Source organism: Ureibacillus sp. MALMAid1270 (assembly GCF_049202975.1).
Classification (GTDB): Bacteria; Bacillota; Bacilli; order Bacillales_A; family Planococcaceae; genus Ureibacillus.
In genome coordinates, this window is the sequence record NZ_JBMIRP010000080.1 from 1 (window position 1) to 43,862 (window position 43,862).

General features: G+C 34.8%; 37 protein-coding genes, 1 tRNA gene and 1 riboswitch. Of the genes, 7 read left to right on the forward strand and 31 right to left on the reverse strand.

Annotated elements, in window-relative coordinates:
• Positions 1-187 precede the first annotated feature (187 nt).
• The 7 genes from ltrA to ACOQFO_RS10565 form a co-directional block, all read right to left on the reverse strand.
• Complete coding sequence (ltrA, locus tag ACOQFO_RS10535) at positions 188-1,507, reverse strand: group II intron reverse transcriptase/maturase (protein ID WP_421689627.1); 1,320 nt, start codon at positions 1,505-1,507, stop codon at positions 188-190.
• Positions 1,508-2,680: 1,173 nt separating this feature from the next.
• A complete protein-coding gene (locus tag ACOQFO_RS10540) occupies positions 2,681-3,193 on the reverse strand; it encodes a GNAT family N-acetyltransferase (RefSeq protein ID WP_421689628.1) in 513 nt (170 codons plus the stop codon).
• A 149-nt stretch (positions 3,194-3,342) separates the two neighbouring features.
• Complete coding sequence (gene metH / locus ACOQFO_RS10545; protein WP_421689629.1) at positions 3,343-6,774, reverse strand: methionine synthase; 3,432 nt, start codon at positions 6,772-6,774, stop codon at positions 3,343-3,345.
• Positions 6,767-8,611: a bifunctional homocysteine S-methyltransferase/methylenetetrahydrofolate reductase gene (locus tag ACOQFO_RS10550; RefSeq protein WP_421689630.1), complete on the reverse strand. Its 1,845-nt coding sequence runs from the start codon at positions 8,609-8,611 to the stop codon at positions 6,767-6,769. The genes metH and ACOQFO_RS10550 overlap by 8 nt, the downstream gene beginning before the upstream one ends.
• A gap of 174 nt (positions 8,612-8,785) precedes the next feature.
• Positions 8,786-8,887, reverse strand: a riboswitch (SAM riboswitch).
• An 80-nt stretch (positions 8,888-8,967) separates the two neighbouring features.
• Positions 8,968-10,362: a protoporphyrinogen oxidase gene (hemG, locus tag ACOQFO_RS10555; RefSeq protein WP_421689631.1), complete on the reverse strand. Its 1,395-nt coding sequence runs from the start codon at positions 10,360-10,362 to the stop codon at positions 8,968-8,970.
• A 163-nt stretch (positions 10,363-10,525) separates the two neighbouring features.
• Positions 10,526-11,401 (reverse strand): tetratricopeptide repeat protein, encoded by an 876-nt coding sequence (locus ACOQFO_RS10560; RefSeq protein ID WP_421689632.1) that lies wholly within the window; start codon positions 11,399-11,401, stop codon positions 10,526-10,528.
• Positions 11,402-11,452: 51 nt separating this feature from the next.
• Positions 11,453-12,358 carry a LysR family transcriptional regulator gene (locus ACOQFO_RS10565; RefSeq protein WP_421689633.1) on the reverse strand — a complete coding sequence of 302 codons (906 nt, stop codon included), beginning with the start codon at positions 12,356-12,358 and terminating at the stop codon, positions 11,453-11,455.
• A gap of 195 nt (positions 12,359-12,553) precedes the next feature.
• Between ACOQFO_RS10565 and ACOQFO_RS10570 the strand changes: the two genes are divergently transcribed.
• Positions 12,554-13,300, forward strand: coding sequence for an alpha/beta hydrolase (locus ACOQFO_RS10570; RefSeq protein WP_421689634.1), 747 nt, complete (start codon positions 12,554-12,556; stop codon positions 13,298-13,300).
• 195 nt (positions 13,301-13,495) lie between these two features.
• Here the strand turns inward: ACOQFO_RS10570 and ACOQFO_RS10575 are convergent, their stop codons facing one another.
• The 4 genes from ACOQFO_RS10575 to ACOQFO_RS10590 form a co-directional block, all read right to left on the reverse strand.
• Entirely contained in the window at positions 13,496-14,659 is a 1,164-nt protein-coding gene (locus ACOQFO_RS10575) for an endonuclease Q family protein (RefSeq protein ID WP_421689635.1), read from the reverse strand.
• Positions 14,660-14,822: 163 nt separating this feature from the next.
• Positions 14,823-15,212, reverse strand: coding sequence for a YusW family protein (locus ACOQFO_RS10580; RefSeq protein WP_421689636.1), 390 nt, complete (start codon positions 15,210-15,212; stop codon positions 14,823-14,825).
• Between the two features lie 244 nt (positions 15,213-15,456).
• The gene (locus ACOQFO_RS10585; protein WP_421689637.1) at positions 15,457-16,071 is read right to left on the reverse strand and encodes a pyroglutamyl-peptidase I; all 615 of its coding nucleotides are present in this window, start codon (positions 16,069-16,071) and stop codon (positions 15,457-15,459) included.
• A gap of 150 nt (positions 16,072-16,221) precedes the next feature.
• The gene (locus ACOQFO_RS10590; protein WP_421689638.1) at positions 16,222-17,055 is read right to left on the reverse strand and encodes a Ku protein; all 834 of its coding nucleotides are present in this window, start codon (positions 17,053-17,055) and stop codon (positions 16,222-16,224) included.
• A gap of 99 nt (positions 17,056-17,154) precedes the next feature.
• Between ACOQFO_RS10590 and ACOQFO_RS10595 the strand changes: the two genes are divergently transcribed.
• Positions 17,155-19,002, forward strand: coding sequence for a DNA ligase D (locus tag ACOQFO_RS10595; protein ID WP_421689639.1), 1,848 nt, complete (start codon positions 17,155-17,157; stop codon positions 19,000-19,002).
• A 265-nt stretch (positions 19,003-19,267) separates the two neighbouring features.
• Here ACOQFO_RS10595 and ACOQFO_RS10600 read toward each other — a convergent pair whose 3' ends face one another.
• From ACOQFO_RS10600 to ACOQFO_RS10610, 3 genes are all read right to left on the reverse strand, one after another.
• Positions 19,268-20,563 (reverse strand): LysM peptidoglycan-binding domain-containing protein, encoded by a 1,296-nt coding sequence (locus ACOQFO_RS10600; protein ID WP_421689662.1) that lies wholly within the window; start codon positions 20,561-20,563, stop codon positions 19,268-19,270.
• Positions 20,564-20,731: 168 nt separating this feature from the next.
• Complete coding sequence (locus ACOQFO_RS10605) at positions 20,732-21,934, reverse strand: EAL-associated domain-containing protein (RefSeq protein WP_421689640.1); 1,203 nt, start codon at positions 21,932-21,934, stop codon at positions 20,732-20,734.
• A 280-nt stretch (positions 21,935-22,214) separates the two neighbouring features.
• Positions 22,215-23,678, reverse strand: coding sequence for a DHA2 family efflux MFS transporter permease subunit (locus ACOQFO_RS10610; RefSeq protein ID WP_421689641.1), 1,464 nt, complete (start codon positions 23,676-23,678; stop codon positions 22,215-22,217).
• A gap of 173 nt (positions 23,679-23,851) precedes the next feature.
• Here ACOQFO_RS10610 and ACOQFO_RS10615 point away from each other — a divergent pair, with 173 nt between their 5' ends.
• Positions 23,852-24,730 carry a TetR/AcrR family transcriptional regulator gene (locus ACOQFO_RS10615; protein WP_421689642.1) on the forward strand — a complete coding sequence of 293 codons (879 nt, stop codon included), beginning with the start codon at positions 23,852-23,854 and terminating at the stop codon, positions 24,728-24,730.
• A gap of 65 nt (positions 24,731-24,795) precedes the next feature.
• On the opposite strand, the gene ACOQFO_RS10620 is transcribed toward ACOQFO_RS10615, so the two are convergent.
• Together ACOQFO_RS10620 and ACOQFO_RS10625 are read right to left on the reverse strand one after the other, a co-directional pair.
• Entirely contained in the window at positions 24,796-25,248 is a 453-nt protein-coding gene (locus ACOQFO_RS10620; RefSeq protein WP_421689643.1) for a YndM family protein, read from the reverse strand.
• Between the two features lie 247 nt (positions 25,249-25,495).
• Positions 25,496-26,374, reverse strand: coding sequence for a LysR family transcriptional regulator (locus tag ACOQFO_RS10625; RefSeq protein WP_421689644.1), 879 nt, complete (start codon positions 26,372-26,374; stop codon positions 25,496-25,498).
• Positions 26,375-26,517: 143 nt separating this feature from the next.
• Between ACOQFO_RS10625 and ACOQFO_RS10630 the strand changes: the two genes are divergently transcribed.
• Together ACOQFO_RS10630 and ACOQFO_RS10635 are read left to right on the forward strand one after the other, a co-directional pair.
• Positions 26,518-27,486, forward strand: coding sequence for a DMT family transporter (locus tag ACOQFO_RS10630; RefSeq protein WP_421689645.1), 969 nt, complete (start codon positions 26,518-26,520; stop codon positions 27,484-27,486).
• Between the two features lie 479 nt (positions 27,487-27,965).
• On the forward strand, positions 27,966-28,817 hold the full coding sequence (locus ACOQFO_RS10635) for a malate synthase (protein ID WP_421689646.1): 852 nt from the start codon (positions 27,966-27,968) through the stop codon (positions 28,815-28,817).
• Positions 28,818-28,980: 163 nt separating this feature from the next.
• Here ACOQFO_RS10635 and ACOQFO_RS10640 read toward each other — a convergent pair whose 3' ends face one another.
• The 3 genes from ACOQFO_RS10640 to groES all read right to left on the reverse strand — a co-directional run bounded on the left by ACOQFO_RS10640 (position 28,981) and on the right by groES (position 31,838).
• Positions 28,981-29,655 carry a metal-dependent hydrolase gene (locus tag ACOQFO_RS10640; protein ID WP_421689647.1) on the reverse strand — a complete coding sequence of 225 codons (675 nt, stop codon included), beginning with the start codon at positions 29,653-29,655 and terminating at the stop codon, positions 28,981-28,983.
• A 182-nt stretch (positions 29,656-29,837) separates the two neighbouring features.
• A complete protein-coding gene (gene groL / locus ACOQFO_RS10645) occupies positions 29,838-31,463 on the reverse strand; it encodes a chaperonin GroEL (protein WP_421689648.1) in 1,626 nt (541 codons plus the stop codon).
• A gap of 90 nt (positions 31,464-31,553) precedes the next feature.
• Positions 31,554-31,838 carry a co-chaperone GroES gene (gene groES, locus ACOQFO_RS10650; RefSeq protein WP_036188883.1) on the reverse strand — a complete coding sequence of 95 codons (285 nt, stop codon included), beginning with the start codon at positions 31,836-31,838 and terminating at the stop codon, positions 31,554-31,556.
• 263 nt (positions 31,839-32,101) lie between these two features.
• On the opposite strand from groES, the gene ACOQFO_RS10655 reads away from it, so the two are divergent.
• Positions 32,102-32,857, forward strand: coding sequence for a CPBP family intramembrane glutamic endopeptidase (locus ACOQFO_RS10655; protein ID WP_421689649.1), 756 nt, complete (start codon positions 32,102-32,104; stop codon positions 32,855-32,857).
• Positions 32,858-32,902: 45 nt separating this feature from the next.
• On the opposite strand, the gene tatC is transcribed toward ACOQFO_RS10655, so the two are convergent.
• The 3 genes from tatC to ACOQFO_RS10670 all read right to left on the reverse strand — a co-directional run bounded on the left by tatC (position 32,903) and on the right by ACOQFO_RS10670 (position 34,720).
• Complete coding sequence (gene tatC, locus ACOQFO_RS10660; RefSeq protein WP_421689650.1) at positions 32,903-33,736, reverse strand: twin-arginine translocase subunit TatC; 834 nt, start codon at positions 33,734-33,736, stop codon at positions 32,903-32,905.
• Between the two features lie 17 nt (positions 33,737-33,753).
• The gene (gene tatA, locus ACOQFO_RS10665) at positions 33,754-34,008 is read right to left on the reverse strand and encodes a twin-arginine translocase TatA/TatE family subunit (RefSeq protein WP_421689651.1); all 255 of its coding nucleotides are present in this window, start codon (positions 34,006-34,008) and stop codon (positions 33,754-33,756) included.
• Positions 34,009-34,090: 82 nt separating this feature from the next.
• Positions 34,091-34,720, reverse strand: a complete 630-nt coding sequence (locus ACOQFO_RS10670; RefSeq protein WP_421689652.1) for a redox-sensing transcriptional repressor Rex — start codon at positions 34,718-34,720, stop codon at positions 34,091-34,093.
• Positions 34,721-34,980: 260 nt separating this feature from the next.
• On the opposite strand from ACOQFO_RS10670, the gene ACOQFO_RS10675 reads away from it, so the two are divergent.
• Entirely contained in the window at positions 34,981-36,924 is a 1,944-nt protein-coding gene (locus ACOQFO_RS10675; RefSeq protein WP_421689653.1) for an ATP-binding cassette domain-containing protein, read from the forward strand.
• A gap of 574 nt (positions 36,925-37,498) precedes the next feature.
• On the opposite strand, the gene tsaD is transcribed toward ACOQFO_RS10675, so the two are convergent.
• The 9 genes from tsaD to ACOQFO_RS10720 form a co-directional block, all read right to left on the reverse strand.
• The gene (gene tsaD / locus ACOQFO_RS10680; protein WP_421689654.1) at positions 37,499-38,518 is read right to left on the reverse strand and encodes a tRNA (adenosine(37)-N6)-threonylcarbamoyltransferase complex transferase subunit TsaD; all 1,020 of its coding nucleotides are present in this window, start codon (positions 38,516-38,518) and stop codon (positions 37,499-37,501) included.
• Positions 38,518-38,961, reverse strand: coding sequence for a ribosomal protein S18-alanine N-acetyltransferase (gene rimI / locus ACOQFO_RS10685; protein ID WP_421689655.1), 444 nt, complete (start codon positions 38,959-38,961; stop codon positions 38,518-38,520). The genes tsaD and rimI overlap by 1 nt, the downstream gene beginning before the upstream one ends.
• Positions 38,962-38,966: 5 nt before the next feature.
• On the reverse strand, positions 38,967-39,665 hold the full coding sequence (gene tsaB / locus ACOQFO_RS10690) for a tRNA (adenosine(37)-N6)-threonylcarbamoyltransferase complex dimerization subunit type 1 TsaB (protein WP_421689656.1): 699 nt from the start codon (positions 39,663-39,665) through the stop codon (positions 38,967-38,969).
• Positions 39,662-40,114, reverse strand: a complete 453-nt coding sequence (gene tsaE, locus ACOQFO_RS10695) for a tRNA (adenosine(37)-N6)-threonylcarbamoyltransferase complex ATPase subunit type 1 TsaE (protein ID WP_421689657.1) — start codon at positions 40,112-40,114, stop codon at positions 39,662-39,664. Before tsaE ends, tsaB begins: the two co-directional genes overlap by 4 nt.
• A 136-nt stretch (positions 40,115-40,250) precedes the next feature.
• Positions 40,251-40,538 carry a hypothetical protein gene (locus ACOQFO_RS10700; protein WP_421689658.1) on the reverse strand — a complete coding sequence of 96 codons (288 nt, stop codon included), beginning with the start codon at positions 40,536-40,538 and terminating at the stop codon, positions 40,251-40,253.
• A gap of 239 nt (positions 40,539-40,777) precedes the next feature.
• Positions 40,778-40,853, reverse strand: a tRNA-Asp gene (locus tag ACOQFO_RS10705).
• Between the two features lie 196 nt (positions 40,854-41,049).
• Positions 41,050-41,790 carry an amino acid ABC transporter ATP-binding protein gene (locus ACOQFO_RS10710; RefSeq protein WP_421689659.1) on the reverse strand — a complete coding sequence of 247 codons (741 nt, stop codon included), beginning with the start codon at positions 41,788-41,790 and terminating at the stop codon, positions 41,050-41,052.
• Positions 41,787-42,431: an amino acid ABC transporter permease gene (locus ACOQFO_RS10715; RefSeq protein WP_421689660.1), complete on the reverse strand. Its 645-nt coding sequence runs from the start codon at positions 42,429-42,431 to the stop codon at positions 41,787-41,789. Before ACOQFO_RS10715 ends, ACOQFO_RS10710 begins: the two co-directional genes overlap by 4 nt.
• A gap of 50 nt (positions 42,432-42,481) precedes the next feature.
• The gene (locus ACOQFO_RS10720) at positions 42,482-43,255 is read right to left on the reverse strand and encodes a transporter substrate-binding domain-containing protein (RefSeq protein WP_421689661.1); all 774 of its coding nucleotides are present in this window, start codon (positions 43,253-43,255) and stop codon (positions 42,482-42,484) included.
• Between the last annotated feature and the right edge of the window lie 607 nt (positions 43,256-43,862).

Here is a 43,862-nt window from a genome sequence, read left to right on the forward strand (position 1 = left end):
TCGTCTCACCTTTCCAATTGTTTGTTTCGTCACTTACAATTATAGAAAAGGAGACGATTTTTTTCTTTAATAAATTTTTTTGATTTTTAAACAAAACGAGACTGCCCCTAGTGGAAAAATCTCCACTTATGGGACAGCCCCCTCACAGATCCGTACGTGCGGGTCATCGCATACGGCTCCTCCATGCTTATCCCCTTTGGGGATGTAGGTCGTTATAGATATCAACTAGAAAAACTAATCTTAGTTCCCGTAGTTTTTCATTAGGAATTGCGACACTTACTGGTTTACTTTTAGAACTTCTCCAACTCGTCATTCTTAGTCTAGGAAGTTCTCCTTTCCACTTTCGTCTCCTAAGCTCTTTATGTAGCTTCTTAATGTTGCGCCAACTTCTTAGCTGAATCATACGGACTCTTCGCCTAATCCAACTATCCAGTTTTGCAAACAAAGATTTACAATAACCAATCCCAAAGTATCTACCCCAACCTCTTATTACAGGATTTAACCTTTCCTTAATAAATTGCTCTAAGTTTATAGTTTGGTTTTTCTTTGTGATTTCTTTTACTTTATCTTTAAATTTCTTCACAGCTTTATCTGATGGTGTATGATAGAATCCATTCTTAAAAGTGTAACCAAGAAAAGTAAATGGTTCATTTAGGTTATCTACGATTTTAGTTTTCGTTGGGTGCACAACCAATTGAAGTTGACCTTCCAACAACTTTTTCACAGAATTCAAAACTCTTTCCGCACCTTTTCTAGTTCTACAACAGATGACAAAGTCATCCGCGTACCTAGTGATTCTATGCCCTCTAGCAGTCATTATTTCATCAAGAGGATGTAAGTAGATATTTGCCAACAATGGACTTATTACACCACCTTGCGGACTACCACTAGAACTCTCATAAAAAACTCCGTTTTCTAGAATACCTGATTTGAGAAATTGCGAAATTAATTCGAGTACACTACTATCAACTACTTCTTCTCTCATTAGGTCTAAGAGTTTTTCGTGCGGTATCGTATCAAAGTATGTTTTGATATCTGCATCGATTACATACGTATAACCGTCAAGTAAATCCTTACGGATTTTCTCAATTGCCATATGTGCACTGAGATTAGGTCTGAAGCCGAAGCTACATGGTAAAAACTTTTGTTCAAATATTGGTTCTAGTTTCCTTTTAACCGCAGCTTGTAAGACTCTATCGCCGACAGTTGGAATTCCCAAGGGGCGTTGTGTTCCATCCGCTTTTGGGATGTACACTCTTCTAACTGGTTTAGCACGATAGGATTTATCACGCAGTGATTGTTGGAGCACTCTTAAGTTGTGTTCCAATTCAAGCTCATAATCACTAATTGTGACATTATCTACACCATGTGAACCTTTGTTTCTTTTCACGTCATAGAAAGACTGTTCCAGATTTGAGTAGGACCATATTTTGTCTATTAAGCTATACCATTTGCGCTTTGATACATCACCTACACGTAAGCCCTGTTCTCTCGTTCGTTCCTTCATATTCTCCGTTACCTTCCTATACCTTAACTTTGATTGGATAGTAAAACACTAATCATTGTTTGGAATAGTACTCCGCCCCCAAAACAACCTACTTTCTGTTCGGTCTCGAATCTTTGGCCAACTTGCCTCTTCGACTTCTGTTTGGACATGAAGAACTTACCAGTACATTTTGCTTTTCTTACATGGACAGTCGGGCTTCGCATCAAGTCAATGCCTTTTGGGTCAATGCTTGCCTCCTCAATTTGATGAAGAGTCACTTATCTTTGTGGCTTTTCTGATAAGTTTATTCACTACTATCCCCTGCTCTGACTTCTTACCATTCGTAGGTGCATTCTCATCCTTTACGGCTTTGAACGTACTTTACCACCGAAGGTGGAAACGATAAGACCTCCTTGGGTCACGTCAATTCTCTTTCCCCCGAATCCAGTCCTCTTAACTAATAAGATATTGAGTGGGTTTGGACATCCCTTTCTTTTGCAAGGTTATCCCATCCTACCAGCCAACTTGGTTAATGCCACCTGTTCCGGGTTTTGCCTTCTGGTCCTCCGCACAGAACCTCACGATACCTGCACTACCAGTCAGCTATACATTTCTGCCACTACAGCATGTTAGGGACTTCCACCCGTTAGAGAAAAGCGCTGCCAAGCGCACAAAAGACCTTCATCAGGGGGGATGAAGGTCGCTTCGAACCGGATTTCCTGCTATTTCGGTCTTCATCACCTCGATGAAGACCATTTCGAACTGGATTTCCTGCTATTTCGGTCTTCATCAGCTCGATGAAGACCACTTCGAACCGGATTTCCTGCTATTTCGGTCTTCATCACCTCGATGAAGACCACTTTGAGCTGGATTTAATGCCTTTTCGGTCTTCATCACCTCGATGAAGACCACTTCGAACCGGATTTCCTGCTATTTCGGCCTTCATCACCTCGATGAAGACCATTTCGAACCGGATTTCCTGCTATTTCGGTCTTCATCACCTCGATGAAGACCATTTAGAGCCGGATTTCCTGCCTTTTCGGTCTTCATCACCTCGATGAAGACCACTTCGAACCGGATTTCCTGCCTTTTCGGTCTTCAACACCTTCGATGAAGGACACTCCGAAGCAAAACTTCACCTACTCTGTCCTTCATCACCCCGATGAACGCCACCTCGAATCAAAACCCACTCACTTACAACTCAAAAGGATTCTCAGGTCCTTTTAAATCCAGTTGGTAAAACACAATGTCTAACCAGCGTCCAAATTTGTAGCCTGCATTTTTAATATTCCCTGTATAGTAGAATCCTAATTTTTGATGGGATACGATACTTCCCTCATTACTTGCATCTATACAAGCAATCATAGTTTTCACTTCGCGACTCTCAGCTTCTGCGATCAGATACTTCATTAGCTTTGTGCCTATTCCCTTACGATAATGGTCTTTATGAACATACACTGAATGCTCCACTGTATATTTATAGGCTGGGTAAGGACGGAATTGCGAATAAGTAGCAAAACCAGCAACTTTTCCATCCTCAACATATACAAAGCTCGGATCGTTATTTCTCACTTTTGTATTAAACCATTCCACTCTCTGCTCCATTGTTTCCGGAGAATATTTATAAAGTGCCGTTGTATTTAATATGGCATCGTTATAAATTTCATTCACAACTTCTAAATCGTCTATTGTCATTGGTCGGATCATGCATTTCACTCCATTCGAAGGTTTTTAACCATAAATTGTTATCTCTAATTAATTGTTAATATTACATCTACTAAAAAAACTTGTGAAGGTGAATTGAAAAAATTCCTTTAAAAAAGCAGGGACCATAACGATCCCCACTTAAATACTAATTAAACGTTAAAATATCTTGCGTCAGGATGAGCAAAGACAATTGCTGAAACACTAGCCTCTGGTTCCATCATGAAGCCTTCTGTTAAATTAACACCAATTTGTTCTGGTTTTAATAGCTTAAATAATTTCTCTTGGTCTTCTAAATTTGGACAAGCTGGATAGCCAAATGAGAAGCGTTGACCTTGATATTTCGCTGCAAAACGTTCACGCATTGTAAAGTCTGTTGGATCAGGGAAGCCCCATGCATCACGGATTTCTTGGTGAATACGTTCTGCAAATCCTTCTGCAAGCTCCAGTGCAGTTGCATGTAATGCGTGACTTTCTAGGAACTTACCGTCAGCTTTTAATTGATCCGCTACATCACGCACACCATGACCTGCTGTAACAACCATTAATGCAATATAATCCATCTCTCCACTTTCAACTGGTTTTAAGAAGTCAGATAAACACATATATGGCTCAACTTTTTGACGTGGGAATTGGAAACGCTCAATTTCCTTCGTCGGATCTTCAGGACTATAAATGACAACATCATCCCCATCTGCTTGTGCAGGGAAGAATTGATACATTCCTGATGGTTTCAATAGACCAGATGTTAAATAGCCCGTTACTAATTCATGTAATTGAGTAGCGCGTTCTTCATTTTCCGCTAAAGCTTTTTCAACATTGCCTTTAAACCCTAAGTGATGGCCAATTAATGTACGCATATTCACATATGGTTGAAGATGTGCAACTGAGTAATTTCTTGTAATATGTTGCACTAAATCTTTTGGAATAAAGACTGGTGCATCCGCTACAGTTCTTGCTACCTTAACAGGTGCAACTTTCTCTGGACGTTCTGCACGCTTTGCATCAGCAAGCAGTCGCTTCTCTTTAGATTCTTCTAGTTCTTTAATTAGTAATTCACGTTCTTCTTCATTCATTAAACGATTCGCTTGTTCTAAACCTTGCATTGCGTCTTTTGAATAGATTACAGGCCCATCATACTCAGCTGAAATTTTTGTTTCAGTAAATCGTTTTGATAAAGCTGCACCACCAACAAGAATTGGAATTTCAATGCCGGCTTCTTTAAAATCTTGTGCTGTAATAACCATTTGCTGTGCAGATTTAACTAATAATCCAGATAAACCAACCATATCTGGTTTTTCTTTTCGAATCGCTTCGATTAATTCTGCGGGAGTTACTTTAATCCCTAAGTCGATCACCTTATATCCATTATTACTTAAAATAATATCTACCAGGTTTTTACCAATATCATGAACGTCGCCTTTAACTGTGGCAAGGACGATTTTTCCTTTTCCTGCACTTTCATCAGCCTTCTCCATGTATTGTTCAAGATGAGCTACTGCTGCCTTCATTACTCCAGCACTTTGAAGAACTTCCGCTACGATTAATTGATTATCGTTAAATAGACGACCAACTTCAGCCATACCGGTCATTAATGGTCCATTAATAATATCTAAAGGCGAATCAAAGATTTTTCGAGCTTCTTCTAAATCAGGAATTAACCCTTCCTTCGTACCTTCAACAATATAGTAAGCAAGACGTTCTTCTACTGTGTCTGGTAATTTCGCAACTGTTTTTTCTTTCTTTTTATCTCGATAAAAATCAGTAAACACTGCAAGAGTTTCATCGTTTGTATTGAAAATTAAATCATTTGCTAATTTAATTTCTTCTTCTGGAATGGAAGCATAACGCTCTAGTTTTTCTGTATTTACAATCGCATAATCTAAACCTGCTTGTGTACAGTGATATAGATAAACTGCATTTAAAATCTCACGCCCTACTGGAGGTAAACCGAATGATACGTTACTTACCCCAAGTACTGTTAGAGTTCTTGGGAATTTTTCTTTAATAAGACGAATTCCTTCAATAGTCTCTTCTGCTGCACCGATGTATTGCTCGTCCCCAGTACCTACAGGGAACACAAGTGGGTCAAAAATAATATCTTCTGGTGCTAGACCCCATTTTTCAGTTAACAACTGATAAGAGCGTTCCGCTACTTCTAATTTACGTTCTCTTGTAACAGCCATTCCTATTTCATCAATCGTACCAACAACGACTGAAGCACCGTATTTCTTAACAATCGGCATTACAGCATCAAATCGTTCTTCACCATCTTCTAAGTTGATCGAGTTAATAATTGCTTTCCCTTGGGAGTACTTTAATGCTTCCTCGATTACTTTGTCGTCTGTAGAATCGATTACTAATGGAACTTTTACTTTCTTTACAACTTCTTGCATGAAGTTTTTCATGTCTTCTAGCTCGTCACGGTCAGGATTTGCTAAACAAATATCGATTACGTGAGCACCATTTTTCACTTGGGCTCTAGCAATTTCTGCTGCTTCTTCAAATTTCCCATCAATGATTAATTGCTTAAACTTACGAGAACCGATAACATTCGTACGTTCCCCGATAAATAAAGGTCTCATTGAATCATCATATTGAAGAGGTTCAATACCTGAAACGACATGACCATGCGTTTGCTCTTTTCTTGCTCTTGGTGCATATCCATCAACCGCTCCACGAATCGCCGCTATATGATCTGGTGTTGTTCCACAGCAGCCCCCAACAATATTCAACCATCCTTTTTCAGCAAAACCGCGCAATTTTTTCGATAAAGAATCAGGTGATTCATGGTAATGTCCTTCTTCATCTGGTAAGCCGGCATTAGGATAACAACTTACATAACTTGTTGATAATTCAGATAAAGAACGAATGTGGTCCGTCATAAATTCTGGACCAGTTGCACAGTTTAGCCCAACAGATAATGGTTTGATATGTTCAATTGAGATATAAAATGCTTCAATTGTTTGACCTGCAAGAGTTGTACCCATTGGTTCAATTGTTGCTGAAACCATTACTGGTAATTTTACTCCCGTTTCGTCAAATGCACGGTTAACACCGATTGTAGCAGCTTTTACATTCAACATATCTTGGCTTGTTTCAAGTAATAATAGATCTGCTCCGCCCTCAATTAACGCTTTCGCCTGAACATAAAAATTTTCTGTCAGCTCATCAAAGGTAATACCACCAGTAACCGATAATGTTTTCGTTGTTGGTCCGATTGCACCCGCAACAAAACGTGGCCATTCTTCTGTAGTAAATTCCTCTGCAGCTGCTTTTGCAAGTTGAACAGCGAGTTTATTAATCTCTTCTGCTTTATGACCTAATCCATATTCATTTAAAACGAGTGGAGTGCCGCCAAACGTATTTGTACAAATAATGTCTGCACCTGCTTTTAAATATTCACGGTGTATTTTTGTCACTACATCTGGACGTGTAATAACTAAATTTTCATTACAGCCATCTAACGCTTCTCCACCAAAATCTTCAGCTGTTAGATTTTCGCGTTGTAGCATGGTTCCCATTGCACCATCGATAATTAATATGCGTTTATCCAGTTGTTTTTCTATCAGATGGTTAACCATTTGCCATAACTCCTTTAGTCTCTTCATCGAGTTGTTTTATATAATCCATTAGTTCCCTAGTTAGTTCATAACGTAAAAATGGTGTAATTAAATAAATTCCATTGAAATATTGTGTTGCTGTATCAAGTAATTCTTTTGCAATTGCAAGCCCTTCTTCAGCTTCACGATCTTTATCGCCATCACATGACTTCATTCTCTCTAGAACTTCGTCAGACAACTTAATACCCGGTACTTCATGGTGTAAAAATTCTGCACTTCTAAAGCTTGTAAGTGGCATGATTCCGATATAGATTGGTGCTGCAAGTTGCTTTGTAGCTTCATAAATTTCTACGATTTTTTCTTTTGAATAGACAGGTTGAGAGATAAAGTAATCAGCACCATGTTCGATTTTCTTTTCTAATCGACTTACAGCACGGTCCAATACACGTACATTCGGGTTAAAGGCAGCTGCAACTGAGAAGTTAGCTTTTTTACGAAGCGCCTTACCAGAAAAAGAAATTCCTTCATTTAACTGTTTAATAAGTGCAATTAACTCCATAGACGAAACATCATATACGCTTGTAGCACCTGGGAAGTCACCCACTTTTGTTGGGTCGCCAGTTACAGCTAAAATATCATGAAGACCAAGTGCATTTAGCCCCATTAAATGTGATTGCAAACCAATTAAATTGCGATCACGGCAAGTAATATGTGGCATTGAACGGATTCCATGTTGTTTTAAAATCGCACCCATTGCAATGTTACTTACTCTAGGAGAAGCGAGAGAGTTATCCGCCATCATGATTAAATCAGCACCGTTATCATATAAAACTTTCGCACCTTCAACAAAAGCGTCCACTTCCAAATGTCTAGGCGTATCTAGCTCAACAATTACCGAGCGTTCACGTTTTACTTTTTCATGAAGAGGCTCTGTGTTTGTTGGCTCTGGTTCGCTAATTAAAATTTCTTTTCTTGGTTTTGCTAATTTCTTTTCAATTGGTTTTAAATTGGCCAATTTCTTTTTAACAGCTTCAATATGTTTCGGTGTAGTTCCACAGCAACCACCAATTAGTCGCACACCTTGTTTTGATAATTCAAGTGCTGCACGAGCAAAATAATCCACTTCAGATTCGTAGATTACACGTCCTTCATCTAAATCTAATAAAGAAGCGTTTGGATAAGCAGATATATACGCTTGTTCTGGAAGTTCCACCGTTTCTAATGCTTGAATTGTATGGTATGGACCTAACTTACAGTTAACACCAACTAGATCTGCCCCTAGTTTCTCAAGTTCAGTAAAAGCCTCATTCAATGTTAGCCCGTTACTTAAAACACCCACTTCTTGCATTGACACTTGGGCAATGATAGGAAGATCTGTTAAACCTCTTAGTAATTTTAAAGTTGCCGTTAGTTCTTCAAAATCATAGTAAGTTTCAAGTAAAAGGCCGTCAATTTCACCTTTAATTAAAACCTCGGCTTGCTCTTTAACAGCAGATAAAATCTCTTCTAAAGTTGTATCATTTTTTCTGACACCACGAATCCCACCGATTGAACCTACTACAAACTGACCGCCTGGTTTAGCAGCATTTTTAGCTAAACGAATGGCAGCTTCATTTATTTCAACGACTTTAGATTCAAGTCCATAACGAGCAAGTTTAATTGCATTTGCTCCATAGGTATTTGTTTGGATAATGTCTGCTCCAGCCGCTATATATTCACTATGAATCTTTTCAATCAGTTCTGGTCGTACAAGATTCATCTCTTCATGACAATAATCTAAACCGTAGGAGTATAATAGCGTTCCCATTGCTCCATCAGCAGTTAGTACTCTTGATTTTAACGCTTCTTTTAGTTTCATATATTTGACTCCTTAATTGTATAAAGTAAAAATTTAATCGGGATGTTAGCGTCCGTTGACTCCCAACTAATCATCATGGTTTTATCTAGCTGGGGGTCTTACGGACGGTTTCACCGGTATAAATAAAAGCCTTCTACTAGAATAGAAGGCTTGACATAACAAATGTGAAATTCCTTCTTATCTATCGGGTTCGACCGCTGGATTTAGCACCTTACATCTTAAATGTTGGTTGCTGAAGCATCATCGGGCCAGTCCCTCTGCTTCTCTTGATAAGAATCGTATTTATTATTGTAATAGATTAAATTTTAACTTAAAATTCTAAAAACTTCAACTTTTTTTCAAAATTAATTAATTGATTATTCAGCTTTTAGACTCGTCATAATCTTTTTAGCAGTTGTTTTACCATTATCAATACATGCACCAATTCCAACACCAAAATAAGAACATCCTGCTAACAATAGGTTAGGGTATTTGCACTCGACTTGGCTTAAAACATTTTGTAGTGCTTCATTGTGCGCTAAATCATATCTTGGCATTTGGTTAATCCATTTTGTAACATTTGCTACAACTGGTACATCCTCTACATTTATACTTAATTTAACGTCTTGAAGGGCGACTTTTATAAGCTCGTCTTCTGTCATTTGAACAATTTCTTTATATTTTGGATTTGAACTTTTATAGAATAGTCGAACAAGTAGCTTTCCATCTGATGATGTATGTTTCCATTTTCGGCTCGTCCATGTAGATGCGTCACAAACTAAATCACTATTATGAGAAACAATACATCCTGTACCATCAGCAGGAAGAACAGAATCTGGTAGGTCAAATCCTAAATAGATTGTAATTGCCGAAGCGTTTGTAAACTTTCCTAAGTATTGATCTAGTTCTGCATCATCTAGCAAAGTTTGTACTACTTGATTTGGTAAAGCCAATACGACTACGTCAGCTTGTAAAGTTTCACCATTTGAAAAGGCTACTTCATATCCGCTATTTGTCTTTTTAATATTTTTCGTTTCTCTATTTTTATAAATTTCTACTTCTGGTAGCGCCTCTTCTAAATGAATAATCAATTGAGATAATCCTCTTTTAAAAGAAACAAATTTTTTATTTGAACTGCTTTCAAACTTTGCACGGTTTGCTTCAAAGCCTTTCATAATGCTTCCATACTCATTTTTATAGTCGACTAAATAAGGTAGTGTTGAATTCAGTGATAACTCGTATAAGTTTCCTGAGTAAACACCTGAAAGAACTGGCGCAATTTGTTTCCGAACAATTTCTTCACCTAAAAAATATTCTAGAAACTCACCGATAGAGCTTTCTTTTGTAAATCCTGGGTTTGGAATTTCTTCGTCTTGTAGAACACGTTTCTTTCCTTCTTCTGAAATTAATGTACTCGCCATTAAAGAATCTACACTCATTGGTATTCCGAAGGTTGAGCCTGGTGGTATCGCATGAAGTTCGTTATTTGTGTGAATATAAGAAATACCTGTCTCGTTATATACAAGTTGATCTTCGAAATTTAAATCACGAACTAATGTTAAAACTGCCGGGTGACGTGCAACCATTGAATCAGCACCTGTTTCCATTATGTAACCCTTTTCATAAGCGGAATGCATTTTTCCACCTAAATATGAATTGCGTTCAACTAATACTAATCGTGCTTCTATATTTTCTTCTTTTAATTGTTTATTTAGGTAATACATTGTAGTTAACCCCGTAATTCCTCCACCAATTACTGCAATTGTTTTCATATTTACATCTCCTCGAGTTATTTGTACCTATAGTATAAACTTTTTCCACATGAACAAATGTGAGTTCTGTCACAAATTTAGTAAATCTTAGCCGTAATTTGTAAATACTACTTATAGAAATTAAATATTTTACAAAAAAATAACTCCCGATTTTACTCGTGAGTTATTCTTCGATCGTTCTCATTTGTTGATCAGCACGTTGTCTCCACTTTTTAGCCTTTTCGGGATTTTTCTTCACATCAATTCCCTTTTCATATATCCTAGCAATACTAATTTTTGATTGTAAGTCGCCTAGCAGTGAAGCTTGTTTATAAAATGTAAGTGCCAACTTACCATTCCGTTTCACTTCAATTCCATTTTCATAAATATATCCAAGATTAAATAGCGAATCTACTTTATACTGACTAGCCGCTTTTTTAAACCAACTGATCGCTTTGCCGACATCTCGATCTTTACCTAAGTCTCCATCAAGATAAATTGTACCAAGTCGGTATTGCGCTTCTACATCTCCTAGTTTAGCTGCTTGTAAATAATAATCAAATGCTTTGTCTTCATCTTCTTCGACGCCAATTCCCTGTTCGTAAATCATTCCTAATGTGAACATCGCTTCTGTTACATTATGTTCTGCGGCAAATGTAAACCATTTAATTGCCTCAATTTCATCGATTTCAACGCTTTCTCCATTAAAGTACATATCTGCTAAGTTATTCGCGGCATCTGGATGGCCATTTTCAGCTGCTTTTTGATATAGCTTAAAGGCTTCATCGTAATCTTCTTCCATGATTTCACCATCAATATAACAATTAGCTAGTAAGTACTGAGCTTCTGTATTTCCCTTCGCAGCAGCACTTTGTAACCAAAACAAATAACCATCGTATTTTTTTATCTCTTTATAAATTCGAGCAACTATTAACATGGCTTCTTCATTTCCACTTTTAGCTAGATCGTATTGAGTAATTACATCATCTAGTTGTAAGTCATTTAAAGTACAATTTGAATCTTGTAGTAGTTGTATGAATAATTCTTTATTTGCGTACAAAAAACACACACCTTTATAGGTTTTAATAGGCTTGACGTTTTTGTTAAAAGTTTATTTCCATTTTTCTACAGGACTTTCACCTGTATAATATTCCACTAAATAATTTTTAAATTGTGTTGCAGCGGGCGATAAATAACGACCTTTTGCCCAAGAAACACCGATTTTTCTTTCACAAATCGGTTCCGTTACACGTATCTTTGTAACATTGTATTCATTTAAACCTTTTATATCAGGGATTAACGATACACCTAATCCAGCTCCTACGAAACCGGCTACTGTATGCATTTCTTCCCCTGCAAATGTTGTATTAGCTGTTATCCCAGCCTTTTCTAAAAACTCATCTACAATTTTCCTCAAAGCATTTCCGCGCTTGATGGAGATAAAGTTTTCGTCTTTAATCTCTTTCAGCTTAATGGATTCCCGACTAGCAAAACGATGGGTATTTGGCACAATTACAAATAGCTCTTCACTCCATAGTTCAACCCACTGTATATCCATTATTTTTGACTGAATTTTTTGAGATAAACATAAATCAATATTTCCTTCTTCTAGTCCTTTTAATAAATTATAGGAGGCGCTTTGAGTTAAGGTAAATTTCATATTTGGATACTTTTCAGGAATATGTGCCATTAAAGTAGGCACTACGGACATTCCTAATGTGTGGATAAATCCAAAGGAAACTTCACCAAATCCAGGTTTTATAAGTTCACTTATTTCCTCTTTCGCTTTACTAAACTCATCTAATATAATGTCAACGCTTTCTAAGAAGAGTTTTCCATAACGATTTAAAATAATCGATCTTCCTTGTCGATCAAACAAAGGAACACCTAATTCTTGTTCAATATTTGAAATAGACTTACTCAATGCTGGCTGAGAGATACTCAGACGTTCAGCGGCATGGGTCATATGCTGCATTTCAGCAACAATTTTAAAATATTCTAGCTGTTGAATTTCCACCTCACAAACCCCCTCAACCAATAACATTTTGGAATCAATATGATAAAAATAATAAATTGTATTTATGTAAGGTTACTACTATAATAAGCTTTAACATCAGGTTTGCATATCAAATTTTTAAATAAAAAACAACTATTTTTTATTAACTTTCATTTCTTTGACACAAAATATTTACATTAAAAGGAGTTATTAAAAATGAAAATCATCCCGCCAAAACCATTTACGATAGAAGCTGGCAAACGTGCAGTTCTATTACTTCATGGTTTTACTGGCAATACGAATGACGTTAAACGCTTAGGTCGTTATTTATCGGAACGTAATTACACTGTACACGCACCTTTATATAAAGGACACGGTGGAGATCCTGAAACACTTATTAATACAGATCCAATGGAATGGTGGAATAGTGCTGTTGAAGGTTACGATTATCTCCGTAGCTTAGGTTATGACGAAATTGCGGTTGCTGGTGTATCTCTTGGTGGAATATTCTCACTAAGACTTGGCGAAGAACGTCCAACAAAAGCAATTGTGGCTATGAGTGCACCTGCTATTGCAAAAAGTGTAGATAGCCTTCAAAACCGTATCGTAGATTATACGATTAAATATAAAAAACTTTCTGGTACTTATGATGAGCAAAATGATAGTCCAACTCAGGTTGCTCAATATGTACGTATGCCATCCCTTACTTATTTGCAAGGAATTATTAATGATACAAGTTCAAAATTAGACACGATTCAAACTCCAGTTCATATTTTACGTGGACTAAATGATGATGATTATTACTGCGAAAGTGCAGATTTAATATATAATTCGGTAAAATCTCGTATTAAATCAGTTAAAAGTTTTATCAATTCAGGTCATATTTTAACTCTCGATAAAGAAAAGGAACTTGTATTTGAAGAAGTATACCGTTTCTTCGAAAGTTTAAAATGGAATGACTAATTATCGATAAATTTTTAATTTTCTGATTAAAATATTTCATTATTGGCAACATTATTATTGTATCCCCTAGCAAATTCCCCAATTTGCTATAAATTAAATGTCCTTTGTGGCATTACATCCCTATAAACAAGCTACTTTTAAGATTCCCCGTCTTAAAATGTAGCTTGTTTAATTTTTACCCAAATTTTTTATTATTTAATGAACCTTTCCATATTTTCCAGCCCCACCAACATCGATCGTTAACTCCCCTTTACGTGCTTGGTCAATTAATTTGGCGATTTTTTGTGGTAAGTACTGTTCTAATTCTTCGCGTGTAACAGTATGCAATATATTCATTTCAGTTCCGAAGATACTCAATAACCGCTCAATCATTTTAGGTCCAATCCCTGGGATGAAATCTAATGGGACTTGATGGATATATGGTGGTCTTTTTCTTGTCGGTTCAACTAAATCAGATAGTTCTTGAATCCGTGTGGAAACACCTTTCACAAAGAGCTTACTACCGCATTTCCTACATACAGACTCTCCCTCTATTAAAGGCTCACTACAATTAGCACATGCGGTTGAATGATATTTTCCAAGCAAAGGATTCAATCCATAATTAGCTACTATTTTTCGGCCATTACTTTCTTGTAACGCCATTTCAATTTCTCGAAATGTCGCATCCTTCAATTCAATCTTTTGATATTCACGAGCTAGCTTTCCAAGAGAATGTGCATCTGAATTTGTGACGAACGTATACTGCTCTAGTTCTCCTATTCTTTTAACCATGTCTGTGTCAGAACTTAAGCCTAGTTCAATACCATCGATCAACGCTGGATCAAATACCTCAGTTAAACTACTACTAACTCCTTTACCATAAAGACTTTTAAAAGGAGTAAATACATGTGCAGGAATAAAAAGACCGCCTAGATCCTTTACTTTTCTTTGTAAAGTGAGCCCATCACAGTAGATTCTTTGGGAACTTAACTGGATATTCTTTAAGTTTGAGCTCATCCAATTAGAAAATTCCTTCATAATAGAAATCGTCGGAAAATAAGCCAACACATGAATGGGACCTTGGCAATTTTCGTCATATATTTCTATTTCAGATCCGGGTATCAATGTAGTGTTTTCATAACGGAGACCACCCTCAGATAATTGTTCCATCTCCCCTTTAGTAAGTAATACTTCAATTTCTCCTATTACTTCAGGTGAATGACAATCTATAATCCCGATAATATCCAAACCTTTCTTGGAGCTAGCCGTATCAAGGATGTTTTTTAAAGTTAAATTTCTGCTGCCAGTTATTTTTACAGGTTTTCCATTTTCAGTTCTTCCAATATGAATATGTAAGTCTGCAAAATAATGTTGATTCATTGTTATTTCCCTTCTTCAATCACGTTGTCTCAATAGTATCCTCAAAGAAAGATATTAAAAAACCTATTTGTTATATTTTATATTCAATAAGTCAAAGTACAAAGTTCATTTTAAATAATAAAAAATGCCCGATTGCATTTAATACGGGCATTTAATAATAAAGTTAGCTTGTAAAGTTATATTCTTTTACCGTTCCTGTATCATATCGTACTTCTAATTCCATTTTTGTAAAATCATCTGAAAGATCAAAGGCAGTTAGAATTTGAATGACAATTTCACTATCTTCGGTATGTTCGTCAAAAGTTAAACTTTCCAAAATCGCCATTACATTGTTTTTAGCTTCATCACCAGATAAATACACATTATTGAGTTCATCTCCTACTTTTGCTCTAACACCAGATTCTTCTTCCACGAATTTAACTTCATAGGAAAGATTATTTGGATATTCAACATCTAGATCAAAATTAGTAAAACGAGAAGTAGTGCTTGTTGGCTCCCCACCTTCAGCATTACCTACTATTTCAGTTTCGCCAGTTTCATCCAGAGTAGTCATTGCTGAAGTATCTTCTTGTGTAATGGTATTTTCTTAAGCATGTTCTTTATCTTACCTATCATCCTTAACTTGTTCTTTATATATCTGTTTAGCAAGAAATTAAAGGTAATAAAAAATGACGATTATAAGTTAGATTTTGAATAACAAGCTTTATAAATTAAAAACCTTTTAACAGTATTATCGAGATTACTGTTAAAAGGTTTTCTTATTGTAATGGCATTCAACTAAAGGTCGGTGGTCGAAACTAGTTTGCCTCTGAAGTAATTACATCAAGGCTTATTTCTACAGCACGTTTTAAATCCGAGTGAGACCAACTTGGAATTTTACCATGCTGAATAGCTAATTCGTGAGAGGCAGGTATATGAATAAAACCTGATTGATAACTTAAATTGTTTATCTTTGCATGATGTAATGCACTATACATTACATTGTTACACAAGTATGTCCCAGCCGTATTAGAAATCTCAGCTGGCAAACCTTCTTCTATTAAACGATCGACAATTTCTCGAATAGGAATTGTAGGGAAAAATGCAGTTTCACCATCTTCTACAATTAACTGATCTTTAGGTGCAACTTGATTATTATCTGGTTCTCCATCCTTAATATTTACAGCAAATCTTTCAGGTGTAATTTTATAACGCCCACCTGCTAATCCTAATGAAACAACCACATCCGGTTTTATTTCATCGATTTTTTCTAGTAATTGTTTTGCAGATTTCTCAAAATCTACAGGGAGAATGACGCCATGTATTTCATAATTGTTTATGTTTGTTCCGTTTAATTCCTCGACAATTTTCATTGTTGGGTTCACTTTGAAATGTAAAAATGGTTCAAAACCTGATAATAATATTTTTTTCATCCTTTTCACCTCGTATGCTAAATGCTAAATCTTCCATCTGAAGACTTTGTTACTATTTTTATTCTATTCCTAATTATCCAACTATTACAATAGCAAATAGAAAAAAGCCACAAAGTACCGAAGTAATTTGTGGCTTTACTATAAGTAAGGTTATGCTTTTTTCTTAACAACAGTTTTTCTTTTCCGTGTCGTTGTGGTTGGTTTTGCTCGTGTTTTATCAAGTGAAGCTTGTAATGCTGTCATTAAATCCGTCATATCAGAAGGAATTCTCGATTCTTTTTCAGTAGCAGTAACAGTGTTCTCGCCATTCTTTTTCTTTTCGATTAATTCCAATAAAGCGGTTCTGTAATCATCTTGATATTTTTCAGGATCAAACTTATCTGTTAACTGTTCAATTAACATAAGTGCCGTATCTAATTCTTTCTGAGTTACCTTTTCTTCACTTGGTATATTTGGAACTTCTTCCGCTTTACGAACTTCATCTGGAAAGTGAATGGTCTCCATTAATAATGTATCTTTATAAACACGTACTATAGCAAGTTGTTCTTTAGAACGAATCGTAATTTTTGCAACACCGATTTTCCCCGATTCTTGTAGTGATTTTCGTAAAAGTGCATATGCTTTTCCACCACCAGTATCTGGGGCTAAAAAGTAACTTCTTTCAAAATAGATCGGATCGATTTCCTCGAGTTTAACAAACTCTATTATTTCTACAGATTTATCTTCACTTTCTTTTCTTAAGTTTTCTAATTCTTCATCGTCTAAAACGACAAATTTATTTTTCGAATATTCGTATGCCTTAACAATGTCTTCGTTTTTAATTTCTTTATCACAAACAGGACATACTTTACTATAGTTAATCGGACTATTACATTCTTTGTGTAATTGCCTTAATTTTATATCGCGATTTTCAGTTGCTGTATGTAGTTTTACTGGAATATTTACAAGTCCAAAACTAATACTGCCCTTCCAAACTGTATGCATGTTTTCACCTACTCTTTTTCTTATTATCTGTTGTTTTCATTCTTCTATGTATAAGTAAAAAAGATATCCAAAAACTAATCTAAAAAAGAGGTTTTGCATTTGAAACCAATGCTTTTAACTGCAACTGAAGAAGTGCCTGTAAGTGAGGATTGGTTATACGAGGTGAAATATGACGGATACCGTTGCCTATTACATTGGGATCATAATGGAATTCGCTTAATAAGCCGCAATGGAAATGAGCTCACTCATCTCTTTCCAGAAATCACTTCATTCAGTGAGCGGTTCTCAAATTTTATCCTCCCGGTTCTCCCGATCGTTCTTGATGGTGAAATCTGTTATTTAACAAATGATTATAAAAGTGAATTTTCAATTGTCCAAACCCGAGGAAAGATGAGAAATGAAGATGTTATACAGAAGAATGCTCAAATCTTCCCTTGTCATTTTATCGCTTTTGACTTAATCCATTATAAAGGTTTAGATATTACGCAATACCTTCTTATTGAAAGAAAGAGCTTGTTAAAATCGCTTTTTGAAACAATTGGTGCACCAAACAATGTCCAGAACGATAAGCAAGAGTTAATACAAGCAATCGATGTGATGAAAGACGAGCAAGAGGTATTGGAGAAGGTAAGAAAATATAACGGCGAAGGAATCATTGCTAAAAGGAGCAATAGCGTATGGAATAGCGGAGTCCGATCTCGTGAATGGCTAAAGATTAAAAATTGGCGTTTTGTGAAGGTTGTACTAACAAAGTACGACAAAGAAAATGGCTATTTCCATGGTTCGGTCTATAAAGATAATTCTTGGATTGAAGTAGTTATTGTTAAACATGGACTACAAGAAAAAGAAGTTACGACATTAGTATCCTTTTTCCAAGAGAATGGAAAACAAATTACTTCTGAAGTATGGGAACTCCAACCATCGATTTGCGTTGAGGTTGCTTGTATTGATTTTGATGGAAAAAAGCTTAGGGAACCTAGGTTTCATCAATTCAGATTTGATGTTACACCGGAAGAAGCAAATTGGAGAGCTATGCTAAGAGCATTGAATCCAATTCCTGAGATTGTACAAATTACACATCCAGATAAACCAGTTTGGCCTGCTTTAAACTTAGTAAAAGATGATTATCTTCACTATTTACAACAAATTGCGACATACCAGCTTCCATTCCTAAAGGACCGTTTACTAACTTCAATTCGGTTTCCTCATGGAGTACCAGGGGAAAGCTTTTATCAAAAGAACGCACCGGATTACACACCTGACTTTGTACTAACGAAGCGAGATGAGGACATTGATTATATCGTTTGTAATAATATCGAAACACTTCTCTGGTTAGGGAATCAGTTGGCAATTGAATTTCACATACCATTTCAAACAATTGATACAGAATACCCAACAGAAATCGTTTTTGATCTTGACCCACCATCAGTCAATGAATTTTCACTTGCGATTGATGCCGCATTAAAAATGAAAGAAATATTTGATCAGTTTCAATTGCAATCCTTTGTAAAAACATCGGGTGGTAAAGGACTACAAATTTATATTCCGTTACCAAAGAATACTTTCTCCTACGAAGATACTCGCATTTTTACAGAGTTTGTTTGTATGTATTTATGTATGGAAGAACCAAACAAGTTTACTACCGAGCGCTTAAAAAAGAATCGTCACGGGAAATTATATTTGGATTATATCCAACACGCTGAAGGGAAAACAATTGTTGCTCCGTATTCTGCAAGAGGAAACGATCTTGGGTGTATTGCAACACCATTATTTTGGGAAGAAGTAAACGGCAACTTAAGACCTGATTTGTTTACGATTCCAACAGTTTTAGAGAGAATAAAGAAAGTGGGAGATCCTTTCTTACATTTTAGAGAAGTCGGAGAACAGCAAGATTTTGAAGTTGTTCTCACTAATTTGAAATTGCTCATTAACGGAAGAAATAAATAACCTTCATCATGAATTCTCCGCCGAAGGAGATTCTAGGTGAAGGTTTTTAATTTAGTTTAAGTTGTATTGCTTTTCGAATATTTTTTAGTGATTCTGATTTATATATCTGATAACAAAGAATAATGACAATCATTACATCTATTAAGTCCCCACCATAATACATCGTCATCCTTACTTTTTCCACCAATTCCATTTTTACCATAATTGTTAGATTTTATTTCTCCACAATAAAAAAATGGCTCCATGAAGAAGAGCCATTTCTAATTTACTTATTATGTTTAACAACGTTAAAGTTATCACTGATTAATAACCAGTTCTGCGGGAATGGGAACCCTAATTTCCAATAACTAATTCCTCGTAAACTTAACCGCTTCATTAAATTAAACTTCGCTTGTATGGACCGCGCATCTTCAAACCAAACTTTATGCGCTGTACCATCATCTGCTACATAATTAAAGTTCGGTGCCTGTGCCTCATAGTCATATTCAATGACTGCATTATTTTCACGAGCTATTTCAATCGCTCTTTGAGGACTAACTGCACGCGCGTATTCTCCACCTTCTACAAATGGTAGCTTCCAATCGTAACCATAAAGATTTTGCCCCATCATGATTTTATTTGCTGGCATTTCAGTAAGTGCATATCGCAACACATCTTCTACTGGGCCAATTGGTGATACAGGCATTGGAGGTCCACCTGAATATCCCCATTCATAGGTCATCAGAACAACGAAGTCTACAATTTCTCCGTGTGCTTTGTAATCATGTGCTTCATACCACTGACCAGACTGCTCGCTACTAGTCTTTGGTGCTAATGCACTTGAAATCATAAAACCTTCGTTATGCAAATAGTTTGCCGCTTTTCGCAGGAAGTTGTTGTAGGCTTCTCTTTGATCTGGAGGTAAAAACTCAAAATCAAAGTGAATATCTGTTACTCCACCTATTCTACGCGCTTCATCTACTATATTTTCTAGTAGTACTTCTTGGACGGCAGAACTTTGCAAAACCGCTCTTGCTAAATCATCACTAAATTGCCCTTCTTCTAAGTTCGTTACAACTAACATTAACGAAGCACCTGATTCACGAGCAATTTCTGGTATACCATTTGTTGGTATAGGATCTAAACTTCCATCTCTTCTAGCCTCATAACTAAATAGTGCTAAATAGGTTAAGTTAGGAGCTACTTCTCTTGCTTGAGTTAACAATTCTTGGCTAACAGTATCCCCCATCGGCTCAATATAAATATTAACTTCAGCATTCGTTTTAGGTCTTGGCGGTATATAAAGCCTTGTTCCTACAGTTAGCGGTTGGTTAATGTTAATCCCATTTATTTGTGCGAGTGTATTTGGATTTGTTCCGAAACGCTGTGCAATCGAATAGAGAGTATCGCCTTGCCTTACCCAGTAATAGCTCCCCACAATCGGTATTACAAGCGCTTGACCAATAACAAGCTGGTCATTTTCACTTAATTGATTCGCTTGTAAAATCGTTTTGTAATTTACACCGTAAGCTTGTGAAATCCCCCATACAGAATCCCCTCGTTTAACTACATGGATTTGGATGATAACACTCCTTCTATCACTTATTCACAATTCAAAAGAAATTTAAGAAACACTTCGGTTCATTTTATGATTCATATCGACAAGACATAACAAAATGTAGAAATTAAAAATTGGTACAGTCACAAAATCCGACTAATCGGAATTAATTAAGTGACTGCACCAAAAAAATCAATTTACAATATTATGCTCATAAAGATAATCATAGGTAATATCAACGAAAACAAATTCTTTATTATTAATGGCCATTGAATAAGTTCGAGTTAACTCTCCTGTTTCAATATCACTGTAAACAGCGGAAAGTTGACCTTTTTCATCATTTCGCATTTTAATAATATTAAATAGGAAGTAAGGTCGCCAACTCCAGTTCTTGCCGATCGCATTATTTTGCACATTCCATTCCCCATCTTTATAGAGAATATTCGGCGAAGTTTGGAAGCCTTCTTCATTGCATATATAAAATCGGAATGCGTAACCTTCAATTCTTTTCGAAAGCTGTAACAAACTTTCTACATTGTTGCTCGAAGGTTTTACTTCTTCAATAATTGTCGAGATTTTCTTTTGAAGTTTTTTCATTTCTTCAAACTTTAACACTAACTGTTTCTTTTCAGCGGAGATAAAATGCTGACATTCACTACGGAACTTCTCCTTTAATGTATAGCGAGAGATAAACTCTTTCACAGGATTTTGTAGGTAATTACCCTTAAAGTATCGAGCACCATTTTTCCAAGCAAGATGCAGCTGATAGTCCGTTTGAATATTATTGAACATTAAAGTTGCACCAATTTTAACCGCTAGTGACTGAATAGTAGTGAAGACGTGACTTTGCGCTCCCCAATTGTTGTAATTCAATTGATTGACATTGATTTTAAGCACTACCGGTTCAAGCATTAGGATTTGATCTAGTTTACTTTTTGACCCAATATCATCTAATGCAATTTTAACACCATATGTTTTTATATAACGAATAGGATGTTGTAGTTGTTCAAAATCCCCTTTTACCTTATGTTCCGGTATGACTAAATAAATTTGTGACATCAAAGACTCGTCTAGATGCTTTTTAAGTAAGTTAAAATAAGATTCCCCAAAGTCAGCCATCAGCAAGTTCGGATTACACGGTAAAAATAAGCTGACATCCTTCAATTGCTCTAATGATGCTTTTAATGCCTCTTCAACGAAAAAATGTTGTAACTCTAATCTTAAATCAGCTGTTGCTGTCTCATCATAGATAAAGTCTTTTATTTTATAGGAATTACCACCAAGTAAAAATCCAATTACTTCATACCCAATAAGTACATGTTCATCCGCACTATAAATGGGTTCATAGAGTAATTCTAACGCATCTAATTGATCGAAAACGTCCAGAACATTCATCCACATAAACCCCCACACACATCATTCTAAAAGCAATTTATTTATCTTTACTATATTATACAACAGAATATGTATTAGAAGAAGTTATTGCTTTGCATAAATTTAAAAATAATTTTATAATTATGCAACGTCACATTAATTCTTTCCCCATTAATTACTATTATATGCAAAAGAATGCTTTCCTGACCTAATTCATTCTAGTAATTTATTATCAAAATATACATTTTTATAATAAAAACCACTTCTAATGCAATCTAGAAGTGGTTATATGTTTCTATAATTATTTAGCTAATTTTTTTGGATTTACTACTCGTTTAAGGAACAACGATAAAACTAAAGCTACTATTGCAATAAATGTAGCCACTAAGAATGATAACTGAATACCTTCAAGTAATGCTTGCGATTCAATTGTTTTTATAAATTCATCAGTTAACGTACCATTTGCCGCAGCTTCTGCATATAGGTCTTTCCCAACAGCTGTGCTTTTTGCAGTCATAATTGAAACTAATACCGCTGTACCAATAGCTCCAGCAATTTGAGAAATTGTGTTATTCGAAGCTGTACCGTGTGGATAAAGTTTTGCCGTTAATGAATTTAATCCATTTGTTTGAATTGGCATCATGACAAGGGCAATACCAAGTGCACGAACTGAAAAAACACTAATGATATATAAATAACTTGAGTCCATATTTAATAGGGATAGCAAGAACGTAGTAACAATCATGATTGATAAACCAATAATTGCTAATGGTTTTGGACCGATTTTATCGAATAATTTACCAGTTACAGGAGACATAAATGCCATCACGAGTGCACCAGGTAACATCATTAAACCTGATACAAATGGTTCAATTCCTCTTACACTTTGAACATACGCAGGTGTTAAAATCATACCACCCATCATTGCCATTGATAAAACAGCACTAATAATTGCAGCTAAAGCGTACATTGGTGATTTAAATACACCCATATCTAATACCGGTGATTCAAGTTTGAGTTGTCTAAGGACAAATAATACTATTCCAATAACCCCAATTACCAATGATGTGATTACTATTGGACTTGACCAACCTTTATCTCCAGATGTACTAAATCCGTACAGAATCCCACCGAACCCGATTGCAGATAGAACTAATGAGAAGTAATCTAATGAAACTTTTCTTGTCGGTAATACATTTTTAAGTTTCCAAAAACTTAACAATAAACTAATTACAGCAAACGGTAAGATCATGAAGAAAAGTGCACGCCAATGATGATGTTCAACAATATATCCAGATAATGTTGGTCCAATTGCTGGTGCGGCAATCATGACTAAACCAAAGACTCCTAATGCAGCTCCGCGCTTTTCAACTGGGAAACTAATTAACATAACGTTCATTAATAATGGCCCCATAAAGGAAGCACCTACTGCTTGTAACATACGCCCAGCAAGTAAAACTCCGAACACTGGGGCTAGGGCAGCAAGTAATGTACCAAGTACAAAGATGATAGTTGAAATGATAAATAACGGTCTTGTATTATACCGTGTAATAAAGTAAGCAGAAGCAGGCGTTAAAACCCCGCTTACTAACATATAACCATTGGCTAACCATTGAATTGTTGTATAATCAACACCTAAATCCACCATCATTGTGGGAAGTGCGACATTCAATAATGTATTATTTAAAAATGCGACAAATGCTCCTACAAATAATATGACGATCATTAGATAAGGAGGCTTTTGTGCAAGTTGTTGATTTTGCATATATATCGTTCTCTCTTTCTATCTAATATTACGGATGAAATTCATTTTATACTCTCAGTATACTTTTTTCAATACTTTTATACTATAAGTTTAATGAATATTGATATGAAAGGGTTTTCACCACTGAACTTGTGGTATAATTATTTCTGAATATAGGGCAAAAGGAGATAACAATGAATACTCGCAAACGCCAAATAATAAGATCGGCACGTAAATTATTTATTGAAAAAGGATATTCAGATACATCTATTATGGACATAATCGCTTCAGCTAATATTTCAAAAGGGACATTCTATAATCATTTCACTTCAAAAAGCGAGTGCTTGATCGCCATATTAGAAGAAGCCCGGGAAGAAGCAACTAATCGAAGATATGAAGTGGCAATGAATAAAGATCTTTCAGATATAAATGTTTTAGTCGAACAAATCTCGATGCTTATGTATGTAAATCGAGAACATAATTTAGTTCAAATCTTCGAATCCATTTCTGGAAATGCAGACCCAGAAATTAAATCAGTAATAGATAAACACTACATTCTTGAAATGACTTGGTTATCTAAACGATTTGTAGATGTATTTGGAGAAGAAATACGAAAAGTATCGTTTGAACTGGCAGTATACTCATTAGGTATGATGCAAAGTGTATTACGTACAATGATATCTGCAACAGGTCAATATGGTAATCCCGAAACAGTCATTAGAACCATATTAAAGAATATTGAGTATCTTGCACCTCATATTGCAAAGCAAGGATCACTCATCACTTCAGAAATGTCACAAGCTTTACTAAATAAAATAGAAGATAAACCTGTTACTAAAGATATGATTATCGAACAGTTAAAAGGTTTTATAAAGAACTTACCTGATGATGATCTTAAACGAGGCCATGAACTCGCGCAGTTTCTACTGGAAGAGCTTGAATCACAGAAGGAAAGCGATGCTATTTTTGAGGTGGTGTTGTCTGCTTTTAACCGTTCATTTACAAATACATCCCATGAAGCAGAGGCACATCAAATTTCCATTTATATTTGGCGTTACCTTGATTTAAAATAAACATCATATGCTTGAAGCATGAAAAAACACCACCCACCTATTTTAAGTGAGTGGTGTTTTATTGTTCATTGGTTTTCATCTTTTTTTCTAGATTGAATATCTTTATCGAAATCCTCAGCAAACTCAGTTTGTAATTTATGATGTACACGTGAGTTATTATTTGGAAAGTCTACATTTTCAAACACATGATCTCTTAAATAACGATGATAATATAGCTCCCCTGCCCCTATAAAGAGGGAAGATAATAATGAAGTGGACAATAACGAAGTTTCTGCATCAAATAAATACGAACCCAATACCCATACAACTAAGAAGGCAAGAATAAGATCACCAGTTGCCGCAATCATATTACCTACTTTAGGTAATACAGTTAAATCTCCTACAAATGCAAGGATTGTTAAAACAATCCCGATAATTAGGATATCTGTAAACGAAACATCAAAAAATAATCCTAATACTATAAATAAAACACCTACTGTTACGGCTAGTTTAATCAAAAATGCTCTTGTATATTGCATTCTTATTTACTCCTTTCACTTTTGGTTCATGCTTAGGTTTTCCAATTATTAATCCTTCATACAATCCCATAAGTCACTTCTTGTTGTCTGAATATGGGGAACAAAAAAGACTCCATTAATAACAAAGATAATCTCTAAGCCTCGATTTACTCTTGGAGATAAAAACTGTATTTCTCTTAAAGATATATGAAAATCAGTAAAGGTCTGATCCATCTACTCACCCCAGAATCATTGCAAACATGTTATTTTATGCTTCATTATAGATAAAGTCTATTTCCTTGCTCGATTCGATCGTCTCAATAAATTTTTCAATAGTTGAAGTTAAGAAGGAATCAGCTCTTCTAATAAATACAGTTTTAACCTTGCTGTATTTATCAGGAAGTGTATGACATTTAATGAGTTCACTTTTTTCCATATGAATAACTGATGATCGAGGAACAAACGAAACACCAAGTCCCATGGAAACACTTCGTAATATCGTTTCTAACGTACCGAACTCCAACACTTTTCGAGGTACTACATTTTGATCTTTATACCATGTTTCTAGACGAGCACGGTACCCACACCCTTCACTAAAACAGAGGAATGGCTCATCTTTTAATTCATCTAATGTGTTATTGCGCATATCTGAGATTAAGACAAGCTCCTCATTAAACACTTCATGGGAAACAAGATCTGGATGTAAGTCAGATGCTGTTACAAATGCTCCATCCAATTTATGATTTAATACTTCTTCTACTAGTGTTTCCGTTACTCCAGTAAATAACGATAAATCAACATTTTTGTATTTTTTTATGTAGGTAGACAATATTTTCGGTAAGTGATAAACCGTTTCAACAGTACCAATTTCCAATTTACCAGAAGGTTCATTTTTATTTTGAACGGCTTTTTTCATTTCCATCGTTAAAGACAAAATCTTTTTACTATAAGACAGTAGTTTTTTCCCTTCAGGTGTCAACGTCATCCCTCGTCGATGACGGTTAAATAAAGGGGTATTCAATTCAGATTCAAGTTTCTGAATTCTCGACGTAATGTTTGACTGAACATAATTAAATTCTTTTGCCACTTCTGAAACGGTTCCCTTTTCGGCTACCATTTGAAAAATTTCTAAATCCTTAAACTCCATCTCCCTTACCCTCCAATTTATAATTATCCGTATCTATGATATCAAAAATATTGATATTAATCTTTAATATTATTCGTTTTACGTGATATTTAAATAGTTATATGATGATGTGTGAGTAAATGAATAAGGGGTATTGGAGAAAAATGAAAAATAATGTGCTTTTAGGAGCAGTTTTATGTTTGGTTGCTGCGGTTTCTTGGGGTGCAATGTTTCCAGTAGCACATGATGCTTTTAAACATATTGATCCATTTTATTTTACAGTTTTTCGATATGGATCAGTAACAGTTATTTTAGCTACTATTCTTCTATGGAAAGAAGGAAAACAGGCATTCCAATTTGAAGGAAGAGGCGTCCACTTATGGTTCTTCGGAACAATGGCTTTCACTGTTTATAATCTATTTATCTTCTGGGGAGAAGATATTTTAGGTGAATCAGGGATTATGATAGCCTCCATTATGGAATCGCTAATGCCTATGATATCAATCATTATTGTATGGATGATATTTAAAGACCGACCACATCTATTTACGTTATTATGTGTTCTTGTATCATTCGTTGGAGCTATTTTAGTAATTACTAAAGGGGATTTTAAAACGTTTTTAAGTGCTACAGATCAGTTTATTCCTACTATGCTTATCTTAATAGCTGTCATTGGATGGGTTATTTATACTATGGGTGGTAGCGAGTTTAATGGTTGGTCTGCTCTACGCTATTCAACATTAAGTTGTTTGCTTGGTACTACTACCGCAATTGTCTTAACAATTGCATCGTCATTATTTGGTTATGTACCCGTTCCATCAACAGAAGCAATAATCACAGTTAGTCCGCATTTATTGTTTATGATTATTTTCCCTGGTGTAATTGCTTTACTTGGTTGGAATATTGGTGTGAGCTTATTATCACCATTAAATGCTCTATTGTTTATTAACTTTGTTCCTGTTACAACGTTAACAATTTCAATTTTTCAAGGTAACAAAGTAACAATATTCGATTTAGTTGGTACTGCATTAATCATCATTGCACTCGTTTCAAATAATCTGTTAGTACGTATGTTGCAAAAGAAGGATGCAACACAACATTTGCAGTCGAACTTACAGGAAAGAACGTTGTAGAACTGCACTAAATAAACCTATAAAGGAGAATTGCCAAAGCTTCAGGCAATTCTCTTTCATTATGCTATCTTCAAGCCAATCTCCTCAATTTCGAGTTAATTAATTTAAATAAAATTTTTATTTTACATCAATAAAAAAGCTACTGTCAATATTAAATTTGTAGTTTGTTTCAATATATGTTACAATTGTATTACAACTACTTCTTTAATCATCGCATTCAAATTCTTATGTAAATTTTTGCAGATAGAATTGAATGCGTTTTTTTATATCCTTCTCTAATTCAAAAGAAGGAATGGAACTGTAGTTTGAATATTGAAAGCCACCTGCGGTAACAGTGACTAGATTGGAGGCAAGGTATTCCTTAAACTTTTACCTCAGACTTTAAGTGATCTACTCTCGGTAGGCAAGTTAGTTGCAGGGATTTACAAGTAATCTAATAAAGCGAACCAAGTTTTAGAATTACAAGGAGGAAAAAAATAATGAATCTTGTCGATAAAGAAGTTACACACAAAAGTTTTGGCAATGGAAGAATTGTTAAACATAACGACTCACTAATAGAAATACATTTCGCTAAGGAAAAGAAAAAGTTCGTCTATCCTGATGCATTTGGAAAATACTTAATCTTACATGATAAAACGGCAGCTAATTCACTTGAAAAGATCATACAAGAAAAGGAATTAGAGCTAGAGCAGTTAGAACAGGAAAAAGAAGACGAAAAAATTCAGCTACGTAAAGAACAAGAACTTCGCATGGAATATGAAAAGCTTATGAAAAACCATATACTTCATTCTGAATCACAAATGGTTATTTGGTGTGAGGAGGAAGAGTTAAGAAAGGTATTTTCGGAGTGGAAGGTATTTGCTGGTGAGATAAAGAGCGGTATTAACAAAGGACAACCAAAAAAACCTACACGTCTTTATCAAAATAGTGTCTGCCTTTTGACAGCCAGAGATTCAAGTATGCCCGAAAAAGACAGGCGTATCATAGGTATATTTATGGTGAATATAGACTTTATAGGTAAGTTATGTGAAGATGGATATATTCCAGCTCATTCAAAATATAGAATTCAATTATCAGAACAAGAATCTGATCAACTGCAATTTTGGAATTATTATCACGATAAAAAATCTCCTCAAAAAATATCTTGGAATACAGGGAAATACCGTTATTTTGATAATGTATGGATTGCACAGATTTTACGTGATATTGTTTCATTAAAAAGTGACACACCGGAACAAGTCCTAGCACAGAACTTTTTTAACCATTTTTGTAAAATGAATCAAATTAATAAAGAAGAATTGCCAGAGCCAAATGGTGCGCTAAGACATTAATAAAAATGGTTAATGATTTCAGTTGAACTATAAAAAAACAAAGCAGTGATACATAATGTAGTGCTGCTTTGTTTTTTATTTTGCAAAGCTATCAAGTTAATGCTAAGAGTAAAATTGGTTAATTGAATTACTTTTTAGCACTTCATTCCCCATTACAAAAAATTTAAAAACGGAATCTGAATACTTTATTCGCAAGTGGATATATAAATTTAACACCTTTTTTCGTCATCATGTCTCCAACAATATGCGAAAGATACGCTATCGTGGAAATAAGGGCTAAATTGATAACGCCAGTACTAATTTGTAGAAGATATGACATATAACACCAGTAAGCCAATGCCCAAATCGTATGTGTTAACCCTCGATGTGGAAACCACCCTGCTATCCCTAAGTATAAAGCAAACATAACTAACCACCATAACTCATCAATTATTGCATAATATAATAGGCATAAACTTAAGATACTCATTAGAATATTTTTCAAAGTTTCTTGGCTTTTCAACGAGAGGCCAAGAATAATAGCGCCAAAAATAAAAAGAAGTATTTTATTTTGTTGAGTAAACCAATCTCCATCTAGGAAAGACAAAAAATTTAATTCTAATAAATATGTAATTAATGACAAAATTATTAATGCAACACCAGCAATAACCCCTTGTTTTTTTATGAGTTTAGCTGTTTTAGTTACACGTTTATTTAACAAATTATTACCGTCTAAATCGGGAGCAAGAGAGGCAACACCCGTTGCTGTTAAAATAACAGGGATCATTTCAAGTGATTGATTAACAGACGCCACAGCTCCAATTCCTAACCCTATTGCTAAATGAGTTCGACCTTTCATGTTGTCACCTCTTTGTTGTTATGTCTCTAATTATTCTAATAGTTTTACAACCTTTGAAAATATATAGCATAACGAAAAAAGAAGCTCCTCACAAGTTTTAGTCACTTATGAGAAGCTTCAATAGAATTAATCTATGATTTTTTTTGATACAAACCCTGTCAAATCAAAGATTTGATGGCTTATTACATCATGCCGCCCATTCCACTCATGTCAGGCATTGCTGGAGCGTTTTTCTCTGGTAGGTCTGCTACTACTGCTTCAGTAGTTAAGAATAAAGCAGCTACAGATGCAGCGTTTTGAAGTGCAGAACGTGTAACTTTAGCAGGGTCTACGATACCAGCCTCGATCATGTTTACCCATTCGCTAGTTGCAGCATTGAAACCTACACCGATTTCTTCACGTTTTAAGCGGTCTACGATGATTGAACCTTCAAGACCTGCGTTGTTAGCAATTTGACGAACTGGTTCTTCAAGAGCACGTAATACGATACGTACACCAGTTGCAACGTCACCGTCAACTTCATTTAAAACTTTTTCAACAGCACCGTAGATGTTAAGAAGTGCAGTACCACCACCAGATACGATACCTTCTTCAACTGCAGCACGAGTTGAGTTTAATGCGTCTTCAATACGTAATTTACGTTCTTTTAACTCAGTTTCAGTTGCAGCACCAACTTTAATTACTGCTACACCGCCAGCTAATTTCGCTAAGCGCTCTTGTAATTTTTCTCTATCGAATTCTGATGTAGTTTCAGCGATTTGAGAACGGATTTGGTTTACTCGGCTTTCAATTGCATCGCTGCTTCCAGCACCTTCAACGATTGTAGTGTTGTCTTTGTTAACAACTACTTTAGCTGCACGGCCTAATGATGTAACATCAGCAGTTTTTAGATCTAAACCTAAGTCAGCTGTAATAACTTGACCACCTGTTAAAATCGCTACGTCTTCTAACATTGCTTTACGACGGTCACCGAATCCAGGTGCTTTTACAGCTACAACTTGGAATGTACCGCGTAATTTGTTAAGTACTAAAGTAGCTAAAGCTTCACCTTCAATATCTTCAGCAATGATTAATAATGGACGACCTTGTTGTACAACTTGTTCAAGAAGAGGTAAAATTTCTTGAATGCTGTTGATTTTTTTGTCAGTAATTAAGATATATGGGTTGTCTAATACAGCTTCCATTTTGTCTGTATCAGTTACCATGTAGTGAGATACATATCCACGGTCGAATTGCATACCTTCTACTACATCTAACTCTGTAGTGAATCCTTTAGATTCTTCAATTGTAATAACACCATCAGTACCAACGCGTTCCATAGCATCAGCGATGAATGTTCCGATTTCGTCATCAGCAGCAGAAATAGCAGCTACTTGTGCAATCGCTTCTTTGTTTTCTACTGGACGAGAAATAGATTGTAATTCTTCTAATGCAGCAGCAACTGCTTTGTCGATACCTTTACGGATACCTACTGGGTTTGCACCAGCTGTAACATTTTTAAGACCTTCACGAATCATCGCTTGAGCTAAAACTGTTGCAGTTGTTGTACCGTCACCAGCGATTTCATTTGTTTTTGATGCAACTTCAGCTACTAATTTAGCACCCATATTTTCAAATGGATTTTCTAATTCGATTTCTTTCGCAATTGTTACACCGTCATTTGTAATTAATGGAGATCCGAATTTTTTCTCAAGAACTACGTTACGACCTTTTGGCCCTAGAGTTACTTTTACAGTGTTTGCTAATTTATCTACACCTTGAAGCATTAAAGCACGTGCTTCTTCTGAGAATTTAATATCTTTTGCCATTACTGTACCCTCCAATTTTTATTATCATTTCATATTAAATCGTGCATTTAGCGGTAGAACCGCACATGTATTTTTTACATTTTCAAATTTTTAGCCAATAACAGCTAAAATATCACTTTCACGTAAAATTAAATATTCGTTACCTTCATATTTCACTTCTGTGCCTGAGTATTTAGAGAAGATAATAGTATCTCCTTCTTTCACTTCAAGCTCGACACGTGTGCCGTTATCTAGTACACGACCAGTTCCTACTGCTACTACTTTACCTTGTGATGGTTTTTCTTTTGCTGAATCCGGAAGAACAAGTCCTGATGCAGTTTTCTCTTCCACCTCAACTAGTTCGATAATGATACGATCACCTAATGGTCTTAACAAGTGAAACAACCTCCTAGAATATTATTAGTTTTATTTTTTTGAATTCTTATTAGCACTCTCATCAAATGAGTGCTAACACAATTATTATAATAATCAATTCATTTTTCATTTGCAAGTGTGAAGCATAAAAAATTTGAATTATTTCCATCTTCATCTACAATATAAAATGAGTGAAAGACTTTTTGCATAGACTATAATATTCTACCTATATCGACGGTCTTTTAAACAACGTTTTTAGCTATCTAGAAAGAGGGAGTTTTTAATTGAGTAGTTCAAATACAGCAAAAACACAAGCAACAGCATTTTATATTTTACTTCTTTACATTGCATGTCAACTTTCCGGCCTTCTATTACTTATTCCAGCAGTGAGAGATATATTCCTTCAATTTGTAGATAGTGATAGTTCGGTATCAATGGTTGTACTTGTCGCATGGTGGTCTACCATCGCATTTGCAATAACTTTTATCATCAGTTATTTGTTTATTCAGCGTAATAAATCTTTTTGGAATGTATTTAAAGGTGAGAAAGCTTCAATTGGAGCAACAGTTGGTTGGGGAATTATTGGTTTCTTCTTAGTATTAGTTGGACAAACCATTGCCGCTAATATTGAAATGGCATTGGGAATTGAGGCTGGATCACAAAACACAGAGACGATTATTATGGTAACAGAAATAGCCCCTATAATGATGTTATCAACGGTTTTATTCGCGCCGATTTTAGAGGAGCTAGTTTTCCGTCGTGTAATTTTTGGTTCGATCATTATTCAAACTCAAAATTTTTGGATAGCGGGTATTATTAGTGCCGTTGTCTTTGCTGCCATACACCGAGATTTTACACATATTTTAATTTATACTGTAAGTGGTTTTATTTTTGCTTTTTTATATTATAAGACGAAAAGATTACTTACCTCGATTATTGCACATATGTTATTAAATAGCTTCGTTACGATAATTCAAATTTTCTATGATGATTTAATGAGGATTATGAAAGAGGTACAGATGATTACTTTCTTACCATAAAAAAAGTGTAGATAAGTCAGAAATGACATTATCTACACTTTTTTGTTATGGATGTTGATTACTCATATTTTCAATTTGACGTCGTTGTTCTGCTAGTAAAGCTTCAACTTGTTGTCTTTGGCTTTCTTCTTTTTCTTCTTGTTGCCTTTGTTCCTCTGCTTGTAGGAATTTTTTATAACCTATTCGTGCAATGATAATACTGATTTCATATAAAACAAATAAAGGTATTGATATTAAAATGTATGAAACAATATCAGGTGGTGCTAGTAAAACTGCAATCACGAACAATACAAAATAAGAGTATTTTCGGAATTTGCTCATCAGTGCAGGGTTCAATACTCCCAAACGTGATAGGAACAATGTAACAACAGGTAATTCAAAGATAAACCCAAAAGGTACGACCAATTTAAATAGAAAAGAGAAATATTCGTTTATACCTATTGTTTGTTGTATTTCTAACCTTTCTGACAAATTCATCATAAATTGAAGGACACTAGGAAATAGAACAAAATAGGCAAACGCTAGTCCACCCATAAATAATAAAAATGCATAAGGTATATATTTCAATGTTGCTTTTCGTTCTGATTCGTGTAATCCCGGTGTGATAAACGCCCATAATTGATATAAAATGACCGGTGATGTAATAACTAGTGAAATCAGAAATGTCACTTGAAGATAAACTGCAAGTGGATCTGTTACGTTAAACGCATTTAGTGTTAATTGCTCTGATTCTATACTTCTATATTGAATAAATTTAATCACAGGTTCTGCAAAGTAGAACCCAACGAATAAAGATAATACAAAAATAACCGCACAAACAACAAGACGATTTCTTAATTCCTCTATATGTTCAATTACAGTTAATTCTTTTGGATTCATAAATTTGACATCCTTAACTACTTAGCTTTTTCTTCTTTATTTGGATCTTTTACTTCTGCTTGTTGAACTGTTGTATCTTTATGATCAATTACTGTTTTTTTCGTGTTATCTTCATCATCTATTAAACCTTGAGTACCCTTTTTAAACTCACGAAGTGTAGTACCAACTGCTCGACCTAACTCCGGCAATTTTTTGGGACCAAATATTAATAATGCTACGATTGCTATAATGATAATGGCAAACGGTGTTACTGCATTTAAATGCACTACCATGATTATAACCTCCCTATTATATGTATCATTTTATCGTAATTCAAAATGTAATGCTATTAGATTAATGTGAAATCTTTTCGTCTTAACTATTCCTAATTAAATAAATTAGTGCTTCTAATTCTACAGACAAATCAATATTCATGACCTTCACAGAATCTGGAACATTCAGACGAACAGGCGTGAAGTTTAATATTCCTTTAGCATTAATATTTGCTAATCTATCTGTTACTTCTTGAGCTGAACGTGAAGATACAGTCAGTATCGCCAACTCTACATTAAATTTTTCGTACATTTCTTCCAATCGATCTGGATGATAGACAGGTATCCCATTTACCTTATATCCTTCTTTAGGTGCTTTTGAGTCAAATGCCACAACAATACGTGTATTATGGTTTTTTTGGAAATTATATTTCAAAAAGGCATTTCCTAGATTCCCTACACCAATTAGCGCTACATTTGCTCCTTCATCCTGATCTAGAGTTTGTCTAAAAAACTCAAGTAAGTATAAAACATCATATCCATATCCCTTTTTTCCTAGGGCTCCGAAATATGAAAAATCTCGTCGAATTGTAGCTGAATCGATTTTCATCGCTTCACTTAATTCTTGTGAAGAAATTCTTCGTTTCCCTTCATTCGCCAAATTTTGCAGAAAACGATAATATAGAGGCAATCTTTTTGTTGTTGCTTGTGGTATTTTTAGTTCTTGTTTCACTTACTATCCCCCATTCTATTCCGCCTCGGCGAAACTGGGCTACTGCCAGAGAAACTCACTTTTTACCTGTCAGTATTTCGTTCAATTTATATACATTCGCCGATTGCTATTAATTTTATTATATATATTAATAAAATTCCCCATTGTAATACTAATAAATCTTTTCAATATTACTAAACATATTGAAATTAGTAAAGCATTCACATTGCAAGAATCCTAAGCAATCCTTTACACTATTGATAGTGAACTGAGGTGTAACAATGATTGTCTTACAAGTAAATCAATTATATAAATCTTTCGGAACAGATGAGATTTTAAGCGGCGTTAAGTTAGAGGTTCAACATCGTGATCGTGTTGCATTAGTTGGACGAAATGGCGCTGGGAAATCGACTCTATTAAAAATTATCGCTGGCCAGATGTCTTATGATTCCGGCGAGATCATTATTCCTAAAGATATTCAATTAGGTTATTTAGAGCAACATACAGGACTAAACTCCACATTAACTATTTGGGATGAAATGATGACCATTTTTTCAGGTTTAAAAAAACAAGAAAAAAGGCTTCGAGAACTGGAAGCAAAAATGGCTAATCCATCAGTATATGAAAACAACGAACTATATCAGCGAATTATGGTTGAATACGATCAATTGCAGCATGATTTTAAAGACGCGGGAGGCTATCAATACGAAGCCGATACAAGATCAGTCCTTCATGGTATGCAATTCTTTACTGAAGACTACAACAAACCAATTGCCTCTTTATCTGGGGGACAGAGAACTCGCTTAGCATTAGCAAAACTACTGTTAAGTAAACCTGAATTATTAATTTTAGACGAACCAACGAACCATTTAGATATCGAAACATTGACTTGGTTAGAGAATTACTTAAAAGGGTATGAGGGAGCCATTTTAATCGTTTCCCATGACCGTTATTTTTTAGATCAACTCGTTACGATTGTCTATGAAGTTTCAAGAACACATGTATTTCGTTTTGTAGGAAATTATAGTGCTTATTTAGAAGAGAAGGCGAAAAATTACGAACGAAATTTAAAAATGTATGAGCGAGAGCAAAGCGAGAAAGCAAAGTTAGAAGCTTTCATTCAAAAAAATATCGCCCGCGCATCCACAACAAAAATGGCACAAAGTAGACGTAAAATGTTAGAACGAACGGAATGGATGGACTCCCCAGATGGAGATGAACGTTCTGCCAAATTTGGATTTACTATAGAAAAACAGAGTGGTAATGATGTTCTATCAATTGATGATTTATCTATCGGTTATAAAGGAACAACTATTTCTAACAATATCTCGATGAGAATTTATCGTGAAGACCGCATAGCGCTTGTAGGTCCAAATGGTGTTGGAAAATCCACCTTACTAAAAACTATCGTAAAAGATCTGCCTATTATGAAAGGCGATATCCGCTACGGAACAAATGTACAAATTAGTTATTACGATCAGGAACAAGCAAAACTTACAGGTAATAAATCCGTTCTTAAAGAATTATGGGACGAATGGCCACTTATGAACGAAAAAGATATACGGACAATTCTTGGCCGCTTTTTGTTTAGTGGTGATGACGTAACAAAACCTGTTAACTCCTTATCGGGTGGAGAAAAAGCTCGACTTGCACTAGCAAAATTAATGATGCAAAAAGGGAATTTATTAGTACTAGATGAACCAACAAACCATCTTGATTTAGATAGTAAAGAAGTATTGGAAAATGCGTTAATTGATTACCCTGGAACTTTACTATTTGTTTCCCATGACCGTTATTTCATTAATCGTATAGCAACAAAGGTAATTGAACTATCTTCAAATGGTGCTTTTGAATATTTAGGGGATTATGATTATTATTTAGAGAAAAAGCAGGAGCTTGAAGAGCTTGCGCAAATGAAAGCAGCTGCTTCAAATGTGATAGAAGAAAAAACTTCTTCAAAGTCTTCCACATCACAAATTGATAAGGAAGCGAAAAAGAGAGAACGTCAGATTCGTCGAATGATTGAACAGATTGATCAAGAAATGGCAGTTTTAGATGAACAAATAAAACAAATAGAAGAAGATCTATGCAAACCTGATATCTTCCAAGATCACGAAAAGGTTTTATCACTGCAAACAAATCTTTCTGAATTAAAATCGGAATACGAACAGTTTGAAATGCAGTGGCTAGAATTGAATGAAGAGCTTGAGGATATTTATTCTTAAAACCATGTGGACAACCCGCATGGTTTTTTTCTCTTTTTAAACTGGGGATATTTGTCCGCAATAGTGAACAATCATCGATATATTTGAGGTTATTTCTATTATTCGACAATATTATACATATATCTTGGTCAATAGACAATTTGCGAAAAATTTCTTCCACATTTTTATTCACAACTTCAGCCTAGTAATATCAAGATATCAACAGAGTTTTCCACATTATCCACATTTATTTTTTCATTTTTCCACAATCAATTGTGAAAAAACAACCACAATATCTAGTTTTATCACAGGTTATGCACAACTTATGCACAGTTTGTGCATAAGTACGGATGTTCGCATTGACTTTTTTATTATAATTTTGATTACTTGTGGATAAGTTTTCAGAAAAATAAAACTAAAATAAGAAATTTTAATAAAAGAGATTTTTTCAACAAAATTAGCCAAATTATTGGTAAACCAGTGGTGTGGATGATCCGTGATCTCCTATTCACAAATGTGAGAACATAAAAATAGCACCATTCGAAAAAACAATTTGTCTTCCAAATGGCACTAAATTTTGAAGCAATTTTATCTCTTATTGATTCCAACTTTTTAATTCCATACCTGGATTGCCGTTCATTGATAAGTTGCCTCTAACACCTGCTAAGTACATATATGAACCAGCAGCACCAATCATTGCTGCGTTATCTGTGCATAAGTTTAACGGTGGTACGTAGAAAGGAATTCCTTCTTTCGCAAATGCTTGTTCCAAACTTGAACGCAATCCTTTATTTGCTGAAACTCCCCCTGCAGCTATTACCTGTTTTACTTTGTATTCTCTAGCTGCACGAACTGTTTTCGTTGTTAATACTTCCACTACACTATCTTGGAAGCCTTTTGCAACTTTTGCAGGAACAACTTCTTCTCCGCGTTGGTCCATATTGTGTTTATAATTAATAACCGCTGATTTTAGACCACTGAAGCTAAAGTCATAGGAGTCATCAAGCCATGCACGTGGAAACTCTACACCTTCACTTGCTTCATGGGCAAGTCGATCAATATGTGGGCCACCTGGATATGGGAGATTTAATACTCTTGCAACTTTATCGTATGCTTCCCCTGCCGCATCGTCACGTGTCTCACCAATTACTTCAAAGTGTCCATGTTCCTTCATTAATACAAGTTCAGTATGTCCACCAGATACAACTAATGCTAATAATGGGAACTCCATTTTTTGAACAAGTGCATTTGCATATATATGACCGGCAATGTGATGAACACCAATAATCGGTAATTCATTAGCAAAAGCAAATGCTTTCGCTGCATTTATACCTATTAATAAAGCGCCAACAAGTCCCGGTCCTTCCGTAACGGCAACTGCGTCTAAATCTTGTGGCTCTAAATTAGCATCTTTTAAAGCTTTTTCAATGACTAACGTTATCTTTTCAACATGATGACGTGAAGCAATTTCTGGCACTACTCCGCCAAAACGTGTTTGACTTTCAATTTGTGATGATACGACATTGGAAATAATTTCACTTCCATTTCGAATAATCGAAGCCGCTGTTTCATCACAACTTGTCTCTATTGCTAAAACAATACTTTGATTTTCCATTATAAATTCACCCACATTACAAGCGCATCTTCTAGATTATCAGTATAATAACCTTTACGAATGCCTCCATCTTGGAATCCTAATTTACGATATAAATTTTGAGCTATACTATTTGAAACTCTAACTTCTAAACTCATGACATCTGCATTATGTTCTTTGGCAAGTTTCATTGCTTCTCGCATTAAACCTTCTCCAATGCCTTGACCACGAACAGATTCTGAAACCGCAACATTTGTGATCTGAGCAGAGTCAATGACAATCCATATACCACAGAATCCCACTATATTACCTAATTCATCTTCCGCAACAACATAATGTGCGAAGTTATTTTCAGTCATTTCATAGTAAAAGGAGTCTAATGTCCAAGGAGCAGGAAACGATGCCACTTCAATTTCATAGACAGCTGGAACATCTTCTACTGTCATTTTTCGATAATGAATCATTCTTCTTACTCCTTCTTCTGTCCCTTAATCCATTCAGCTTCTGCTTGAGCAAGACGATGATACGTCGGAACAAAAGTATGAACATCTTCTACTGAAGTATTTGATTCTTTTATCGCAATTTCAATTAGTTTTGAAGCTCTAGGGAGATGCAGTGAAGTTGGTGCAAATACCGCTCTTTCACCTAACTCACCAACAATTAATGCCTCAAAATTTGATACATCTTGTCCTACAAACATAACCGGTTCATCATACTCTTTTAATTGGGCTAAAAAATCGTTCATGGAGCAGTGATTGTCTTTTATAACAGGTTCAAGTTCAAGTCCTTTATAGACCCCAACATATGCATTTTGTCTTCTAGCATCAAATAATGAACAAACTAATCCATTAAAAAGATTTGCATTTGAAGCAATTACTTTTAAGCTAGATACTCCAACAAGCGGCTTATTTAAAGTCCATGCTAGTGTTTTAGCAATCGTTACACCAATTCTTATACCAGTGTAGGATCCAGGTCCTTCAGATACAGCAATGGCATCGATGTCATTTGGCTTTAAATTTGCTTTCGTAAGTAGCTCTTCAATAACCGGCATAGTTGTAACAGAATGGGTTAATTTATTATTTTGTACAATCTCCACTAAAGTTTGGCCATCCTTTACAATGGCTACAGAAAGTGGTGAATTGGACGTTTCAATTCCAAGCCAAATCATTTTAATAACTCCTTACACAACTCTTCATATCTTCTACCAATTGGTTTTAATATGAATTTTCGGTTGTTTTCATCAATTCGTTTTATTTCTATTTCTAATCGTTCATCTGGTAAATATTCATCGATAAGATGTGCCCACTCAACTACAGAAACACCTTCACCATAAAAAATCTCGTCCCAACCTAAGTCTTCATCGCTTTCAGCTAAACGGTAGACATCTAAATGATTAAAAGGAAGTCTTCCTTGATATTGTTTAATAATCGTAAATGTTGGGCTATTTACAGTTCTTTTAATATCTAACCCTTTTGCAAGTGCTTGTGTAAAAGTGGTTTTTCCTGCACCTAAATCTCCCTCAAGAGTAATTGTGTCTTGAGGTTCTAACAATTTTGCAAGATTTTTAGCAAGTTGGTTTGTTTCTTCTAAAGATGTGATATTTATTTCATACACCATATTATAATCCTCTTTCGAAAAGTACATTATCTTTAGTTTACCTAATACTTGTCATATGTTCAAAAAGAATTACTTAAACTGAAAATAAAAGAAAGCGGACTCTAAAAATTAGAGCCCGGTAATAGCAAGAATTCAACTATTCAAACTGATACTTCAAGTACATAAACTTTCCAACTAATTGATCGTCCTCAAATGTAATAATATATTGCTTAGTCAACAGTAACTCATCATACCAAAGATATGAATAATCCGTCAGTCTCTCTCCCCTACCTTTGGCAATCTTCACTACATCCATATAGGTCATTCCCTTTTCAAGTTGAAGAAACTCTTCTTCATTCATAAACTTTTGCCATCTATAATTATTTGTTTCTTCAATATAGTAATATTTATTGATTTCATAAGTTAAAGGAGTCAAAAACAACAATAGATTTACTACGACAAGAATAATTAAAATAGTGATTTTTTGTCGTAATTTTATAATTTTAAACAGTTTTTACCACACCTCATGTAAGTTTTGGCATTATCATTATACTGATAACTCTCCGCTCTCATGAGTAAGTCACACATTCTTAATAATTAGAAGTGTAGAAGTATTTTTATGAAATAAAAAAAGCCTTTCGCAAAAGTTAATTCTTTGCTAAAGGATTCATCATTGTACAAATATGGCGGTCCCGACCGGGATCGAACCGGCGATCTCCTGCGTGACAGGCAGGCATGTTAACCGCTACACCACGGGACCAATATTTAGTGAATATACTAATTATAACAATTGAAGATTCATAATTCAATGGTGTTTTTACCATTTTTTATTAACCTTATCTTACACTTCATTGTACCAATTTTATTGAAATAAAAATAAAAAAACACCACTAAAGATAGCGGTGCAAAATACATAGATGTCTGACTGACTCTTTTAGTAATACATAAACTAACTATTAATTATTATTCTGTAATACCTTACTTAAGAAGCTACGTGTACGATCATGTTTTGGATTAGAAAACAGTTCTTTAGGGTCTCCCTCTTCCACGATGTATCCACCATCCATGAAAATTACGCGATCAGATACGTCACGAGCAAATCCCATTTCATGCGTTACAATTACCATGGTCATACCTTCATTTGCAAGTTCTTTCATAACGTTTAAAACGTCTCCAACCATCTCAGGGTCTAATGCAGATGTTGGTTCGTCAAATAACATTATTTTAGGTTCCATTGCTAGTGCTCTTGCAATAGCTACACGTTGTTGTTGACCACCAGATAACTCACTTGGATATGAATTAGCTTTTTCTTTAAGTCCAACTTTTTCAAGTAAAGACATTGCTAATTTTTCAGCTTCTTCTTTAGATTTCTTTTTTAACTTTATTGGCCCTAATGTAATGTTTTGTAAAACGCTTTTATGAGGAAATAAATTAAACTGTTGGAAAACCATTCCTACTTCTTGTCGGAATTTATTAATATCTGAGTTTTTGTCTGTCATTTCGTGACCGTTCACTACTATCGTACCAGAAGTAATTTCTTCTAAACGATTTAAACAACGTAAAAATGTACTTTTACCTGATCCAGAAGGGCCGATTACACATACTACTTCTTTTTCAGCTATTTCAACAGAAATATCTTTCAGTACTTCCACTTTTCCATAATGTTTCTTTAGATTCTTTACTTGAACAATACTCATCGTAATTTATATCTCCTTTCAATGAGGTTACTAACCAATGTTAAAATGTAAATAACGATGAAATAGATAATACCAACAGTCGTCCACATTGCAAAAGATTCAAATGTAGCAGATGCTTGTACTTCACCTCGTTGAGTTAAGTCCGCAATTCCAATTACTGATAATAATGAAGTATCTTTCAAAGTAATAATCGCTTGGTTTGTAAATGTCGGTAACATTCTTCTTAATGCTTGAGGAAGGATAATATAGCGCATTGTTTGTCCGCCTGAAAATCCTAAAGAACGTGACGCTTCTGTTTGACCTTTGTCAATTGATTGAATACCTGCACGAATATTTTCTGATAAATATGCCCCTGCATTTAATGCTATAGTGATAATCCCTGCGACTTCTCTATCTAAACTGATAAAGTTTAATGAGTTTAATCCAAAGTAAATAAAGAAGATTTGAACTAATAAAGGTGTACCACGAATAATATCTACATAAATTTTGGCAATCCATTGTAGAGGTTTAATATGAGTTAATCGCATTAATGCTACAACTAGACCAATAATAAAACCCATTATGATCGCAACACCAAATATGTATAATGTAGTGGCTAATCCCTGCATTAAGAAAGGTAATGCATTAATTGCTGCTTCCATGTAATCACACTCCTATTGAAAAAAGTAGCACGCATAAGCGTGCTATTTTTTTAGTTTGCTAAATATTTATCTATGATTTCTTGATATTTACCGTTTTCTTTTAAGTTCTTTAAGCCTTGGTTAATTTTCTCAAGTACTTCTTGATTTTGACCTTTTAATACACCAATACCATATTGGTCATCGTTTAGACGGTCACCTACAACTTGTAATCCTAGATCTTGCTGAGCAATTGCATAAGAAATTACAGGGTAGTCTTCAAATAAAGCAGCTGCATTACCATTTTGAACTTCTAAGAACATTGATGGGCTATCATCAAATTGTACAATTTCAAAACCGATATCACCTACGATTGAATCAGCATACTTTGCTCCAACTGTACCTTTTTTAACAGCAACTTTTTTACCTTTTAAGTCTTCTACTGATTTGATTTCTGCGTTGTCTTTGCTTACTACAAGTGAAACACCTGCATCAAAATATGGGTCTGTAAAATCTACTACTTTTTTACGTTCTTCCGTAATACTCATACCACCCATAGCAATATCTAATTGACCTGCTTGTAACGCTGGTATAATACCTTTGAAGTCCATAGCTTCTAATTGTACTTCAAAACCTTGATCTTCTGCGATCGCATTAATTAAATCTACATCTATACCTACATATTTACCATCAACTTCATATTCGAATGGTGGATATGTCGTATCAATTCCTACTTTATATACTGGTTTACCTGAATCGCTTGCATTTTCCGCTTTGTCCCCTGAACCACATGCAGCTAATACTACAGAGAATACTGCTACAACGAATAACAATAAATACTTCTTCATATATATTATCCCCCTAAAATTAATAATATTTTAATAATTTTTTTATAAAATTATTAAAATACTTTATAATTTTATGATAATTTAATTAATTGATTAAATCAATATCAATCTTAGATAATTATGTTCGCAAAATATATTTATTGTTGAAAGTTAATAAAACGTTAGTAAATATTATAAGATTTTTTCCTATAATACTATTTAGTTCATGAGTATATTCACCTATTTCGATAATATTAATTATTAAAAAATATTATTTAGTTGTACATTTGGGTATAATTGGAATTTTATGAATTCTATAATTTGAGGATTTTTATTTCTAATTTGATAATAATTTCTATATCTTTTAATATAATTGATATTTTTGCCAATAGTTTTCAATCTAGTTTTTTATTAAAAAACCTTTGATTTTCATTTGATCTCTCTTTCTTAATACGCGCCGAACCTTCGGTTTTCATGGTAGTTGGGCATATAGAGTAGGGTGACCATTTTCATGGCCACCCCCTCATCAAACCGTACGTGCCCTATTAAGGCATACGGCTTACCAATGTGTTTAATTGAATTAATAAGTTGCTAATCTATTGGCGTAGTTCATTTTCCTTACACGTTC

Bases quoted from the DNA above. Each gene is read 5' to 3' on its own strand.
- ACOQFO_RS10570 (WP_421689634.1), top strand. From the start codon at position 12,554: ATGAAAATCATCCCGCCAAAACCATTTACGATAGAAGCTGGCAAACGT.
- tatA (WP_421689651.1), bottom strand. From the start codon at position 34,008: ATGGTAGTGCATTTAAATGCAGTAACACCGTTTGCCATTATCATTATA.
- ACOQFO_RS10710 (WP_421689659.1), bottom strand. From the start codon at position 41,790: ATGAGTATTGTTCAAGTAAAGAATCTAAAGAAACATTATGGAAAAGTG.
- ACOQFO_RS10540 (WP_421689628.1), bottom strand. From the start codon at position 3,193: ATGATCCGACCAATGACAATAGACGATTTAGAAGTTGTGAATGAAATT.
- ACOQFO_RS10605 (WP_421689640.1), bottom strand. From the start codon at position 21,934: ATGAATGTTCTGGACGTTTTCGATCAATTAGATGCGTTAGAATTACTC.
- ACOQFO_RS10630 (WP_421689645.1), top strand. From the start codon at position 26,518: ATGAAAAATAATGTGCTTTTAGGAGCAGTTTTATGTTTGGTTGCTGCG.
- ACOQFO_RS10625 (WP_421689644.1), bottom strand. From the start codon at position 26,374: ATGGAGTTTAAGGATTTAGAAATTTTTCAAATGGTAGCCGAAAAGGGA.
- tsaD (WP_421689654.1), bottom strand. From the start codon at position 38,518: ATGGAAAATCAAAGTATTGTTTTAGCAATAGAGACAAGTTGTGATGAA.
- ACOQFO_RS10635 (WP_421689646.1), top strand. From the start codon at position 27,966: ATGAATCTTGTCGATAAAGAAGTTACACACAAAAGTTTTGGCAATGGA.
- groL (WP_421689648.1), bottom strand. From the start codon at position 31,463: ATGGCAAAAGATATTAAATTCTCAGAAGAAGCACGTGCTTTAATGCTT.
- ACOQFO_RS10575 (WP_421689635.1), bottom strand. From the start codon at position 14,659: ATGAATCAACATTATTTTGCAGACTTACATATTCATATTGGAAGAACT.
- ACOQFO_RS10720 (WP_421689661.1), bottom strand. From the start codon at position 43,255: ATGAAGAAGTATTTATTGTTATTCGTTGTAGCAGTATTCTCTGTAGTA.
- rimI (WP_421689655.1), bottom strand. From the start codon at position 38,961: ATGATTCATTATCGAAAAATGACAGTAGAAGATGTTCCAGCTGTCTAT.
- metH (WP_421689629.1), bottom strand. From the start codon at position 6,774: ATGGTTAACCATCTGATAGAAAAACAACTGGATAAACGCATATTAATT.
- tsaE (WP_421689657.1), bottom strand. From the start codon at position 40,114: ATGGTGTATGAAATAAATATCACATCTTTAGAAGAAACAAACCAACTT.
- ACOQFO_RS10615 (WP_421689642.1), top strand. From the start codon at position 23,852: ATGAATACTCGCAAACGCCAAATAATAAGATCGGCACGTAAATTATTT.
- ltrA (WP_421689627.1), bottom strand. From the start codon at position 1,507: ATGAAGGAACGAACGAGAGAACAGGGCTTACGTGTAGGTGATGTATCA.
- ACOQFO_RS10550 (WP_421689630.1), bottom strand. From the start codon at position 8,611: ATGAAACTAAAAGAAGCGTTAAAATCAAGAGTACTAACTGCTGATGGA.
- ACOQFO_RS10610 (WP_421689641.1), bottom strand. From the start codon at position 23,678: ATGCAAAATCAACAACTTGCACAAAAGCCTCCTTATCTAATGATCGTC.
- tatC (WP_421689650.1), bottom strand. From the start codon at position 33,736: ATGAATCCAAAAGAATTAACTGTAATTGAACATATAGAGGAATTAAGA.
- ACOQFO_RS10580 (WP_421689636.1), bottom strand. From the start codon at position 15,212: ATGACTACTCTGGATGAAACTGGCGAAACTGAAATAGTAGGTAATGCT.
- ACOQFO_RS10715 (WP_421689660.1), bottom strand. From the start codon at position 42,431: ATGGAAGCAGCAATTAATGCATTACCTTTCTTAATGCAGGGATTAGCC.
- ACOQFO_RS10640 (WP_421689647.1), bottom strand. From the start codon at position 29,655: ATGAAAGGTCGAACTCATTTAGCAATAGGGTTAGGAATTGGAGCTGTG.
- ACOQFO_RS10620 (WP_421689643.1), bottom strand. From the start codon at position 25,248: ATGCAATATACAAGAGCATTTTTGATTAAACTAGCCGTAACAGTAGGT.
- tsaB (WP_421689656.1), bottom strand. From the start codon at position 39,665: ATGATTTGGCTTGGAATTGAAACGTCCAATTCACCACTTTCTGTAGCC.
- ACOQFO_RS10590 (WP_421689638.1), bottom strand. From the start codon at position 17,055: ATGCATACAGTTTGGAAGGGCAGTATTAGTTTTGGACTTGTAAATATT.
- ACOQFO_RS10675 (WP_421689653.1), top strand. From the start codon at position 34,981: ATGATTGTCTTACAAGTAAATCAATTATATAAATCTTTCGGAACAGAT.
- ACOQFO_RS10585 (WP_421689637.1), bottom strand. From the start codon at position 16,071: ATGAAAAAAATATTATTATCAGGTTTTGAACCATTTTTACATTTCAAA.
- hemG (WP_421689631.1), bottom strand. From the start codon at position 10,362: ATGAAAACAATTGCAGTAATTGGTGGAGGAATTACGGGGTTAACTACA.